Genomic DNA, 57671 nt, shown 5'->3' on the forward strand with positions numbered 1-57671 from the left:
ACGGGTTGAATATGTATGATTATAGTGCGAGGTATTATGAGAGTGCGTTAGGAAGGTTTACGAGTGTTGATCCGTTGGCAGAGAAATATTATAATATTAGTCCATATGCGTATGTAATGAATAATCCATTGAAATATATTGATCCGACAGGAGGAGATATTGTAATATCTGGAGCTTTAAATCAAGATGCACTAAAGCAATTACAAGCTGGTGCTGGATCAAGTATTACTTTGACTATGACTGGTAATGGCAATGTTTGCTACACGAAAAATATTGAAGGTAATTTATCATTTAATGCACAAAAAATAGCAAGCATGATAGACAACAGTTCTATTATTGTTAATCTGAACACCATAGATGGAGATAAGACTTCCACAGGAAACCTATTTATTGGAGGTGCCTTTATGGGGAACCAAGTATATACAGATCAAGATGGTAATAAGATTGTTGTCGCAAATCAAGAAATAAACCCGAAAGTTTTAGGAACGGCAGATAAGCATACAGGAATGCCAGGTGAATTAATTATGCATGAAACAACAGAAGCATATGAAGGAGCTAAAATTTCCCAAAAATCAGGTGTTTCAAGCGGAAATTCATCTGCAACTAACAGTGTATATGAACAAGCTCACAACGCTGCAACTAGTCAAAGCCCTATATATCAAACGATGTATGATGCAAAGGGAAAGATAACTACAGATCCATTAAAAGCAGTTAAAGTAGAATGGTCTGTAAAGACTATTCAAGATAAGGATAAAGTGATTCAGACATTACAATAAAATGTTATAATATGAAATATATATTTTTAGTTTTCATTCTGATTATTATGTATTGTTGTGGCAGTCGTCAAGCTACATTATTAAATCATGATAAGAACATCAATCGTGATTCTGTGTTGACTTACTATAAGATCATTAAGATAGATGAAATAAAAAACAGGCTATACATAATTTATGCTCAAAAAGGAGACTCTATTTATAAAATAATATCAGAAAAAGAAGAAAGTTCACTTATACCATGTAAACAGATAAGAGAGAAAGATATAGAATTCTTTGATTTGACATTAATCTTCCCGTACAAAAGTCTTCTTGGGGTTAATCTATCAGGATCATATTATACGACAATCAAAGGATTAAATATTAACGGTGTGATGGTTGAAGTGGAAGAACGCTCTAACCGCTCGTTATATAGAGCAAATAATTTAAAAGGACTATGTATTATAAAAAGAGAATAGGAGTCAGAACATAAATTTAATAATAATTTATACACATAATTTGTCTATCGGCTACTGATATATTTATTGGTAGCCCGTTCGCGCAGACGTCCCGTCTGAGTGTTGCGTAGCAATAATTATAATCCTGTTGGTGTCATCATCGGCAGGATTCTTTATCTATATCATATACATTTTTATTCAGCGGAGCAGAAAAAATACAGAATGAAAACTATTGAAAAGATCTGTTACGTTTGTTACCTTTTAACTATAGTTGATATTAGATTAAATATGTATATTTGAACTACTTTAATGAATATCGTTGTAAAGCACACAATATGTATATCTTTGTCTCTATTAATTGTCCTTGGTTCAAACCTACCATACCTGGAAAATAAATGACCGGATAAATTATATTTCTTAGTTACTAACCATTTTAATTTTAATATTTATGAGAACGAAACCCAACTTATTTTTATATTTTTTCTCGTTTTTGATGATACTTAATTTTATGTCAATTGACAGTCTTTCTGCCCAAAGCATAGATAAAAATAACGTACCTTTCCCTGAAGAACCTAACATACCTATAGGAGATTATTGGCAAGAAGGATATGATTATGGATTTAAATTAGGTAAATATTATGCAACTTCAGGGTTGAAAGAAACTATAATAGTCTATACAGGTACAGATGCAAATGGTAAAATGAAGTTTACAACAGTAAAAAGAATCATGCCTCTGAAAGATTACTATGATGCTATGGGTAATGCGCTCTATCAGGCAAAAATAAAGAATAGTGGAGATTTCAACATGATAAGATATTATGATGGGGCCTTAAATGGATTGTATGATGGTTTCTATTTTAATATCGGAGGTTCTGGTGGTTCTGGAGGCAGTCCTAAGCCACCCAAGGATACAGGAGACATGACTGCAAATCCTCACGAGCCGTAAATTCTTACGATAACTTAATTGTCCGGTCATTTTTATGGCCTGCTCTATTTACCTTTTTAGTTTCAATAGGGCCATCCATATTAAAAAGAAGAGGTTAAACCAATGATAATGGTATCGCCTATCTTTATAGGAGGATCGTCAGTTACGGTGATTCAAGCTTGGTTTACACACTTTTTGTTCCAAGTACTTCTAAGACAGGTTTTATTTCCTAATGCATCTACAGTAAGTTGTATAATTAGGAAATTACTTTTTTCTTAAATCTTTTCCTTCAAAATTGCAAATAGCTTCAACCCACTCTTGTGGTACCGGCTTGGACTTATGCTGAATCAAGTCGTAAGTAACCATTGTTGAACGGCAAAAACATTTTTCTTCCCCGGTCCTAACATCGATAACACGTTGAGCCAGTTCAAAGCTTTTTGTGCCAATAGCCGTTACTGCGGTTTGTGTTGCGATATGGTCGGTTCCAAATATCTGAGATTTAAATACTACATTGATTTCAACTACAACAATAGCTTCTTCTTCCCAATTTACACCCGGACAAATTGTTTCAATATAATTCGTTTTCCCCAAATCATAGAAGGTAAAATAAACTGCATTATTGATATGTCCGAACCGATCAATGTCGTTAGCTCTCAATTGTAGAGGTATGATATGTTTAAATGATATTTCATCCATAATCGTCATCCTATTTTGCAGCAAAGTTATGATATTATTATAAAATTGAGCTTCGCCTCTTCTTTATATTTTTCTATGCAAGAAATCAGTTCGCTTATGTTTTAAGATAAAACTGAATTTTAAATTGAAAGCATGAAATATCTCAGTGATTTTTGTATTAAAAAACTGCTTGAATATCCAATATTAATTAAATTATGTTATTTTTATGTTTTGTTTGTGAAATCTGAAGATAATATTTATCTATATAATAAGGAAGAAGCATTTTTCCTTATACAAAGTGCCTGAAATTGTAATTTAAAGACGAATATTAAATATCTTAACTATGAAGCCTGCCCAGATTCTCTTCTTGCTGTCCCTGTGGATGGCGTTACCTGGTTTTTGTCAATTGAACAGTTCTCACAATCATCTGTACCTCGGCGATGTGTTAATTAAACAGCAGCTAAATATAATAGTGCTATGAGAAAATATACTGCACATGTAATTATAATGTTCTTCTGTTCATTATCTGTATTTCCTCAATACGATAAAGTTGATATACAAATGCCCACTGCTACATCTTTAATGCGGTATACTGATTATCCTGTAAGTCATAAAACCGGAATTCCTGATATTAGAATTCCACTACATACATTAAAGGCCGGAGATAAGATAATTCCTATCGAATTGAGTTTTCATATAGACAATTTTATGCGCTCGAATCAAATCCCTGAATCTACAGGAGCAGGATGGACTTTAAATACAAATATACAAATCAGCAGGAGTATAAACGGGAAAGATGATTTTAAAGCAGGGGGATATTGTAATGTCACTACATATCCCGGTCCTTTCGACTACAACGATCAAGGAAGCAATAAGGATGTCATAAGAGACAATTTGTATAAATCAAAATTATCTGTGGAAGGAGGAATGGGAGGTATTGACGGTGAATCGGATAAATACTATTACAATATACTCGGCAAAAGCGGAACCTTTTATCTGCAAAGGGTAAAAGATAAACCCAATGAAATTAAATGTATTTCGGTCCCTTTAGATGGTGTGAAAATAATATTAGTAAAACCTTGGGTATTTACAATCATAGATACCGATGGAACTAAATATTTATTTGAAGGCGGGGGACGAGACTACAGAACACCTACAAATTATTATGACGAAAGTGTTATAACATGGAAATGTAAAAAAATAGTTAGTCCTAATGGGGACGAGATCGAATTTATATACAATACGGTATATAAGCCTAACGGGGGAAGTATTGTAGAGTTTAGTTCGCGCCTGGAACTATATGATGATCAACGAAATTATGCCGGGCCCTATGATGACCGGTATAGTCAATGTAATGGTGGAAATTATTTGTTGGTAAAAGAAACTCCTTTCTGGAAAATAATCGGGCCTAAGATGAAGCGTTATGCCGGTTTTGGGAACGATCTGAAAACTATGAATGCCGGTGGTGCTTTTGAAGATTCTTTTTCCGACTATCCGGTGGGAGGCTCCCCGTCCGCTACTTATTGGTATATGAGTTCGGATTACCTTGATGAGATCAGGTTCAGAGGAGGAAAAGTGTTGTTTACATATGAGGATAACTCAATAATGACTTCTATAAAAATTGTAGATAATCAAGGAAAAGTAACAAAAGCAATTACATTAGAACAAGAAGGAGGGGGAAATAATCAGGTATATAGTGACCAATTTTATAATAGGATATTAAAGACGCTGAAAATTAATGATGAAACTTACTCTTTTCATTATGGTTATCAAAGGAAAGGATATGTGGAAGCTGATTTCTGGGGATATAACGGATACTACCCGGGGAGTGGATATGGAGGTGCGGGCTCTATAGCTAACTTAGAACAAGATATAGATGTACAATGGGGGCAGAATCCTTGGGGGGTAAAATCCTTTTGGGGGTGTGAACCGGTTAGCGACCCTTATGTCTGGTATCATCTTTTAGGAAAAACATCTAGTGATATCTTTTATGTCAGGCCGGACTTTACATTGCTGAAAATTAAGTACCCGACAGGAGGCAGCACCGAGTTTATTGTAGGTCAGAATTTATTCCGGAGTAAGTTTGATAGCCAGATCAAAGGTGCGGGAGGTTATAGAATACAACGGATAAAATTTTATGACGGAATAAATACCAATCCGATTAAAGAAAAAATATATAAATATGGGCCAGATGAAGATGGAACAGGTATAATAAGAGATGAACCATCATTTTCTTATTATCCTAAAACCGATTATACAGAACAGCTTATAAAATACTATTTGTCAGATAATAATCCATCATCCCTCTTTCAAACAGAACGTAAGCGCGTTTTTTTAGGAACAAGTACCAGAGCTATGACTTTTGGTAATGGTTCGCCTGTTAATTATAATGAGGTTTCTGAATATGAATCTGATATGGGGAAAGAAACTGGTAAAACAGTATATAAATACGATTTAAAGAATTATATACCTGCTTATGCTTCACCAACTGATCCTTACCCGTTTGAACAAGAAGAATGGGATATGGGAATGCTGGATTCTGTTATTATTTACAAATATAATAGCAGTTTAAATAAATATGAGTGGCAAAAAAGAAAGAAGTATGTGTATAATGCATATTATCAGCCTGTTCAAATATTCAGGGAGAAAGTATGGATGCATGAAGTTCCTGAGGTAATAAACGGATTTACCAGACATTATTTGGATGTTCTGACCGATCTTGCAGCCTTTTATCATAAATATGATGGCCTGAAAACAGGGGTGATGCAACTTATTAAAGAAGTAGAGTATATTAAAGAAAAAGAAAATATACTGATCGAAGAAACAGAGTACTACTACGATAATCCTAATAAATATACGACTGGCAGAAAAATTAAAAAGCTAAGTGATGGAACGGTGTTGACTGAGCAGACTACTTATCCGGAAGATTACTTATCCGGGAATTTTATTGCTGATTTACTTAGTAAGAACATGACATCTTTTCCAATTGAAAAGATTTCGTATCGTAATGGAAACATTATTTCAGGAGAATTTTTAAATTACAATATATCAGGTCAGATATCTACAGTCGATCATTTGGAGGATAATATTGCTATTACCGATTTTAAGTTATCAAATAAAGGAACTAATGGTAAATATACCCCGGATACTCCTAATACCATCATAAATAAAGATAATCGCTATAAGCAAAAATTTGCTCTGACTTATGATAGCTATGGCAATATAAAAAATATAATGCCACAGGCTACATTTCCAATCGTCTATCTTTGGTCATACTCGGGCCAATATCCTATAGCAGAAATTAAGAACGCCACACTAACCGAAGTTACCGCGGTTCTGAATTCTATTTTTGGTGTAAACAGTGTCGATGCATTATCCGCATTAACCACGCCAAACGAAGGAAAGTTGAAGGACGGCAGCCTGCAGCGAGCATTACCTGATGCTCATGTTACCACCTACACTTACCAGCCTCTTGTTGGCCTATTGACGGCAACAAACCCATCCGGTATCACTGTTTATTACGAGTACGATACCTTCGGCCGCCTGAAACGCACCAAAGATGTAGATGGAAAAACCGTTCAGGAATACGATTATCATTATCAAAACCAATAAAGGTGTCGCTGTGAAGAAATATTGATCCATACCATGTGCCTGCTAATTTTAGCTAAAATGATCGTTATCCGGACAACAAGTCTCGGTGGATTTTTGTTAATGTTATAATATAAATAAAGCGAACTCATTCAGCAGCCTATGTTTGCTATGCTTAGGGAAATTTTAGAATGATACAAACTTACATTTATTAAAAAGATGTATCTTTGTCGGAGTTTTATATTATTGCACAAAGAAATAATCAATATATGTTGACATCTCTTTTAGAAAAATTGGGACGATATACGCTTCTCATGCAAAAGGTTTTTACCAGGCCTCAGAAATGGAATGTATTTTTTCGTCAGTTCTTTACCGAAATGAGCAAGCTTGGAGTAAATTCCATCTGGATAGTTATCATTATCTCATTCTTTATCGGAGCCGTAATCGTAGTACAGATTAAGTTGAATATAGATTCTCCTTTTATGCCGCGATATACAGTGGGATATGTATCCCGTGAAATCCTGATTCTGGAATTCTCGTCCACTATCATGTGTCTTATACTAGCCGGAAAAGTAGGATCTAATATTGCCTCCGAAATAGGAACTATGCAGGTGACCGAACAGATAGACGCCCTTGAAATCATGGGTGTAAACTCGGCGAATTATATTATCCTTCCTAAAATCATGGCTTTAATGGCTTTTATTCCCGTGCTGGTGGTATTAAGTATGGTGTTTGGTGTTATTGGTGGTTTTTCTGTTTGTATAATAGGGCAGATAATGCCTGCCGATACATTTCAATATGGTCTGCAATCATTCTTTAAAGAGTTCTATGTATGGTATGCAATTATAAAAACGATAGTATTTGCTTTCATCATAGCCTCCGTAGCTTCTTTTTACGGTTATTCGGCCAGAGGAGGCTCGCTGGATGTGGGTAAAGCCAGTACGGATTCTGTTGTAATGAGTAGTATACTTGTGCTCGTGTCAGACTTGTTAATCACTCAATTGATGATGTCATGATAGAAGTAAAAAATTTAGATAAGTCGTTCGATGGCAGGGAAGTGCTGAAAGATATAAATATTGTATTCGAAGCAGGGAAAACCAATCTTATAATAGGTCGGAGTGGTTCGGGAAAAACTGTACTTCTCAAGAACTTGGTAGGTTTGATGCGACCTACCAGCGGGCAGATTCTATATGACGGGCGGGACCTTACAAAAATGAAAACGGCTGAGGTAAAAGCATTGCGTCAGGAGATGGGAATGATATTTCAGGGGTCCGCATTATTTGATTCCATGACAGTATTCGAAAATGTCAACTTTCCATTGATGATGTTTTCCGATATGTCGAGAGCCGAACAGGCAAAGCGTACACAATTCTGCCTCGAAAGGGTAAATCTTGCCGATTCAGGCCATTTATATCCTTCCGAAATAAGTGGAGGTATGATGAAGCGTTCTGCTATTGCCCGCGCTATTGCGCTCAACCCGAAGTATCTGTTCTGTGATGAGCCCAATTCAGGACTTGACCCTCAGACTTCATTGGTTATAGACGACCTGATACACGATATCACAAAAGAGTATAATATGACAACGATTATCAATACCCATGATATGAATTCGGTGATGGGGATCGGTGAGCGTATCAATTATATTAAAGAGGGAAATCTGGAGTGGCAGGGCACCAGTGCCGATGTAATGTCTTCGACAAATGAAGATTTCAATGATTTTGTCTTTGCTTCGGATTTATTCAAGAAAGTCAAGGCTGCAGAAAACGAAGGAATAAAACTAACATAAAAATTGGCAAATTCGGAAATTGGTAAATTTGGATATGATGTTATTAACTAATTGACAAATATGCTAATTCGCTGGATTAATAAACTATGAAAATAATATCATACAACGTTAACGGTATACGTGCTGCCGTAAATAAAGGGTTATACGAATGGATGGAAAAAGAATCGCCGGATATTCTTTGTCTACAGGAGATAAAGGCGATGGAAGAACAGATAGATGTATTGACCATTCAATCATTGGGATATCATTATTATTTTCATTCTGCAGAGAAAAAAGGATATAGCGGAGTCGGCATCCTGACAAAAAAGAAACCGGACTTTGTAAAATCAGGTATGGATATGCCTGTATATGATAGAGAGGGTAGGGTACTTCGTGCCGATTATGGTGATATGACAGTGATCTGTGTCTATATCCCTTCCGGAACAATGGGCGATATACGTCAGGATATAAAAATGAAATTTCTGGCCGATTTCACCCATTTCATAAATGAACTACGGAAAGAAAGGCCTCAGATACTTATCTGCGGTGATTATAATATTTGTCACAAGCCAATAGATATAAGCCATCCTGAGCGTCATACCAAAGACTCAGGCTTCTTGCCTGAAGAGCGTCAGTGGTTTGACGAATATATTGCTACAGGATTGATAGATACTTTCCGTGTATATGACGAAAGTCCCGATAAATACAGTTGGTGGAGCTACCGGGCCGGAGCCAGAGGAAAGAATCTGGGCTGGCGCATCGACTATCATATCATATCGGAAGAAGCCAGACCCCGCCTTAATGGAGCGGCAATATTGAGCGATATAGATTTTTCGGATCATTGCCCGATAGCGGTGGAGATGGATTTTTAAAATAAATAGTCTGAATTATATCTTTGGAGATATAGATTTAATAAATAACTAATAGCTTGTCATAAACAAGCTATTTTGCTTTTTATTTATTAATTTTGTGTCCGGAAGTCGTTACGACTTGAACATATATTATTTCTTAGTGTTAAAAAGGTTAGTAAACACTGGGATTATTATTTAAACAACATAAAATTTATAATGGCAAACTTATTAAACATAAAAGACTTGCACGCCAATGTTGAAGGCAAGGAAATACTAACAGGATTGAACCTTGAGGTTAACGAGGGCGAAATTCATGCAATAATGGGACCTAACGGAGCAGGTAAAAGCACACTTGCTTCTGTACTTGTAGGTAACCCTAACTTTGAAGTAACAGAGGGAGAAATAGATTACAGAGGACACGACTTGCTCGATATGGACCCGGAAGACAGGGCACGTGAAGGCCTTTTTCTAAGCTTCCAGTATCCTGTGGAAATACCGGGCGTGAGTATGACTAACTTCATGCGCGCTTCCCTTAATGAAATTCGGAAACACAGGGAACAGGAACCGATATCGGCTTCTGATTTTCTGAAAATGATAAAAGAAAAAAGAGAGCTTGTAGAACTGGATAAAGACCTTGCCGGACGTTCGGTAAATGAAGGTTTTTCGGGTGGAGAGAAAAAACGTAACGAGATATTTCAGATGGCTATGCTTGAGCCAAAGCTCGCAATCCTGGACGAAACCGATTCGGGGCTTGATATCGATGCTCTTCGTATCGTTGCAGCCGGCGTTAACAAGCTGAGACGTAAAGACAACGCTACAGTGGTGATTACTCACTACCAACGATTGCTGGACTATATTAAACCGGACTTTGTGCACGTTCTTTACAAGGGACGCATTGTAAAAAGTGCCGGGGCAGAATTAGCTTTGGAGCTTGAAGAAAAAGGTTACGATTGGATTATTAAAGAATTTCAGGAATAATGATAGAGAATCAATATATAGATATATTCAACCAGTACAGGGATAAGATCGATGCTAAATCTGCGCCGGGGCTGAACAGCCAACGCGATAAAGCATTCGAAGCCTTTCAGAAACAAGGTTTCCCCACAAAGAAACTGGAGGATTACCTTTATTTGGATGTGGCGGCGGAGTTTATGCCTGATTTTGGTCTCAACTTGAACCGTGTTCCGTTTCAGGGAAATCCATACGTGGCATTCAAGTGCGAGATTCCTAATATGACAACGAATCTGTATTTTGTACTGAACGATTTGTTTCATCAGGAACACAGTCCACACGTAGAATACCCTAAAGGTGTATTTGTAGGTAGCCTGAAAGAATTTGCAGAGCAGAAACCCGAAGTTTGCAGTAAATATTACGGACAAATAGCAGATGTGAATAACAATGGTATCATTGCATTCAATACTATGTTTGCTCAGGATGGCTTTGTGATATATGTGCCTAAGGGAATGATCGTTGAAGAGCCGATACAATTAATCAACATTCTGAAAAGCGAGTTCAATTATCTCGTAAATCGCCGTATATTGATTATTGCGGAGGACGATACTCAGGTGAAATTGCTTATTTGTGACCATACGGTAGACGAATCCCACTTTCTGGCTACTCAGGTAACCGAAATATATGCCGGACGGAATGCTATTGTAGACTGTTATGACCTGGAAGAAAACTCGGATAAGGTGACTCGGTTGACAAATACATTTGTATTACAAGAGGAATCTTCGAACGTGTTGGTGAATAACATGACTTTGAATACAGGTGTAAGCCGTAATAACTACAATGTAAAACTGAACGGTGAACATGCCGAAGCATATGTATGCGGAATGGTTATCGCCGACAGGCAGCAATATGTAGATAATTTTGCATTCCTCGATCATGCTAAACCACACTGTACTAGTACGCAGTTGTTTAAATATGTATTGCAGGATGAAGCTAAAGGTTCTTTTTGCGGACGTATTCTGGTAGAGAAAGATGCTCAGAAAACAATGGCATACCAGTCTAATAACAATCTTTGTATATCGCCAAATGCAAAAATGTATGCTAAGCCCCAGCTCGAAATATATGCTGACGATGTAAAATGTTCTCACGGACTGACTACCGGACAACTGGATGAGGAAGCGCTGTTCTATCTCCGTTCGCGTGGTATAGGATATGATGCTGCAAAGCTGATGTTGATGCAGGCCTTTACAGCAGGAGTTTTGGAGCATGTGCGTATTCCGCGCCTGAGAGAAAGATTGCAGGATCTCGTTGAAAAACGTTTCCGCGGAGAAAGTGCGCGCTGTGGCAACTGCCTGGTATGCAAATAAGATTAGTAGTTATAAATTTAAGTTATGAGTTATAAGTCGCAGGTACTTATCCTGTTGACTGCTAACTGCTAACTGCTAACTGAAAAAAATGAACATTGAAAAAATAAGAGCCGACTTTCCTATTCTTTCCACTACTGTTTATGGTAAACCGCTTATCTATTTCGATAATGGTGCTACCACTCAAAAACCCAAATGCGTAGTAGAAGAAATAGAAAAAGTATATTACACCACGAATGCAAATGTGCATCGTGGTGTACATCATTTAAGCCAACAGGCCACTGATCTGGCAGAAGAATCCCGTGCTGTAGTGCAGCAATTCATTAATGCAAAGCATAGTAGGGAAGTCATCTTTACCAAAGGTACTACCGAATCCATCAATCTGGTGGCGCATAGTTTTTGCCGGCAGTTTTGTAAAGAAGGCGATGAAATCATTATTTCCGCCATGGAGCATCATGCCAATATTGTTTCGTGGCAATTACAGGAAGAGATAAGAGGTATTAGACTAAGGGTTATTCCGATTAACGAAAAAGGTGAGTTGAGGATGGATGAATTTAAAAAACTCATATCACCCAAAACACGCTTAGTATCTGTTATGCACATATCCAATGTGTTAGGTACGGTGAATCCGATAGAAGATATTATCGAAATTGCACATAGACACGATATTCCGGTGCTTATAGATGCGGCACAATCGGTGCAGCACATGGAAGTGGATGTGCAAAAGCTCGATTGCGATTTTCTGGCTTTCTCTGCACACAAAGTGTATGGGCCGAATGGAGTAGGGGTGCTTTACGGAAAAGAGAAGTGGCTGAACCTCATGCCGCCTTATCAGGGAGGTGGGGAAATGATAAGTCAGGTTTCATTTAAGAAGACGACATTCAATGAATTACCATTCAAATTTGAAGCAGGTACACCCAATTATCCGGATGTAATAGCCTTCGCAAAAGCTATAAACTATATAAAAAATATAGGACTGGACTCAATAAAAGAATACGAAGATCAGTTATTAAGCTATTGTACCGATGAATTGAAGAAAATAGAAAATATCCGTATTTTCGGCACTTCTGACAATAAGAGCAGCGTTATTTCGTTTCTTATAGGAAATATTCATCATTACGATATGGGAATGCTTTTGGATAAAATGGGAATAGCTGTTCGTACAGGCCACCATTGTGCCCAGCCGCTTATGGAGGAGCTTGGTATAGAAGGTACTGTAAGGGTTTCGATTGCATTTTATAATACAAAGGAGGAGATAGATAAGCTTATTGAAGGCATAAAACGGGTAGTAGCCATGTTTGGCTAATGATAGCTATGAATCTCAAAAAAACATAATTGTAAAAGTTTATTTTCAAATTATAAAAGCTTTGTGTAAATTTGCAAACTAATTTTTGAGTAGAATGAAGATTAAAATTCTGTGTACACTGTTATTGGCCTTATTACTAGCTTCGTGCGGAGAGTATAATAAAATACTGAAAAGCCGCGATGCCGAGCTGAAATACACATATGCCAAGAAATATTTCGATGAAAAAAAATATGGTAGGACTACTACCTTGCTGGACGAAATTCTTTCTACATACACAGGCTCCTCCAAAGAGCAGGAGATTTTATTTTTGATGGCGCAAGCCTATTTCTACGATAAAGATTATACCACTGCTACTCAATATTATACAAGATACTATAACAAATTTCCTAAAGGAGATTATACCGAACTGGCAAGATTTAATGCCGCGTACGGTTTGTATTTAGATTCACCCGATGCCCGTTTGGATCAGACAAGTACGATAAAGGGAATCCAGGAATTCCAGAGTTTCCTTGAGTATTTTCCTCAAAGTGAGAAGGCTCCCGAAGCGCAGGATTTGATGTTCAAACTGCAGGAAAAATTATCATACAAAGAGTTCTTGGCTGCCCGTCTTTATTTCAACTTAGGGTTGTATATGGGAAATAATTATGAAGCCTGTATCGTTACATCCCGTGAGGCGTTAAAGAATTACCCGTTTTCGGAATTTTCTGAAGAATTTCAGATATTAATTGTGAGATCGAGGTACGAACTGGCATATTATAGTATTGAAGAAAAGAAACCGACCCGCTATCGTGAATTGATGGACGAACATTTCAATTACAAGAATATGTTCCCCAGCGGAAAATACTTGAAAGAAAGCGAAAGATACTACCGCCAGGCTTTAAAAGCTCTCGGACAGGAAGTAGATCAGGTTACAAATGAGGCAGTACAACAGGAATTAAGTAAATAAGCAAAATATTCTACTAATATAAATATAAGGATTAAAATGGATTACAGAAAATCAAATGCAGCCAGTAATACAGTTACCAGAGACATGATGACTTTGTCGGAAGATACAGGTAATGTATATGAAACTGTGAGAATCATATCAAAACGTGCTAATCAGATCTCTGTTGAAATGAAACAGGATTTGGATAAAAAGCTGCAGGAATTTGCTTCATATAATGATAATTTGGAAGAAGTTTTCGAAAACAGGGAACAAATCGAGATTTCCCGTTATTATGAGAAGCTACCTAAAGCAACGCTGATCGCTGCCCAGGAATATACAGAAGGTAAACTTTACTACAGAAATCCAAATAAGGATAAAGACAATTTCTAAAAAATACGAATGATACAACGTATACAGACAGTATTTCTACTTTTGGTAGTGGTATTGATGGGGGCCACGGCTTTTTGCCCATTGGTTGAAATCGTAAACGGGACCCCTCAGTTGTCCACTGCTTTCCACTCTTACGGGATAGGAGTTGATTTTCCTACATGGGGAGTTTTGATTTTCGCTATTGCAAGCGGATTATTGGCATTCGTCAATATTTTTCTTTATAAGAAAAGAAAGTTGCAGATAAATATAGGCTATTTGACAGCTATTATGATAGTTGTGTATTATATCACAGCTCTGGTATATATGAATGCTTTTTTAGCAAAAATAGATAGTGCTTATACTATGAATCTCCAGTTTGGCATTATACTTCCGGTTGTAGCGCTTATTTTTGATCTGTTGGCTATTTCGCGGATAAAGAAAGATGAAAAGCTGGTGAAATCATTGGATCGTATACGGTAATAAATAAGAAATAATTAAAAAAGGAGAAGATTTCAATCTTCTCCTTTTTTGTGTTATATGATTATTTTTTCTTTGCACCTATCCATGTCAGTTTCTTCCATATATATTCAAGTGGCCCATGTTTGTGGTTTTTCATCCACCAGTAGCAGAAGAAATATTGCAGTATAAATAATACTATTCCCAGCAGGAACGAATAAGTAATGCCCAGTTTATTATGCATTCCCAATCCCCAGTTATAGAAAATAAAGGAGCCTATTATAGATTGCATAATGTAATTAGTCAATGTCATTTTCCCGTAAGGGCGTAATTTATCCAGCAGGTTATGTCCTTTAGTAGTATGGTAATAGATAAGGATTACCAAAGAAACAAGGAAGGCCATAAAGCCCATATTGGCAAGCGATCTGATAATTAATCTTAATGGTGTCAGTATCGCCTCGTTTTCTATAAATCCGGAGAGCATACCTGCCAATCCATTCAGTGGGAAGAAGCAAATAATACCTGTGACCAAAGCCTTCATCCAGAAACGGCTGTTCTTTTCATTATATAGCAGTAAGCCGGCTTTTCCGATCACCATGCCAAACATAAACAAGGCCGGAGTCTGAAAGAATCGTGCGTTCTCCCATGCCCATGTAAGACTGGCCAGTTGTCCGTCCCAAAGATTCATTTTCGCTGTTTCCAAAAATGTACCGTTAGTCTGTACCTCATAGGCTATTTTAAAATATTTACCGGCCAGAGGCGCGTCAGGGACATAATCAGGATTGACTAGCGCATATATGAGTTTACCCCATTCCATCGGTTGCAACATAAGTATTGTGGCAATGATAACGACAGTCTTAATCTTTAGCCGCGCGACAAAGATAAGTGATATACCCACTATGGAGTAAAGAACAAGTATTTCACCCGTAAAGAACATGGCATTTATATTTCCCCATATAAACAACAGGAATAGCCGCCATAGGAAACGCAGCCTGAAATCATTTCCTCGTTGCAATTGGTTGTTGTCCTGTATAAAGAAGCTGAATCCAAATAAGAGGGCAAAAATGCCATAGGCTTTCCCTCCAAAAATAAAGAAAAGGGAATCCCATATGGATTTGTCTGTAAACTGTAACCAGGGACTGTCAATCTCCGGAAATGAATAAAAATTGAAATGTTCAATACTGTGAAGGAGAAAAATCCCCATAATGGAGAATCCTCTCAGGGCATCTGCGACATCGATTCGCTGTTGTGTTTTAATCATGATAATCAGTTACAAAATTTAGAACTGCAAGGTATTATTATTTTTTATAAATAAATGTAGAATAATTATTCATTTTGGACGTACGGATTCGTCTTTTTAATATATGGACACGTTTTTACCCTATTATCTCCATCAAAGCCATACAAGCCGTTTCTACATTCGGAATATGCTGGATACTTACCGAGCGTTTGCCATTCCGTTCTTTCAGTTCGCAACTGCGCGGATATTTCTGTATATAATCCAGTAGTTTATCAAAGGCTTTCGACTGATAGTAAGGAGATTCCGGATTGGATATGAGGAACAGGCTCATACGCCCGCCTTTCAGTACTACCTTTTCTATACCGAGTGTTTTTGCCAGTATTCGTAAACGAACAACCATAATTAGTTCGCGGCCTTCGGGCGGTATTTTACCGAAGCGGTCTTCAAGCCGCAATACAAAGTTCTGCACATCTGTTTCGCGTTCCATATTATCCAGTTCGCGATAAAGCGTGATACGTTCCGAATCGTTGGGGATATATGTGGCAGGGAACAGTAATTCCAGATCGCTTTCTATCTGTACGTCGTCCACAAAGTTATCTCCGGCTATTTTTTCATCACCATCAGCTTCATGGTAAATATCGGCGAATTCGTCATTCTTCAGTTCGTTAACGGCTTCCGTCAATATTTTTTGATATACCTCATATCCTAAATCGGCGATGAATCCGCTTTGCTCTGCTCCGAGTAAGTTTCCTGCACCCCGTATATCCAGATCCTGCATGGCTATATGGAATCCATGACCAAGTTCGGAAAAGTTCTCTATTGCCTGTAAACGTCTTCTGGCTTCGGGTGTTAATGTATGGAGGGGAGGAGCAAGGAGGTATGCAAAAGCTTTTTTATTGCTTCGTCCCACGCGTCCGCGGAGTTGATGCAAATCACTCAGTCCGAAGTTCTGGGCATTGTTTACGATGATTGTATTTGCATTCGGGATATCTATTCCCGATTCTATAATAGATGTGGCGATCAATACATCGTATTCATGGTTTACGAAATCTATAATAACCGATTCCAGTTTCGCCGGGTCCATTTGTCCATGGCCGACTACCACCCGCGCATCGGGAACTTCGCGACGGATAATATCTTCCAGTTCGTAAATGTTTTTAATACGATTGTTGATAAAGAATACCTGACCATTGCGGCTCATTTCAAATTCGATGGCTTCACGTATTATCTGCGGATCGAATGTATGCACCTCGGTCTGGATAGGATAACGGTTTGGCGGTGGGGTAGTGATAGCTGATAAATCCCGTGCACCCATCAAAGAGAACTGTAATGTGCGTGGTATAGGAGTGGCTGTCATTGTGAGCGTATCCACATTCGATTTCATCTGTTTCAACTTTTCTTTTACTGCTACTCCGAATTTTTGTTCTTCGTCTATTATCAGTAATCCGAGGTCTTTAAACTGTATGTCCTTGCTCACTATGCGGTGAGTTCCTATCAGTATATTTACCTTACCTTCTTTCAGATCATTCAGGGTTTCCTTTATTTGGTTTGCACTGCGGGCACGGCTGATGTATTCTACACGACACGGAAAATCTTTCAACCGTTCCCTGAATGTCTGGTAATGCTGGTATGCCAGTACGGTGGTAGGTACTAGTACAGCTACTTGTTTATTGTCTGATACAGCCTTGAAAGCCCCCCGGATAGCCACTTCCGTTTTACCGAAACCTACATCTCCGCATATGAGGCGGTCCATTGGTTTACTGTTCTCCATATCCTGCTTTACGTCGGAAGTAGCCTTTACCTGGTCGGGAGTATCTTCATAGATGAAGGATGCTTCCAATTCATGCTGCAAGAATGAATCGGGAGAAAACTTGAACCCTTCTTCCTGACGTCTCTTAGCATATAACTCTATCAGGTCGCGGGCAATATCTTTTACTTTGCTTTTAGTCTTCTCCTTTATCTTGTTCCATGCACCGGTTCCCAGTTTATTGATACGGGGTGGTTCTCCTTCTTTGCCTCTGTATTTGGATATTTTATGCAGGGCATGCAGTGATACAAAGATGGAGTCGTTGTTGAGATATATCAACTTGATAAGCTCCTGCATCTTTCCGTTCATGTCGGAGCGGACAAGCCCGCCGAATTGCCCTACACCGTGGTCGATATGCACAATGTAGTCGCCTATCTGAAATTGCTGCAATTCTTTCAGCGATAGTGCGAACTTACCGGAGCGTACCCTGTCCGATTTCAGATTATATTTATGATAGCGGTCAAATAACTGGTGGTCGGTAAAACAACATATTTTCAATGTTTCGTCACTGAATCCTTCCGATAATGTCCTTTCTACAGGTATGAAGGTAATATCGTCGCCCCTGTCTTCGAAGATAGACTGCAGGCGTTTGTGCTGCTTTTCACTATCGCTCAGGATATATATTTTAAAGCCTTTCTCTATATCCTTGTGAAAGGTTTCACTTATCAGGTCAAAGTTTTTATGGAAGGGTGGTTGCAGGTTTGTCTCAAACTCTATGGTTGCTTGGGGTACACCACCTGCTCTTGCTCCGAAATGAATATGTCTGAATCCGTTTATCAGGTTTGCATATTCTTCCCTGTCGGATAATTTATTCTGTATATCTTTTTCATATTCGGGATTATCGAGAATTGCAGAGTCATTGTAGACAGACTCTATTTTTTCTTCCGCCCATGCAAAATCTTTGAATCCGATTATACTGTCTTTAGGAATCAGCTTTAATAAAGAATCCCTGTCCAGGTCGGATTTTTGCATGTCGGGTATAATCTGTATCTGCTGTAAATGTTCTTTTGACAATTGTGTTTCTATATCGAATGTGCGTATTGTATTCACTTCATCGCCGAAAAAGTCGATGCGGTACGGAAATTCGTAAGAAAATGAAAATACATCGAGAATACTCCCACGAATAGCATACTGCCCCGGTTCGTAAACATAGTCTACATACTCGAATCCGAAGCTATCCAGCATTTCCGATACAAAGCTGCGGTCTACTTCTTCATTTACATTGATGTGTATTGTATTTTTTTCCAGAATGCTTTTTGCAACAACTTTCTCTGCAAGCGCTTCCGGGTATGTGACTATAATCAGATGCTTGTTATCAGTTTGCAATTTACCCATCACTTCGGTACGGAGTATTTCATTTGCAGCATCTATCTGCCCGTATTTGATCGCACGTTTATAGGCTGACGGGAAGAATAGCACTTTGTCCGTATCCAGTATCTGTATCAGATCGTGATAAAAATAGCCTGCACTTTCAAGATCATTCAGGATATACAGGAAACAATCGTTCGTTTTATGATAGATGGCTGCAGCAAACATCGCAGCAGATGAGCCTTGTAGTCCTTTTGCATAAAGGCTCTTATGCTTTGGCAAAATATTAACAACAGCGGATATGTTTTTGTGAGACTCGAAAACCTCTTGTAAAGCAGCTAATTTCAATGTAGTAAACTTATTTAATCTTCGGGATACAAAAATAGTAAAAACATACAACAAATTCTATACCAAAGCTTAATTCTGATCCGAATTAATCAGGGGTATCAATAACAAAAGAGTGAGAATCATAGTCCTCACTCTTTCTATTAAATCAAATATGATATTATTTTCTCAATGTCAGTATTTCCTTTATTGTATCAGCTGTTATATTATGGCATTCGCCTAATTTCCAGCCACGGTCGGCAAGCCGTTTGCTTACCTTTTCCACGGCTTCGTCACCGAGCTTATAGTCAGACAGATGTGTTTTAACACCCATTGTTTCAAAGAAGTTTTCGACAGCCTTTATTGTCTTTTCTATAGCTCCGTCACCTTGTATGCCGAATACTTCACGGCCAAGGCGGATTATTTTCTTCGACTTCTGTTCTTTCAGTACGGTCATTACTCCCGGCAATACGATAGCTAATGTTTGCGCATGGTCTAAGCCGTAGAATGCCGTAATTTCATGTCCGATCATATGTGTAGCCCAGTCCTGAGGAACACCACAGTTTATCCATCCGTTCAGGGCCCATGTTGAAGCCCACATCAGGTTTGCGCGTACATCATAGTTATGGGGATCGCTCAAAGCCTTCGGCCCTTCTTCTACCAGTGTTTTTACGATGGCTTCGGCCATATTATCCTGCAATAAGGAATTACTCTCGCTGTATGTGAGGTATTGCTCCATCACATGTACAAACGCGTCTACAACACCATTCCCTACCTGACGTACAGGAAGACTGAATGTTACTGTAGGATCGAGTACAGAGAATAAAGGATAAGTGAAATCGGAAGAAAAAGCCAGTTTTTCCTCTGTGGATACACGGGTGATAACGCCCCCGTTGTTCATTTCAGAGCCTGTGGCCGGTAAAGTGATAATATCGGCAAATGGCATCGCCTTTTTTATTTCACTGCCTTTCGACAGGATATCCCATGGTTCGTTACCATCAAAAAGGGCTGCTGCCGCGATAAATTTAGTCGCATCCAGTACCGAGCCTCCACCAACGGACAGAAGGAAAGTTATTCCTTTTTCCTTGATGAACTCCACAGCTTTCATGCAAGTCTCATAGTGCGGATTAGGTTCTATTCCTGCGAATTCGTACCATTCAAAGCCTTCGAGGGCTTTCACAGTCTGGTCGTATACTCCGTTCTTTTTGATACTGCCACCACCGTAAGTAATCAATATTTTACTATTTTGTGGTATTTCGTTTGTTATTTCCTTGATTGTATCTTTCCCGAATATGATTTTAACGGGATTTGCATAAGTGAAGTTGTTCATAATTGTATCTTTTGTAATTGGGACAAAGGTATATCATTTGATAGAATTATATATGCTTTAATTATTAAAGTTGTTAAAAACCATTCTAAATGGATACGGTCAATACAATAATATATTTTTTCAGAAGGAATAACCCCGATCTTTTTACTTACTTTTATCCATCTAAATACAAGAACAATGAAAAAACTTTCGGTACTGGTACTTCTGTTACTCTGTAGTTTTTCTATTTTCGCGCAAATCAATCCGGAGGATTCTACAGTACAGGCCATTGCTTACTGGGATAAAGGAGATACTTACAATTATAAGGTCATAAACAAGAGTACCCAATTGAAAAATGGGGAAATAGTTTCTTCAGACTCGGTTGTTTATAATGTGGAATTATCGGTGCTGGACTCCACTGCAAATTCCTATACAATGCAATGGCTTTATAAGAATAATGCTAATAAAGGCCTGAAAGTGATATATAAAACGAACGAACTGGGTGAATTTGAGGAAGTTCTGAACTGGGCAGAAATAAGGGATTTTGTAAACAATGCGGCAAATAGTATTCTACAGGGTTTTAAAAAAGGAGAAATCAATGATGAATCACTGAATAAGCAGGAAAATGAAATTACATCTACATTTTCAACCAAAGAAGCAATCGAGTCGGTAGGAGTGAACGAAATTATTCAATATCATATGTTTCACGGTATCACCTATAAGCCAGGTGATTATATGGAGGGCGAAATTGAAGTGCCGAATGTATTGGGCTCTAAACCCTTTATGGCCAATACTTATTTTGGTCTGGAAGAGATTGTATCGGATGAAGAATACTTGCTGAAATCGGTACAAAGCATAGATAAAGAACAACTGACGGTGGCGACACTTGAATATTTAAAGAAGCTTTCGGAATCGGCCGGCAAAAGTTTTGACATGGAAGCAGTGCGGAATATGCAATTTGAAAACGAAACTACTACTTATTCAGCTCTTCACGATTCGGGCTGGATTATTTACAGTATTATGCAAAAGGTAGTTACCAATGGTGATATAACTATAATAAACGAGTGCTCCATAGAAATGGAGTAGGCTCTTAAAATTCTGCCAGCAATCGTACGTTCAGCTGTCTTCCCGTCAGGTAATTAGGTACGGCATGGTGTTGATTATTCACATCTGTTATCCAGTAATAAGTATTTGTGTTCTGCATGTCGAAGATGTTAAACGCATCCAGTCCCAGCCATATATTTTTAAAGGCTTTACAGAATGAATTCCTGTCACGGATAGCAAAATCCTCTCCCAGTACGAGCCATGAGAAGCCGATGTCGATACGTTTATAATCCGGTGTGCGGAAATATCCGGTTTCGTACCCTTTGTACGGGGCGGATACAGGCAATCCTTGCGACCATAGACCGCGTAAGCTCATTTTCAAACGTTCGTATCCCGGGAAGTAATCCTGATAGAAGAGTGCGAGGTTGAACCGCTGGTCGGTAGGCAGAGGCACTTTTACCCCGTTTATATCCTGTTCGGTCTTCATGAATGACAGGCTTATCCAACTATCTGCCCCGGGAATAAATTCACCGTATAATTTTAGGTCAGCCCCCATCGAATAGCCTTTGGAGGAGTTCTCGCCTGTGTATCTTATCTTTACATTGTTGACAGTATACGGTACAAGGTCGGATAATTTCTTGTAATATACTTCACCTGATAATTTGAACGGGGGAATATTCTTCTGTATATCCCGTCCGAAGTAATAGTCGGCACCCAATACAATATGTATCGACTTCTGTGACTTAATATCTTTATTCAGTTCTATGACATTATTACCATCTATATTAACAATGCGCTGGAATTCTTTATAAAAAGGAGCCTGGTAATACACTCCTCCCGCTACCCGCAATGAAAGATTATCCAGCCCTGCAGGAACAAAAGCCAAAGCTCCGCGCGGACTTATAATCAGTTCTTCGTTGAAAGTCCAGTAGCCGGCGCGCACACCTGCATTGAGAATGAACAAGCCTGCGTCTGTATCAAAGTTGTAAGTATCTTGTATATATCCTGAAATACGGGTAGGGTTGATTTTATTATTCGATTTCAGGTTTGAATATACATTTACATCTGTTCCGGTACTTGGTAAGGAGAATCCTGCCGAGTCGCGCATTTCCCATTCCTTTATCTTATCGTTTATTTTTTCCTTTTGGTAGCTGATACTCCATTTCAGCATGTTCCGGTCTATCTTCAGATTGCCGGAATGAGTGAAAGTATATACGTCCGACTTCAATTTATTTCGCGCATGTTCATGGTAGGTGCCTATAGCCAGTTTTGACCCGATATTTTCATCATCGCCTGTTAGACTTGTTTCCCGTAAAAGATAACGGCCGTCTATGTCGTATCGTTCCTGTTCGTCTGATGAAAAAGCGGAAGCTGTGAGTCCGATATTCAGATTGTCGGCAACTTTTCCTTTTAAGGTTAAAGCTCCCTGATAAGTGAGGAATTTGTCATTTTCCCAGCCGTTGAAATGGACCGTAAATGTGCGGGGGGACGTTAATGTACCAAATGATGTTTCCCGTGTTTCGGGTGTAAATTCATATTTATTATAGGAATAGTTGCCTAAGAAACCGGCTTCCCATTTAGAGCCCAGCTTATAGGTGATATATGTCTGGAAATCGAGAAAAGAAGGGTCATACTCGGCTTTTGTATCGGTGGTGCTCAACAGGGAGCGCAATGTCTTATACCTGACACTGGTAACCTGTGAAAATTTTTCGGTGGAATTACCTGCATATATCTCTCCGCCGAGTAGTCCTGCCGAAACAGCGCCTTCGAATCGTTGCGGTCTTTTATAAGTGATATCCAATACCGACGACATCTTATCTCCATACTCGGCGCTGAAGCCTCCGGCAGAGAAACCCACTGATTGAACCATATTGGGATTGATAAAGCTCAGCCCTTCCTGCTGTGCTGAACGTACAAGCAGGGGGCGATATATCTCTATCCCGTTTACATATACAATGTTTTCATCAAAGTTGCCGCCACGTACCGAATATTGGCTACTCAGTTCATTTGTAGAACTTACACCTCCCATAGTAGCCAGGAGGGACTCGATGCTATTCCATGGGTTTGATGGTCGTTTGGCAGCTATATAGTCGATTCGTCCGATTACGGTAGTTACCATGCGTTCGCCTTCCACTGTGACAGGTGCAAGGCTGTTATCGTCTTCGTAGAGTGTAACACTCAGATTGAAATCTTTTGTCAATTCAGGTATAACGTAGAGGTGTTTCCGGTAGCCGATCAGAGAGAAAATGAGTTTGACGGAATCTCCGGGAAATACCTCCAGTTCGTAGAATCCGTAGTTATTCGTATATACTCCATTGCTTGTGTTCGGTTGCGATACCGACACTTGTTCCAAGGGGCGGAAATCCTTATCTGTAACTATTCCTGCAATTTTTACTTTCTGTGCATAGGAAGAAACCGAAATTAAAAAGAGTAATAACAGGAATTGTTTTTTAGCCATTGTTTAGCGTTTGGTTTTATAAATAACAAATTTATGGATATATTTCCGGAGAACAAATAATTATTACAGATTATATTTATCTATATCTGCGGGTATTAGCGAATATCCGTAATGCTTTTTATGTTTGATGAAAGGGTAAAAGTAACAGTTAGAAAAATATGTTACATGTGTTACCTTTTAACAGCTACGAGTAAACGAGATACAAGTAGACAAGATACGAGATACGAGTTGTTTACTGATGACTGTTTACTGAAAAATGTGTTACATCTGTTACCTTTTAACTATATATTGTGAATATAGGTTAATTTTAAGCGGTCTTTGATATATTGATTGTTAGATACGGGTTATCTGTTATTCTGGGAAGTGTTACTTTTTTAGGCTTTCTGTATGGGGCGAGCTTTGCGACTGTTTTCGGTGGAACGGGCAGACGTAATATTTGTTACATCTGTTACTTTTTATGAAGAACAAGTTGGAAGTTATGGTGTGAAAATCAAAAAAGGTTACCCTCATAGTGAGAGTAACCTTTTTGATTCACCTAAAAACCTAAATTAAAACCTATGTAGTTATTGTATTTCTATCTTCTTTACCTTGTCTTCGATAGCCTTATCTTGTTTAGGCAGTGTGATTTGTAGAATTCCGTCTTTTTGTATAGCTGAAATATTGTCAGTGTCTACGTCTTCCGGAATAGTGAAACTACGGGCGAAAGAAGATTTTTTGAATTCGCGGCGAAGTACTTTTTCGTTCTCGTCTTTTTCTTCACTTTTCACTTCATTCTGAGCCGAAATTTTAAGTACATCTTTTTCTATTTCTATTTTAATGTCTTCTTTGTCGAATCCCGGAACAGATAATTCAATGTTGAATGCTTTTTCATTTTCCGAAACATTGGTGGCCGGAAGGTATGTATTTCCGAAACCGTTCAATACTTCATCACTAATGTAATTAGAAAAAAATGTTGGAAAAAAACTTCCGCTTCTGTCGTACCTTCTAAGTTGATTTTTCATAATCTTGTCCTCCTTAAATTTATCTTTAGTTTAATCTTTATATTATACATTTCCGTATCTATAAAGTAGGTTGCAAAAAGTATGCAAAATGACTTAATGGCAGTTATTGATTGTGTTAAATTATTTTAAATATTAAATATGTTGGACTAATTATTTTGTAATTAGATATTTGAGTAGAATAGTGAGATAATGTGTTTTATCTAGTTGTAATGACAAAATGTCATTAATTGATAAATATATCAATTATCCTCATGCATCCGTGCCGGATTGGTTAGATGTTTCTGATACAAATATGATTGAAAATAGTAAAGCCTGCTTCTCTTACCGGGAAACAGACTTTATATTAAATCTCAGATTATAGTATAATCAATGCGCACTTTCGAACTGTTCCAGAAATCGCTTGTCATTTTCTGAGAACATCCGCAGGTCTTTTACTCTATATTTGAGATTAGTAATACGTTCTATACCCATTCCTAAAGCATAACCGGTATATACTTTACTATCAATGCCACAGTTTTCCAGTACATTAGGGTCTACCATACCACAACCCAATATTTCCACCCAACCTGTATGTTTACAGAATGGGCAACCCTTGCCTCCGCAGATATTACATGATATATCCATTTCCGCACTTGGCTCCGTGAATGGGAAGTAAGAGGGGCGCAAACGAATTTTAGTATCGGTACCGAACATTTCTTTGGCAAAAAACAGTAATGCCTGTTTAAGATCGGCGAATGACACATTTTTATCTATATATAGGGCTTCTACCTGATGAAAGAAACAGTGTGCACGGTATGAAATAGCTTCGTTACGGTACACACGTCCCGGACAGATGATGCGGATAGGAGGTTGCTGCTTTTCCATAACACGGGTCTGTACGGATGATGTATGTGTGCGGAGTACTATTTCGGGGTTTCGTGCAATGAAGAATGTGTCCTGCATATCACGGGCGGGATGGTCTTCAGCAAAGTTGAGGGATGAGAATACGTGCCAGTCGTCTTCTATTTCCGGCCCTTCGGCAATAGAAAATCCGAGACGGCGAAATATATCACAGATTTCTTTCTTAACGATTGATAAGGGATGACGGGTACCCAATGCTATTGGAGCCGCAGTGCGGGTAAGGTCTATAGAAGAATCGCCTGTTTGCGAGTTCTCGAGAGAATCTTTCAGCTGGTTGATTTTCTCCTGTGCTTTTTCTTTTAGCTCGTTGAGTCTCATTCCTACTTCGCGTTTCTGCTCGGCAGCAACGTTACGGAAATCGTTCATTAACATTGAAACTTCACCTTTCTTACTCAGATATTTAATGCGCAGGGCTTCTATTTCCTCTGCTTTAGCGGCTTTCAGGTTGTCTATTTCAGACAGCAACTGGTTAATTTTGTCAATCATATCTTAATTATCGTATTTTCAAAGAAACGAGTACAAAAATACATTTTTCTTTCTTTATATCCGATAGATACAATGCATTTTTGCAGATATACTCTTATTAAACATCTTGGCTCGACTAAATAAAAATAAGGATGCCTCGAAAGACATCCTTATCATATATAACTCTGTATTATACTATTACTTAGTTACAGCTGTAAATACTACCACACGGTTCCATTGGTCGGTAGGGAACAATTGTTCTTTGTCGCCGCTGGCTTTTGTTGTGATACGGCTAGGAGCAATATCGTATTTGTCGATCAGTACTTTAGCAACTGCCTCTGCACGTTGTTCAGACAGTCTCTGGTTGATGGCCGGAGTACCGGTGCTTCTATCGGCATAACCTGTAACGACTACATTCACGCTAGGGTTATCTTTCAGGTAACGGGCAGCATTGAAGATATTGATATCCTGGTTTTGCTCAAGTTTTGCACTACCAATGCGGAATACTACAACAGCATTCATCAATACTTCGGTCTGTTCTTTAATTTCTTTGGTTTCCTGTACTATTACCTGAGGCTCAGGTTTGTTAGCCAATTCTGTTTTCAGCCTGCTGATTTCCGAATCTTTATTGCCAAGTAAAGCTCTCTGATCATTGATTTGGTTATTCAAACGTTGTAATTCAGCCGGGTCTGCCGCATCCACAACTTTGAATCCGCCTTTCGATAATTTGAAAGAAACTCCCAGTAATGCATTAACTGTACCATCGTAGTGTGAACCTTCTTCACGTCCGTTAAAATCGTCACGCATAAGGTTACCGGCAACTTCCAGATTGATACTAGCTATTTCGCTTACACGGAAATCCGCTTGCAAACCTGCACGGGGAACAATACTATTTACAGTATGAATACCATTTTCAGAGTCTTTAAATACATGTACATAACCAAGACCGGCAAAGCCAATAAGATTGAACATCCTGTCTTCTTTGTAAGGAAGCACCAGGTTGGTGAGGTTAAGTAATCCATCAGCATTGATTTGGAAATACTTAGATTTGTATGTGCCATCTGTATTATTCAATTTATAGTAGTTTTTGGATTCCCATCCGCCAACTTGTAGACGTGCCCCTGTTTTCGGTGAGAAATATTTACCTAGAGATATAGCTGCATGTGGAGTTACAACATCTCCGAAAGATGCATCTTTGTGATACTCACTGATTGTGTAGGATGCGCCGCCTTGTAATTGTAAAAACCAATTATCGCCAAATTTTGACGGAACAATGGCTTTTTCTTGTGCCAGTGCAGGAGCTGCAGATATAGCAACTGCTGCGATAGTTAAAAGAACCTTTTTCATTTTATAAAATTTAGTTACTATCTTTTTTAAACGAATGTGAACATCACATTGTTCAAATACAAAAGTAGAATAAATTGTTAAGAAAATAATTTGTTAAATAAAAAATATAAAAATCAATAAGCTAAATGCTTAATTGACAGCAAAGAGAAAAGAAACTGAAAAAAGAGGCAAATTGATAAATTTTAGTGACAATTTGATTTTTTATTTCTAAAATCATTTTTTTTTGTTACTTTTAAGTGCCAAAAACATCTGTAGGCAATATCCTTTCAGGGAATAGAGAAATATACACAAAAAATAGATTATTATAAATATATGGCGCATCTTCCAGATTTTATAAGTGACTTGGCTATAATACTTATTACAGCCGGGTTTGTAACCATTGTATTTAAATGGTTGAAACAACCCGTCGTACTCGGGTACATTGTTGCGGGATTCCTCGCGAGTCTTCATTTCAAAAAATTTATAGAAAACCTGGTTGTAAAAGTAACAGACATCCCCGAAGGGCAGGTTGCTAATGTGTTTAAGGTATTGCCGGAAATATCGGATATGGCTAATGTCAGTATCTGGGCCGAAATAGGGGTCATATTTCTTCTCTTTGCGCTTGGTTTGGAATTCAGTTTCAAGAAATTGATAGATGTAGGGGGAAAGGCCTCAATAGCTACGCTCATCAATTTGGGATCGATGATAATAATAGGTTATCTGGCAGGTGAGCTATTCATTGTTAATCTTATAGATGACTGGACCTCAATGGATAGTATTTATCTGGGCTGTATGTTGTCCATGTCTTCCACTACTATTATAATAAAGGCCTTTAACGATATGGGGCTGCAAAAGAAAAAATTTGCAGGCATAGTATTCGGGATGCTTATCGTGGAAGATATTGCTGCCATTGTAATGATGGTATTGCTTACCACATTTGCTTCCAGCCAGCATTTCGAGAGTGGCGAGGTAGCAAATAGTGTGGTCAAACTGGTCTTTTTTATGCTTATCTGGTTTGTAGTAGGTATTTATATGATACCGACAATGCTGAAGAAACTGAAAAAATACCTGAATGATGAAACATTGCTTATTGTTGCTATCGGCCTGTGTCTGGGTATGGTACTGTTTGCAACAAGTGTTGGTTTCTCTGCAGCCTTGGGTGCATTTATTATGGGATCAATTTTGGCTGAAACAATTGAGTCTAAACATATAGAACATCTTATTGAACCACTGAAAAATCTGTTCGGCGCTGTTTTCTTCGTGTCGGTGGGTATGATGATAGATCCGGCGGTAATCGGTGAATATGCCGTGCTTATTCTGATACTGACGTTAGTTATCCTTATCGGACGTACTCTTTTTGCTACTGTTGGAGTATTGGCATCCGGAGAAGGCCTAAAGGTGGCCTTGCAATCAGGCTTCAGCCTGGCTCAGATTGGTGAGTTCTCATTTATTATTGCTTCGCTGGGAATGGGACTGGGCGTTATTACCGAAACGCTTTACCCTATTATTGTTGCCGTATCGGTGATAACTACATTTACAACGCCGTATTGTATCAAGGGGGCGGAACCTGCTTATAATTGGCTCGAAAAACGCATTCCTAAGAAATGGAATAAACTGATAGAGGGATATGGTATGTCAAGCTATAATACGGTAAACAAACAAAACGACTGGAAAAAACTACTCCAAAGCATCCTCAAATTAGTTGCTATTTACAGTACAATTTCTATTGCAATACTCCTTGTATTTCAGAATTTTATAAATCCATATATAGTTGAATATGTACCAGGTAGTATCTGGGGAAATATACTGGCGGCAGTGATTACACTTACACTGATGGCTCCGTTCCTGCGTGCTATCATGATGAAGAAAAACCGTTCGGAAGAGTTCAAGAATCTCTGGAGAGACAACCGTTTCAACAGAGGAGCATTGATTTCTCTTATTGCTTTCCGCATCATTATCTGTGTGGCGTTGGTACTGATGGTTCTGATTCCATTGTTCCCAAGGCTTACAATACTGATGGTGATAATATCACTGGCTGTAGTTATATTGATTGTATTTTCCCAGGGATTCAAGAAGCAGTCGCGTAAAATAGAGGCCCGTTTCCTTGAGAACCTGAATCTGAAGCAAAAATACGATGAGAAAAAAGCCGCATTGCTACCAACAGTAGCCAATGACTTACGTTCAAAAGATATACATATAGAGGAATTTGAAATATCACAATCGTCACCTAGCATAGGAAAGACTTTGCGTGAACTCAATTTCAGACAAAAGACAGGAGTGAATATTGTGACCATAATACGTGGCAGTAAGAAGATAAATATCCCAGATGGGAATGAACGCTTGTATCCTTTTGATAAACTTGTGGTTTCAGGTTCTGATGAAGAAATGCAAACTTTAGCTCAATATCTTCAAGATAGAAAAGCGCAGGCATCACAAATGGAAGAAGAAGCCCAGCATCATATTAGTTTGTCCCAATTTCTGGTCGAACTTGGCTCACCTCTTATTGGTAAGACTATAGCTAGTGCCGGAATACGGGAAAAGACTGAATGTATGGTAATTGGGATAGACCGGAATGATGAGTCTATTATACAGTTTACTCCTAATTTTATGTTTGAAGAAGGAGATATCATATGGCTCGCCGGCGAAAAGGACAAATTGAATTCTTTTGAAGAAAATATTGGTGATTTACAGCCGATTATACCTTGATAGATTTTTTTTATCATGGAATATTAAATCTAAAGATCATGATTGAGATACCCGAATCAAATACAATCAGCCGTCAGGCCGAAACGATTCTGGCAGGGAAGCGGATTGCAAAGGTAGTGCAAGCTACCAGCCCGCATAAATTTACATGGTATAATGGTGATCCTCTCTTATATCCCGATATACTTGTCGGACGAGAGATTGAGGGGGTAAGAGGGCACGGCGCTTACTTGGATATACTTTGCGACGAGGATGTGAAAATTTCTATCGGTGATGGTACAAATCTGAAATACTATCCTTCTATCGAAAGTCATCCTATCAAGCATCAGTTATTGATAGAGTTCGACGATAAAAGTTTTATGGCTTTTACTGTGTCTATGTACGGTGCCATCTATGCCTATAAGGGTGAGATGGATAACTTCTATCATCGTAATAGCCTCAATAGTATCTCTCCTCTGACTGATAAGTTTGACAGGCAGTATTTTGATAATATATTCAGCAGCGTGAAAAAAGATATGTCAGTAAAAGCCCTGCTGGCTACCGAACAACGCATACCGGGGCTGGGCAATGGCGTATTGCAGGATATACTATTCAAGGCAGGACTCCATCCGAAGCGAAAAATATCAACTATTTCCGATTTTGAAAGGGGTGACCTGTTCCATTGTCTGAAAGTTACGCTGCAAAGCATGACCGACAAAGGAGGGCGCGATACAGAAAAGGATTTCTATGGCAATTTTGGAGGATATAAATGTCTCCTCTCCAAAAATACATATAAGCTACCTTGCCCTAATTGTGGAGGCGAAATTGTGAAAGAAGCATATCTGGGTGGTACAATATATTATTGTCCATCTTGCCAGAAATAATAAATATCATTCGGATTATATAAAAACCAAGAGGCTGCTCGAATCTCTGGCAACCCCTTTTAGTATATGGTGCAATATAAGAAGCTATTGCAGAAAAAGTAGTGTTTTTTATTATAGTGTTTTCAGCTTCAGATTGCGCCACAATACTTTAATTCCTCCGCCATCGTGTATTTGAAGAGCGATACGGCCTTGTCCCTGTCCGATTTTTTCGTCCACGAGATTTACCATTTCTTCACCGTTGAGCCAGGTCGTAACTTTATCTCCCTGAACCAGAATGCGCATTGTATTCCAGTCTCCGACTTTCAGCACGTTATCTTTTTCTTTTGGAGCTTCTATGATCCATCCGCGTCCGTAAGATTCATAAATACCGCCTGTACCATGACCTTTAGGAGCTACTTCCACTTGCCATCCGTTTACTTTCACATCCTTTTCTATAAAAGAGCGGATAAATACACCGGAGTTCCCATCGGCTTCCTGCTTAAATTCTACAGTCAGGTCGAAATCATCATAATATTCGCGTGTGGCTAAGTAACCGTATTGTTTGTCGGGGCCACTTTCGCATACCAGCAGTCCGTCCTGTACATACCATTTTTCGGTTCCGTATACATCCCATCCAGTAAGGTCTGTACCATTGAAGAGCGTTACCTCTTTTGTCTTGCGGGGAAGCTCTTTTATCTTGATATTGCGGAACGATGCCGGGTATCCGTGATCCTGCAGGCATAGCACACCTTTCTTTGCCAGTCCGTATTCCGGTGCATTGTGCCATTTCCCGCTGTTCTTACGTGCATACCAGTCGTCGGTCCATGCCTCAAATTCAAGTATCTTTATACCATTGAGCCAATGTTCTACATGGCCATTGTCGAATACAATTTTAGAATTGTTCCATTCTCCCTGCGGGTTTACTTTCATCAGAGAGGTATCAGGAATATGCATCGCATAGTCTGCACCCATATTTTGCCAGTCTTCCAGTTTATCAGGGAAATTAGGCGCATCTATCAATTGGTATTCGGGGCCTGTAACATAAGGAACACTATATTGAGGACGTTCTACTACATGGTACAACATACCACTATTGCCTCCTTTCGATAGCTTCCAGTCCCACGAAAGTTCGAAGTTCTCGTATTGCTTATCAGTTACAATATAGCCGCTGGCATCGCTGCCATCGCCCTTAGCCTGGATACAGCCTTCTACAACATGCCACGGCTGTGTAAGGGTTGTACCATTGTAATCTTTCCATCCGGCCATTGTTTTTCCGTCAAATAGCAATTGCCATCCTTCGGATTTTTCCTTTTCTGATAAGGTGTTTTCGGGTTGTGTACTGCTGCAGGAAGTCAATGCTATAGATAAGATAGCACATGATGCAACAAAGTTTTTGATTTTTGGTTTCATTAAATTAGGACTTTGGTATTAATAAAATAATTAACTATTTCAACAAAGATAATAAAAATGCTGTGAAATAAAAGATTGTTTGTTGATATAAGATATGTAAATATTGATGCCTATTTATTTTATTTATATAAATAATACTTTTTTGATAGTCGTTTAAAAGTCTCAGTGTCTTTATACCAAAAATCTTTAATATCGTCGAAATTGTTATTTCTTGCGAAGGTCAATCTGATATAATCACTTCCCGCAACCTGGTCGAACATCCTGAAACGCTTCTGGTCAGCATTGTCGAATACTGCTTTGTCCGGGTATAACTTTGCTACTTCCTGCATAACGTAGAACTGGATTTCGGACAATCTTGCCTTTTCGTAGTCCATAATATGTACTTGTACCCCTTGATACAGTTTGCCTTGTCCTACCGAATAGAATGGTTTTAGGTGTATAGGCCTGAAATATACTCCGGGCAGCCGTAAACGATTCAGGCTGCCAGCCAAATCGTCAGCATCTATCCACTCTGTTGCAAACATCTGAAAAGGGATTGTATAACCTACGCCGATAGACATATATCCCAGTTCTCCCAATATGCCCGAAACCGGATAAAACATAGCAGAAACCGGCTGGGGAATGTGGGGTGATGATGGTATCCATTGCAGACCTGTTTGGTCGTATGTCATTTTTCGTTTCCAGCCTTTCATTTTTACTACCTGTAACTTACACTTACCTTTTAGCATATTTTCTCCATTGAGAAGCAATGCCAGTTCTCCGCAGGTTAGTCCATATACATATGGTATTTTGAACTGACTCACGAATGATATAAAGCCGTCTTCTACCAGACAGCCTTCTACCTTTTGTCCGCCCAGCGGATTAGGCCTGTCGAGGACGATAAATTCGATATTATTTTCTGCGGCAGATTCCATAGCCAGCCCCATTGTGCTTATGTATGTGAACGAACGGCTGCCTATATCCTGTATGTCATATACAAGTACATCGATATCTTTCAGCATATCGGGTGTTGCTTTGCGTGTTTTACCATGAAGGGAATAAACTGTCAGCCCGGTCTTGGGGTCTGTGACGGTTTCTACATAGTCTCCGGCATGTCTGTCGCCACGTACGCCATGTTCAGGTGCAAAAAGTGCTGTCAGATTTACATTCGGGGTCTCATAGAGTATATCGATAACAGACTTCATGTTGTTATCGACTCCTGTAGGATTTGTAATCAGACCTACGCGTTTCCCTTCCAGTATTTTAAAGTTTTGCTCTTTCAGAACTTCAATACCTGTTTTTATCCTTATTTTTTGAGAGAAAGATAAGGTAGGGATCAACAGCAGAATAAATAATATAACGAATGCTTTTTTCATAATTCTTATATTTTATATATATTAACTATATTTAGTTAAAAGGTAACAGATGTAACACATTTTTCAGTAAACAGTCAACAGTTATCAGTTAACAACTTGTATCTCGTGTCTTATCTACTCGTATCTCGTTTACTCGTAACTGTTAAAAGGTAACAAAGGTTACACTTTCTTCGCTCATCTGCTAATATACTTATCAGCCAATCAATAGTTCAAAGAATACTATAAGCTATCACAATAGCTTACTGTATAGATAAAATTATTAAGTTCTCATTCACATAAAACAATTAAAGTAAAACGGCTTTATAAATAAAGGGAACGCCAAAAGCCGTTTTACTTATCAATCACCCATTAGAAAAAGGTTAACTCTATTATTATACTAATTTTCTTCTTTTACTTCGCCTTTAGCTTTTCCGTAGTCAGGATCTATTTTCAGTAAGGATACTGCTATAATAGGAATTATGCTGCATATCATCACCCAGATAAAGAAATGATTGTACCCCAGCTGTTCCTGTAGCCATCCGGCAAACATGCCCGGAAACATCATTCCGGCAGCCATCAGTCCTGTACAGAATGCATAGTGTGCTGTTTTGTGTTTCCCTTCGGAGAAATACATCAGATAAAGCATATAAGCGGTGAATCCGAACCCGTAACCAAATTGCTCTATAAATACGCATATGTTGATTATAAGCAGATTGTCCGTTTGCGAGAAACTAAGATACAGGAATGTTGCTATAGTCAGCAGCATGCTTAGTGTCATAGGCCATAGCCATTTTTTCAGACCGCCACGCGCTGCAATAAAACCTCCGATTATCCCGCCGAGAGTAAGCCCTATGATACCTACCGTACCATATACCAGACCGACTTCTCCTGTGGTGAGTCCGAGTCCTCCCACATCTTTAGGGTCGAGGAGAAACGGATTGATAAGTTTGATAACCTGTGCTTCCGAGAAGCGGAATGTAAGCATGAAGAATATCGCCGTCCATACCTGCGGCTTTTTGAAAAAAGTGGCGAATGTGATACCGAATTCTTCAAATATTGATTTTGCAGTTACATGAGTATGTGGTTTATCCGAATCGGGTTTGGGTAACATTACTTTATGGTAGAAACCAAAAAAGACAAACAGGCCGGCCAGAACAAGGAATGTAATAGACCATGCAAACGGAATATTACCCGATAATCCTTTATATTCCACCGAACTGTTAGTTGCCAGCTTGGAATCTACCTGAAATACCATATATGCAGGCCTGTCCCAGTTATTTTCATTGAAAGATAAGCGGTCACCTTCTATAAGGGCGATACTTTTATCCCCTCTGTTCATCGTTGTATTCAATACCATATTTTTACCATGTTCCGGCTCTTTTGATAAGGTGACAATTGCGACCGCAACGTTACCTACATGTTCCGATTTGGCTACATATCTTTTCTCTCCGAATGTGTTTTTTATCCAGCTGCCAAGAGGTTTGGAGACGTTTGTTTTCCACCATCCGTCACTATCCTTTTTTGTTTCCTCGTCTTTTATAACAAAGCCATTATTCAGGTTCAGGGTGGATATGCTGTCGAGAAATATTTTCAGACTGTCTTTGTTTACACCATGTGTCCCTATTTGCAGGTTGTCATTTTGGACAATAAAGTGGATCTCCCCGTCCTGAGGAGCAGTATTCTGAATCTGAGGAATATATAATGTAGACTGGGTGTATTGTGGGGATGCGTCTATATTTATCTTTACAGGCTCACAGCCGGTGCTGCTTTCAAGGAAGCCGGCAAGAATAATCAGTATTCCCTGTCCGAATACCGTCGCTATGCGGTAGAAAGTACTTCTGATACCTACATATTTGGCCTGCTGGTTCGTATCAAGTCCCAGCATATAAAAACCGTCGGCTGCAATATCGTGTGTAGCGGAACTAAATGCCAGTAGTGCGAAGATTGCCAGAGTAGCCTGAAAGAAGAAAGGAACCGGTATAGTAAATGCAATACCTGCAAAGCCTGCACCGATGAGCAGTTGCATAGTTACAATCCACCAGCGTTTTGTCTTTAGCAAATCTACGAATGGACTCCATAGAAATTTTATTACCCATGGCAGATATAACCAGCTGGTGTATAAAGCTATGTCGGTATTCGATATACCCATCCGCTTGTACATAATGATGGATATCGTTTGCACTGCAACATATGGTAATCCTTCAGCTAAGTAGAGCGTTGGAATCCATGCCCATGGCGATTTTTTGTTGTTTTTCATAGAGGTGAGTTTTGAGTATTATTCACTTTTCACTCTTCGTTTTTCATTTATAACTTTTTTCTATTCTTGCACCCACATAATAATGCAATAATATTTTATCATAAGAATATCCTTTTTCTCCCATCACTGCTGCTCCTATCTGGCAAAGTCCTACACCATGACCCCAGCCTGCACCAGTGAGGGTGAAGCTATCGTCCGTCTTATCCACAATAAAAGCCGAACTATAAAGATGTGAAGTGGACAAAATACGGCGTATCTCCAGTTCTTTACCTATAATCACTGTCTTTTTAGACCCTACGATCTTCAATTTTACCAGGCGGCCTGAAGTTCCTCTTTCGATAGGGATGAGTTCGTGAATAGTACCGAAGTCGATACCGGAGCGTTTATGAATAAGTGCCGATATTTCATCTTGTGAGTATGTGACCTGCCAACGGTAGAAGTCTGTTGTTTCCTGGTCATAGTTATTCAATACCTGCTCTAGTATTTTTTTGTCCTGTGTATTACAAAATGCGGCAGGGCGCGATTCTATCCATTTTACAGATTCTTGTTCCATGGTAAGATCGGGAATATCCGTACTGTTCTCGCTGTCCCGTAATTTTACCAGATAAGGATATTTTATATCCTCCCAGCAATTCTGGAATTCTTCCACAACACCACCGCAACATTTGGAGAAGCGCGCATCGCATATCTTGTTTTCCGATATCAATACCTGTCCCCTTGTCTCATTTATAGCCTCTCTGACAGTATCAATATTCGCCGAGGCGCGGGTTATACCCTGATATCGCTGGCAATGGTCGTCGGCACATACATCAAAATTAAGGTGGTCTTCGCGGTCGTACCAACGGATCATTTCATCTTCGGTTTCAGTGAAAGTGGTATATTTTTCTTTGTTTGCCACTATTTCCTTGTTCTTTTCGATCTGGGCTAACAGCCAGCTCCGGGATATAACAGCATGAGCCTTTAAGAGTTCCAGGGAAGCTGTTGCACTCATTTCGGACGATATGACGCTGGTGAGATAATCTTCTGTTCTGATTATATTGATAGCTGTAATTTCGTCGTTTTCCACAATCAGTTTCAATGCACCCTGAAACCGCTGATCTTCTTTTCGCTCCCAGTGGAAATTGATTCCGATAGTTACATTTTTTAGAGTGAATGATGCCTCGTCATCCTCAGGAATAAAGAATAACTCTCTATATAAATTGCCGTTCCAAGATATTAGCCCGTGTTTACAGGATGCGGATTGTCGGCCTGTAACTCCATTTTTCTGACAGATGTATTGCTTCTCGAGGACGAAGGTTATCTCTTTATTCCATAAAATACCAACACTTACTTCAGGTTCCATATCATTAGTTTAATTACGAGTTACAAAAACTTGTGCATTCTTAATTCTTAATTAATTCACATATAGCTTGCATCTTTTCTTTACTGATGCATATTTCTTTCAGGATAGCTTCTATATCTTTTGCCGTTATCTTGTCATAATCTTTTTCTAACGGAGTGATAAACACGCCTCCCAGGTCTACTGCAGCCGGACTGATAAGTAAATTATCGTCGCCTTCAGCAAAGAAGCAGTCTGGCCGGTGTTTCTCACGGGGAAATATACAACTATAATACTTATCTTCTTCGTACCAGCAAAGGATATTCATCATAGGTTCTTTATCTCCGTCGTTCCAATCGAGTAAAGCATGTAGTTTTTTGAAAAAGATAACAGCATTGTCTTTATTTGTGGCCTCCAGCAAAAAGAAATTGCGAAGATACTCCTTTGCAGCATATATGGTTAGCCCCTCCGATTTGTGGATTTCCTCTTTAGTTATACTCCAAATGTCTTTCTCGATGGGCAGAAACCCTTTTATTCCTGCCTGAAAATGGGCATGGTCGGGAGCAGATGCACCACATTTCGGGCCATTGTAAAACAAGGTATATTCACCGAGACATTTAGCCAGATCGAGCATATCCCCATACCTGTTCACTATCAGTTGGTCTACATGACTGTATGTCGGTATTGTGAAGTGTTCGGGAAAAATAGGGTAGGGGTTCACCAGTATCTGATAGTCCGTGCCAAATGGAATGCCTTCTTGCTCTACAGGTAAATTCTGCGGACAAAGAAAGCATTTCCTTTCCTGAATAGATTTTGCGTCTACTTTTGCAGCAGATGACAGGATACGCGCGGGATTGAACTGTACCCTGATTGAGAAGTCGCCAAAAGAAAAATCCCTGGACTTCACTTTTTCTAAAGCCTTATAATTCGTCCGGGCCAGTTCCCATTTTTCCAGTTGCGAACGGAACAGTTCCCTTATCTTGAGAGAAGATACAGTCATGTCTTTTATTTTTTATTCAAAGCGATGCGGGCTTCCAGTTCCCATGTGCGTATCCTGTCTTTATAGGTGTTATGGCTATTCATCTTTACTATATCGAGCGAAGCATCTGAATTGTCGTCCCAGCGACGGCACAGATATAAAACGTCATAAATACGTCCAATCTGGTATTCACGCGAGAAATGCAAGCCTAAGGCATAATCTTCTCCGTAGCTGGTGTTCGGTACCTTTATCTCCCTTAGTACAGGAGTGTAGAATGCGCGGGGAGCACCGAGCCCATTGATACGCAATGCATTATTGCGACCGTTTTCGGGAGTCCATTCCTTGTGATCGATAATACCCGGTGGTATCATTTTCATGTCGAAGTCAGTTAGCATATATGTGCCTACTACCATAGCACAATTCTGTTCGTAGAAAGCATCCACTATTTTTTGCAGAGTATTTTCGTCCGAATATACATCATCGCTGTCGAGCTGTATCGCGAATTTTCCACATTTGGGGTGATGTACGCCTGCATTCCAGCAGCCGCCTATTCCCAATTCTTTATTTTCGGGTATGATATGTATCAGGCGATTGTCGGAAGCAAATTTATCAATGGCTTCTGTTGTTCCATCGGTAGAGTAATTGTCGATAACGATGAGATTAAATTTAAAATTGGCCTTCTGATCCAGAACCGATTTTATGGCATCCCCGATAGTTCGTATACGATTACGGACCGGAATAATGACAGATGCTTCATATTCGAAATCAAATTTATTAAATTCAACTTTCTTAAAGCGGGGAGCCAGATAGCCGCCGGTTTTCTTCAGATGGTCTGTGCAGGCCTCTTCCATTTCTATCTGTACCTGACGGTTTTTCGGGTCTACATAATCGAATATCTTTTCACCGCTTTTACGCGTGTCGTTCTCTATTTCGGTATATAAATATTCATTAATATGTACCAGGTTGGCAGTTTGAGATACTTTCAGACGCAAGTCGTAAATTCCGGCAAATTTGTATTCTTTATCCATCTTATCCACAGCTTTTTTCAATTCGCTTGTCTTATATAGTATAAGGGACCCGAAATTGAAATCATCCCTCAAACTACCTTTCTGATAAGCGATAAGGGGATTGTTTCTCTTTTCTTCGCCAATTACCTGATAATGGTCGGCATAAACAAGCCCGGCATCTGAATCTTTGATTATCTGTAACATGCGGTCGAGAGCAAACATGCCCAGACGAAGGTCGGCTGATTTGGTGTAAATCAATGTGTACTCAGTATCCGCTTTTGCTGCAATCTTTTTTATTGTGGCAGTTGAACGTAGAGAATCAATGCCGATTGTTTCACAGCCATTTATAATATCTTTAGTGTCATTGTCTGTTAACAAATAAATCTTGTTTGATAAAGACGATTGTTTCAGGGAGATAACTGTGTTTTTGGCCTGTTCAGCGCTTTGGAAAGGTATAAAACAATTGATTTTCATTTTTATGCCGGTTTTATTGTTATATATTAGTTATATGTTATATATCTGGTTTATTGAAATTAGAAGCAAGTGATACCTATGTTTTATATAACCGATAAACAGGTTGTTGTGCGTATAGATTAATAAATCCTTTTTCAGCATTCTTTTAAGGTCGTGAATCACTTATCACAAATTTATATTCTATATCTCAAATAAGATGATGAGAGGTGTTAAATTATAATTCAATTAATATTTATTATATGTTAGATACATATTTTCACAAATATTTATCACTCTTATGATATTCAATCAAGCCTTTGATGGGATTCTCTATTATTATATCTATGTGAATATTCAGTTCGTCGGCTATCTCTCTGATGATGCCGGCGTACATATTGGCAATAGTGCCTACCAGCCTGACTGGATACTGGGTGTAATCGTATTGCAGGATATTTCGTTCGAAGAAGGAGCGTAAGTTGCGATATACCAGATTTTCCACATAAGGGTTATCCATATGATCGTGTAAAAAGTAAGACATGACGGATAGCAGTTTGTTTGGGAAGGGTTTTGTATATACATAGTCTATTATCTCGTCGGGGGTGATCTTATATTTTTCGTAGAATAATTCCGCTAGCATTGCAGGAGCAAGGCCTTTCAGACAATCGGCAACGAATGTTTTTCCCATCGAAGCGCCGCTACCTTCGTCGCCGAGAATATATCCAAGCGATTTGATATTTTTTATTATGTCAGTCCCGTCATAGAAACATGAGTTAGATCCTGTTCCTAATATACAGGCTATTCCGGCCTTATCCTGAAATAATGCCCTTGCCGATCCCAAAAGGTCACTTTCTATCACGGCAGGAGTTCTGAATTGCGCCTCAAACGAAGCTTTTACTATACCCTTTTTTTCGGGGGAAGAGCAACCCGCGCCATAAAAATAAATGGTATTAAACTTTGCTCTGAAAAATATTTGTGGAAGCTGTATTCGAATTAGGCGGCTAATCTCTTTCCGTGACTGAAAAAAGGGATTAATACCATCCGACAGGAAATGGGCTGCTATGCCTTCCCTGTCTACCAAACACCATTCGGTTTTTGTAGAGCCACTTTCTGCGATTAAGATCACAAGTCCGTTAATTTATTTTCTGCAAAGATATAAAAAATAGATATGCGGTTTAACTCTTTCTGTCCCTAACTATTTTATATCCCTTCAACTTATAAAATAGGAACGATGTATGTGAAAAAAATAATAGAGTGTTGACCATCCTTTTAAAATAATGATTTTTAATAAATAAGTCGGAATTGTCCTAAATTATCACACAAATAAACACTATTATTAATAATGTGTAAACTTAGATTTATTGGATTCAAATTGATAAGTTAATTTAGAAAAGTATCTTACATTTGCGAAAAGATATATTAATTATTTACTTAAAACATCCACTATGAAACCTTTATTGTTTACACTATTCCTGCTTTTACCGCTGACTTTTTTTGCTCAAAATAAACTTGCATATGTCAATGTTGACGAAGTTTTCTCCAAAATGCCGGAATTAAAAGATGTGGAGACAAAACTATCAACAAAGAACGAGGCGGTAAAAAAGAGCCTGACCGCTATGCAAACCGAATACAATCAGATGCTCGAAAGGTATGGAAAAACACCTACCGATAGTATAACTCAGGCAATTGCTGAAGACAGACAAAAACAAATGATGGATTTTCAGGAGAGATATCGTGTGTTTTCAAACAATAGCCAACAGGAATTGGAAAAAGAACAGCAAACCCTTCTGGCTCCATTGCAACAAAAATTGATGAAAGCAATAAAGGATGTTGGAGAAGAGAATGGTTATACCTATATCCTCAATTCGAGCACTTTGCTTCATGTCGGTGCAGATGCTAAAGACGCCAACGGGCAGGTGAAAGCCAAATTGGGAATCACAAATTGAAGTTGTTCGTATCGAACGATTAATTATTTATTTACAAACAGAAGAAAGGCTTCGTATATTTCATCCGAAGCCTTTCTTATATTTATATAATATCTGCCTTATCAGATATTATCCATATTTCTTTTCACAAAGTTATTCAATGCTTCACCTTTGAGCATACCGTTTGACAAGAGTGCGAGGTCTATCAGTTGACGGATATTTGTGCTCTCGGTAGCATATAAGCCTACAGCTTCCTTGTCTTTGCCATCAATGTCACCCATGATTTTTTTGATAAGCGGATGTTCTATATTCAGTACCAGATTGTAGCTGTTAGGCATCTCTCCATAAAATCCCATTCCGGTTTGCATAGCCGACATTTCTTTCATCCGGCGCATAAATTCGTTTTGAGTTATCTGTATCGGCTGAGCCTTTTCATCCAAAGCTTTATAATCCACGATAAATTCAGTTTTCTCTATCTTTGGAAGCTGGGATGTGAAGGCTTCATTCAACTCTTCTTTTTGCTTGTCGGTCAGATTTACTTCTTTGCTGTCTTCTTTTTGGATAAGGTTGTCGATAGTATCGGCATCTACCCTGACAAATTTACTTTTTTCGAATTTTTGTTCCAGCATCCCGGCCATATGTACATCGAGTTGCCCGTCGAAGAGAATTACATCGTAGCCTTTGTCTTTAGCCGTATTGATATAAGAATATTGTTCGTCTTTATTACTTGCATATAAATATATAAGGTTACCGTCTTTATCTGTTTGGTTAGATGAGATCAATGTCTTATATTCTTCGAATGTAAATGCTTTCGCATCCGTATTTTTTAACAGGCAGATTTTCTGTGCCCGTTCATAGAATTTATCGTCAGTGAGCATGCCATATTCTATGAATATTTTCAGACTATCCCATTTTTCTTCAAACCGGGAACGGTCGTTCTTGAATATTTCTTCCAGACGGTCGGCTACTTTTTTTGTAATATGATTCGATATTTTCTTCACATTCTGGTCACTTTGCAGATAAGAACGTGAAACGTTGAGCGGAATATCCGGAGAGTCGAGAACCCCGTGCATCAATGTGAGAAACTCCGGAACAATACCTTCTACTGAATCGGTAACGAATACCTGATTGCTATAAAGTTGAATCTTGTTGCGGTTCATATCCACATTGCTCTTTATTTGCGGGAAATAAAGCACACCTGTCAGTTTGAACGGGTAGTCTACATTCAGGTGTATCCAGAACATCGGTTCGTCAGAAAATGGATAAAGTTCCTGATAGAATTTCTTATAATCCTCGTCTTTCAGATCTGCAGGTTTGCGTGTCCAAAGCGGATTGGTATCATTTATTACATTGTCTTCTTCTGTTTCGACTGATTTTCCGTCTTTCCATTCGGTTTTTTTTCCGAATACAATCGGTACAGGCAGGAAGCGACAGTATTTTTTGAGTAATTTATCAACCTCTCCCTGTTCAAGAAAATTCTTGTTTTCGTCATCTATATATAATATTATGTCTGTACCCCGTTCGGCCTTTTCTGCCGCTTCTATAGTATATTCCGGAGAACCGTCACAGCTCCATTTAACAGCTTCTGCACCTTCTTTGAATGATTTGGTGATAATCTCCACTTTCTTAGATACCATGAAAGATGAATAGAATCCAAGGCCAAAATGACCGATTATGGAATTGGCATCTTTCTTATATTTATCAAGGAATTCATTTGCCGAAGAGAATGCAATCTGATTTATATACTTATCTATCTCTTCATTTGTCATACCAATACCGTTGTCGGATATTGTAAGTGTCCCGTTATCCTTATCTATTTTAATTTTTACTGAAAGGTTTCCCAGTTCACCTTTGAATTCTCCCAAAGAAGCATATGTTTTTAACTTTTGGGAGGCATCTACCGCATTAGAAACTAGTTCACGAAGAAAAATTTCATGATCGCTATATAAAAATTTCTTTATAATTGGGAAGATATTCTCAGTTGTAACCCCAATTTTACCATTTTGTTGCATGTTATTAATATTTTAATTCGTATATTTGTTTTTGTAGTATAGGGAGACAAAATAAGTGCCAAATATATTCGTTGTGACATTTTGTCGGAGGCCTAAAAGTATTATTTATATACATTTTTAGTTAATAGAAATTATTTATAATACATATATTCTCTTAGATTATTTTTTAGATTTCTGGTTATCAAAGAATTAAAAATAAAAAAATCAACAATTAACATTTTTATTTAACAAATAAACTAATATTTAACTAAAATGAGAAAAAGTATTTACCTTTGTTTTAACAACAGGAAAATATGAAATACCTGCTGCAACTATAAAATAAATTAAACTATATTTCGCCAACTTAATACTTATATACGATGGCAACACTAGATAAGAATAATAAAGGTTTTGAAGATAAGTTGATAGACTTACAAAACAATATGATGAATTTTGCGCTAACCCTTACATCAAATAGAGAAGAAGCTAAAGATCTGTTGCAGGAAACAACTCTGAGAGCTTTGGATAACAGGGAGAAGTATTACGAAAATGTTAATTTCAAAGGCTGGGTGTTTACTATTATGCATAATATATTTGTAAACAACTATCGCCGTGTGGTTCGCAGCCAGACAATGATCGATCAAACAGAGAATTTATACCATCTGAATATGCCTCAGGATTCCGGATTCGATACACCGGAAGGTGCGTACACTGTATCTGAAATATCCAGAGTAATAAACAGCTTTTCAGATGAATATAAAGTTCCTTTCTCAATGCATGTTACAGGATTTAAATACGAAGAAATAGCTCAACAGTTAAGCCTGCCCATAGGTACTGTAAAGAGCCGTATTTTCTTCGCCAGAAAACGCCTTCAGGAATTATTAGCTGACTATAAATTCCAGGACAGAGAATAATATTATTCCTACTTTGATTATACAGCCTGCAAAATATTTGCAGGCTTTTTTTATATTTTAGCTTCCCATTTCAGAGGGCTGGACAAACTCTATATAATCGAAAATATGTCGAAAGATTATTTACTCTATTCTGCGCAATAATCATATTCCAAGACCGTTTCCCATCCGTTCTTAACGTATCTGGGATCAACCGAAAATTCAGCAGCGCCGATATCCAGATCATCTGAACACGGGATTCTGTAATGTCCCCATGCACAACGTTTCGATGATTTTGTCGCGGGATTATAACTTGTCCATGTACCAAGAAACTGGTTGTTGCAATAGCCGTCGGCATCGGACATCAGATCGTCGTACAAAAGATTTCCGTCTTCATCTATATACCAGTATGTAACCAGTTTACCCGAAAATATACCACTGTATTTTTGCTCCTTATTTTCGCTAAAAGAAAAATCGGCCATAATATAACCTTGGCTAACGGGTGCCGCTTCCGCTTCCTCGTCTGTATCCTCGTCTATATTTTTGTATTCCCTGATGCCTGTGATTCTTATTGTGCCTTCGAAATCGCAAGTATTGGTTTTTACTTTCGAATTGCCTTTCACTCGGTAAGTATTTGCCGAGGCACGCTCTATCTCTGTGAAATAGATATGCAAGCGTTGAAAGTCATTCCCGATATATCCGAGATAACACGTCTGACTATCGAGCAACAAGGGAGAAAAATCAAGATCGTCAAGAAAATCCGGTTCCGGAGAAACGGTTTCCGCTTCCAATATAAAATCCTTTATCCATTCGTCAGCACTGCAATTGGTCTGTGCATGCACAGACAGCGCTATACTCATCAAAAATACACACAAGACCTTTTTCATTTATATAAGATTTTTTTTAGTTCCTCGTCAGTCAGGTTTTCTCCCGCTTCATTGAATGCTAGCCTGAATGTACATCCTGCTTTCCATTCCGAACAGCCATAGGCCGTTTTTCCTCTCAATATCGTCCCTTTTTTACATAGAGGACAAAGAAGAGGCTGTTGTACGGCTTCTGTTTGGGCGGCTTTCTCCGCTTTCTCCTTTTTGGCTCTCGGTTTTCGTTCCGAAGCAGACTTTTTCTCTTTTGGTGCTTTTTGTTTCGGCTTCTCCGCGTCTTCTTTCACTGCCGCTTCTATTGTTATCCGGCTGCCCCAGTCACTTTTTACATTGGTTACTATCTCGGTAAGCATCTGTTTCAGTTCTTCAATAAACTGGCGCGGGTCGTATTCACTCTTCTCTATCTGGCGGAGTTTCTTTTCCCATAGTCCGGTAAGTTCAGCCGATTTCAATAACTCTTCTTTAATCGTGCCTATCAGTTCCACCCCTGTTTGTGTAGCATAGAGGTTTTTCCGTTCCTTACGGATATAGTTGCGTTTGAATAATGTTTCTATTATAGCGGCACGTGTCGACGGACGTCCGATGCCGTTCTCTTTCAGGGTATCACGCAGTTCATCATCTTCTACCAGCTTACCCGCGGTTTCCATCGCCCGCAGCAGGGTTGCTTCGGTATAATACTTAGGCGGCTGTGTCCACTTTTCGTTCAGTGCAGGCTCATGCGGGCCTTTTTCCCCTTTTACGAACGGAGGAAGTATATTATCATCTTCCTTGTCTGTTTCCTCTTCTTCCTGATTCGGGTTATTCGGACTATTGGCAGGTCTTTCGAATACCACACGCCATCCGGGTTCGAGTATTTGCTTGCCTGTTACTTTAAATTCCACTTTGGCAGCTTCGCCCAATACAGTAGTGGTTGAAATCTTACAATTCGGGTAAAATGCCGCAATAAACCGGCGGGTGATAAGATCGTACACTTTGCGCTCCTCGGCCGATATAGCGTTTGCCCTTACTCCTGTGGGGATAATGGCATGGTGGTCGGTCACTTTACTGTTATCGAATACTTTTTTCGACTTTGGTATTTTCGGCAATGACAATACAGGATTAACCAACCCTTCATACCCTGCTAAGCCTCTCAATATAGCGGGTACTTTCGGATACATATCGTCGCTCAGGTAAGTAGTATCTACGCGGGGATAGGTGGTTAGTTTCTTTTCGTACAGCGATTGTATGGTTTTCAATGTATCTTCGGCCGAAAAGGCGAATTTCTTATTGCATTCCACCTGCAAAGCTGTGAGGTCGAACAGGCGGGGGGCCAGTTCTTCTCCATTCTTTGTGGTAACGTCCGTTACTTCAAATTCAGACAGCTTTATTTCTTCAAGGAACTTTTCCCCTTCTTCTTTCGAAGTAAAACGTCCTTTTGTCGCCGAAAATATTGTTTCCCTGTAAACAGTTTTCAGTTCCCAATACGGTTCGGGTTTGAAGTTTTCTATTTCAAGCTGACGGTTTACAATCAGTGCGAGGGTAGGAGTTTGTACCCTTCCTATAGATAATACGGAACGATTTTGTCCGTATTTTACCGTATATAGCCGTGTTGCATTCATACCCAGCAACCAGTCGCCGATAGCCCGGGACAATCCGGCTTCATAAAGTTTATCGAATGCGTTCTGATCTTTTAGATTATTGAACCCTTCGCGGATAGAGTCTTCTGTCAGTGAAGATATCCACAAACGCTTTACCGGAGCTTTATTCTGCGCTTTCTGCATCACCCATCGCTGGATAAGTTCTCCTTCTTGCCCGGCATCACCGCAGTTAATTACTTCATCCGCTTCAGACATTAGTTTTTCTATTACTGCGAACTGCTTTTTCACTCCTTCGTTCTCGATAAGCCTGATGCCAAAACGGGGAGGAATCATCGGTAACAAATCCAGAGACCATTGTTTCCATTGGGGGGCATATTCGTGCGGTTCTTTGAGCGTGCAGAAATGCCCGAACGTCCATGTCACCTGATAGCCGTTGCCCTCAAAATATCCATCCCTACGGGCATTTGCCCCCAGTATTCCGGCTATTTCACGTGCTACGCTTGGTTTTTCGGCTATGCAGACTTTCATATAAATTATTAATTAGCAAATTTGAAGATTAGTATATTAGCAAATGAATCGATTAAATATCCCTTGTCATGCTGAGTGGAGCGAAGCATCTCGTCAGTTAGCTGTCAGGAGTATTCTCACGCACATTTTATTCATAACTTATAATCCATAATTTTATTTACATTTTTTAACTGTATATAGTTAAAAAGTAACAAAAGTAACAGTTTTTACAGTTAGCAGTCATCAGTTAATAACTCGTATCTCATATAACTTTCAACTTACTATCCATTACTTGAAATTCATTACTTGTTAAAACTTGACAAACTTGACACTTTTTTACTATATTTTTATTTGTCAGTTTCTCTTATTACTATAACTCAATACTTGCAAGAAGTATCAGCTAATAGCTAAAGGCTACCGCTAATATATAGATAAAGTTTAATAACTTTCGTTATCATTCGGGAAATCGGTAGACTTCACATCCTTGATATATCCCTGCACGGCCTCAGTCATTACTGTATGCAGGTCGGCATAACGGCGTAAGAATTTGGGTGAGAAATTTTTATTGATACCGAGCATATCGTGTACGACAAGCACCTGTCCATCCGCATGCGGACCGGCGCCAATACCGATAGTTGGTATTGTTAGTTGCGAGCTTACAGTCTTTGTTAATTCAGCAGGTATCTTCTCCAATACCATACCAAAACAACCTACTTCCTGAAGCAGGAGTGCATCTTTTATCAGCTTGTCTGCTTCTGCACTATCTTTAGCACGGACATTGTATGTGCCGTATTTATTGATAGACTGCGGCATCAGGCCCAGATGCCCCATTACGGGGATGCCTGCGTCTATAATCTTCTTTATGTCGGGTATCACTTCTTCACCTCCTTCGATTTTCAAGGCATCTGCCCCTGTCTCTTTCATCATACGGATAGCGTATTCCAGCGATTTGAGCGGATTACCCGATACTGTACCGAAAGGCATATCTACGATTACCAAAGCACGTTTTGCGCCATTCATCACCGAACGTCCATGGTATATCATCTGATCGAGGGTCATAGGTAAAGTGGTAATGTTACCCACCATAACATTGGATGCTGAGTCGCCGACGAGAATAACATCCAGTCCGGCCTGGTCCAGAATAGATGCCATAGAGTAATCGTAGGCTGTAAGCATTGAGATCTTTTCACCACGCTGTTTCATTTCTATCAGGCGGCGTGTTGTAACCTTGCGGTTATCCTCTGTGTATGTAGACATGTCTTTTGTTATTTTAATTAATAAAAATCAGGGCAAAGTTATAAAATAAATATAAGAATGAACTTAAAAAAAGCCTTGCCAATGGTGTAAGCGGGAAAGTTCATTGTTTACTAAAACCTGATTTCGTGCTTTTGTCCTGAAATATCAGACTTTTAGAGAAACGTCTCCCATCTCCAAAGAGATCTTTTGGTTAAAGCCTGAAGAGCTTTTGTCTTGTAGCCTCGTCCCGCCTGCTCGCGCAGACGTCCCGTCTGTATGTTTCGTAGCAAACATTTTGCCTTGTCAACAAGACACGACTGGAAGTCCGCGCCAGCGGGGATTATTATAGTATAAAATTATTGGATTCTTTTACACATAATAACTATCCTCAGTTATGCCTGAAACATTCGCTCATATCTGCCGCGCCCTTCCGGGCTTGTCCATTCTTTTGGCATTGCCCAAAAGGGACACAAGCAATCTCTGATTGCGCGTAGTAGAAAACAATAGAACTGATTAATTCAACTACTGATTCGTATAACTTATTGGCTTGTATCTTGTATTGACTAAATATTACAGAACCTTATTTCTTTACCTGATAACCTGCTTCAGCAGCATATTCCATCTGAGCCGTAGCTAAATCCTGGAATGATTTTGAATACTCATCCACTTTGGCCTGATATGTTTCCTGCAACTTAGTAACATCTTCTATTGCGGATTCCTGAGTCAAGGTAGCAAAACCCTTTCCGGCTTCTACAACTCCTCTAAGGCTTTCGTATGTTTTCAACGCGGCTTCTTTAAATTTGTCACCGCCTTTGGGTATATCCAAAGCTTTCACAATTGTTATCTCTGTGTCTATTTTAGCCAGAGCGCTGTCGGTCTTGGCTGCAATAGCTGCGAAGTTTCCATTGCTGACAGCGTTGCTCAGATCACTGTCGTAAGAAACGCTTATTTCTGTGATTGTGGCATTTGCTTTGGTTATCGTATTATTAAATTTCACCGGGTCAGGACCACAAGAGGTCAGAACAAGTAATACAGCCAAAAAAGAAAATAAGATTTTTTTCATACCGGGTTAAGCTATAGTAGTTTTTTTATGACTTTCGGTAAAAATAAATAAAATAGCCGGAAAAACAACGAGTTAAGATGTTAAAGCCTTTTTCTTCGCCAGAAAATCTTTTATGCCTCCGATATGCTCTCTTACTTTTTTATCAGAAAATTCAAATACTTTGGTCACGAGGCCGTCAAGAAAATCACGGTCATGGGAAACTAATATAACTGTACCGTCATAATCTGACAATGCATTTTTCAAAACCTCTTTTGTCTTCAGGTCGAGATGGTTGGTTGGCTCATCGAGAATAAGGAGGTTGACGGGTTCAAGTAATAATTTTATCATAGCCAATCTTGTGCGTTCTCCTCCCGAAAGTACTTTGACTTTTTTCTCGGAGTCGTCTCTGTTGAACATAAACGCGCCTAATATATTGCGTATCTGTGTGCGGATATCCCCCTCGGCAACCCTGTCGATAGTTTCAAAAACGGTGAGGTCTTCATCCAATAGGTCAGCTTGGTTCTGAGCAAAGTATCCGACTTCCACATTGTGTCCCAGCATAATATTGCCTCCATATGGCGTTTCGCCCATTACGCATTTTACAAATGTCGATTTACCTTCTCCGTTCTTTCCTGCCAGAGCTATCTTTTCGCCTCGTTCTATCATCAGGTTGGCATTTTCGAATACCAGATAATCATCATATTTCTTTGTTACCATATCCACTGTCAGCGGATAGTTTCCCGAACGGGTAGCCGGCTGAAAACGGATGCGTATCTGTGACTTATCTTCTTCGTCTATTTCTACCCGCTCCATTTTTTCCAATTGGCGGATACGGCTTTGCACCAATACTGCTTTGGCTGCCTGTGCACGGAAGCGTTCGATAAATTCTTCTATTTCGGCAATTTGCTTTTGTTGGGCTTCCCATGCATGTATTTGTTGCAGGCGGCGTTCCTGACGGAGTTCCACATATTTAGAATAATTGACTTTATAGTCGTAAATACGTCCCATAGTAAGTTCTATCGTACGCGTGGTAACAGCATCAATAAATGCCCTGTCGTGAGAAATGAGTACTACAGCTTTGGCCTGAGTATTGATAAACTCTTCGAGCCACCCGATAGACTCTATATCAAGATGGTTGGTAGGCTCATCAAGAAGCATTACATCAGGATTCCGTAATAGAAGTTTGGCCAGTTCGATACGCATACGCCATCCGCCACTGAATTCACTTGTCATACGGTCCAGGTCGGTACGCTTAAAGCCAAGTCCGAGCAATGCCTTTTCCACTTCCCCTTCGAAACTGATACCCTCTACCATTGCCAGACGTTCATGTGCATGGGTAAAGTCGTCTATCAGTTTGGCATAATCATCTGATTCGTAGTCGGTACGGGTTTCCAATTGCCTGTTCATATCTTCTATGTCGGCCTGCAAATCGAAAATATGGGAGAATGCCAAAGAGGCTTCTTCTCTTACCGTACGCTCGTCGGTAATTTTCATAACCTGAGGTAAATATCCTACTGTTACACCGTCAGGTCCTGTTACCGAGCCTTTATAATGAGTATTCACTCCGGCCAGTATTTTGAGCATCGTACTTTTTCCTGCTCCGTTTTTACCGACTAAAGCAATTTTATCTTTATCGTTTATTATATAGCTGATATTATCAAATAATACTCTGTCGCCTAATTCTACCTTTAAACTGTCTACAATTAACATCTAAATTTACCTTTTTATTTTTTAGAGCTGCAAAGGTAGGAAAAAGAAACAAACAATTAGTGACAGACAGATATAGCAGGAGAAATATTTATCATTGCTGCAAAATCATTATATATTATTAGAGAATTTACATTATTCATAAAAATAAAAACAGAATACTTAAAATATTTTTCTGTTTCATCCGTCTAAATAAATAGGTGATTTAACATTTGAAACGATACGAAGATGAGTGGTTATAAAGACAAAAAGGACGACAATAAAGCAGACAAAAAGAAAAAACTGAAAACGAAGCCTTCCGAAAATACAGACAGTCCGTATGTAAAACTGGCTATAGCTCTGGAAGAACTATGTTCCGATGATTTTGAATTTGAAGAAGATGATGCATAAAACCGATCTGACTCTTTCTTTTTCATTATAAGATTCATATATTTGTTTCTGTTGCATTTGTATCAATATCTACATTCATGCATAAAAAAGAAACAGCTAAAAAAATACAGACAGGTATTATGTGCGGATCATTCAATCCTTTACATATGGGGCATGTTATGATAGCCAATTATATGTATGCTTTCGGGAATCTGGATGAAGTATGGCTGATAGTCACTCCCCGTTGCCCCTCTGATAAGAATACCGAGATGGCAGATGCTGCAATACGATTGGATATCTTAATGCGTTTTTGTCTCCGGGATCAACGCATACGGCCTTGTGATATAGAGTTTCGTCTGTCCCCGCCCTATTATACGATAAATACAATAATTGCGCTGAAAGAGCTGCATCCCGAACGTGAATTTGTTTTATTATTAGGTGAAGATAATTGGTCGAACTTTCATTATTGGTATCGGAGTGAGCAGATAAGAAAAGAAGTGCCTATATTGATTTATCCAAGAAAAGATAGTAAAGCTGGTGACAATCTACCCGAAAATGTACGAAAAGTAAATGCTCCGCTGATTGAAATATCTTCTACCTTTATAAGAAATGCAATAAAGGAAAATAAAGATATCCGCAGTTTTCTGCCAGTTGGAGAATATGAATATTTAATTGAGAATAAGATTTATAATAAATAAAGAACAGGATGCTGACATCATATCAGCATCCTGTAATATATCTGTATCTTTATAATCCAATCAGGACAATGCTGCTATGGCCGATCCTATAAGGTTGGCATTCTTCATCTTGCTGATATGAACATGTACATCGCTAAGATTAAATTCGATCAACAGCTTACGAAGTTCTTCCGATACCAGGTCTTTGTAGTTCTTTCCTTTACGGTCTTCACTCCAGAAAAGGCTTCCTTCAGCTACCAGATGGATTTTCTTTATCGATTTGTCATGTGATACAAGTACCATCACCAATCCGGCAAGCGATGCAGCTACCAGTTGAGCCGAACGTTTATATATCCAGCGGGATACATCTACATATCTTTTCTTATGGATATCAGGGTAATTCATGATGTTGGTCAGTTTCTGAGCATCAAATCTTTCTTCAAATTCATCACAAGGAAAAACCGATTTCAGGATTTCACCCAGATACATGCCCGAAACGGCTTTTTCGAACCGTTGTGCTCCTTTACTGTCCGAACAGGCATCCACTTTATCATCTATAACAGTTAGATGCGGCGGATAGAAGTTACCCGATTCCAGATTTACAGGAATCAGTCCTTCACCTTTATAATCGGGATTCAGTTTTTTGATTTTATCAGGACGGATAAATGTAGCCATATTTGTTCCTGTACCTACTATCAATCCGATATAAGCATCGTAGCTGCTATCGGTAAGTCCTGCAAAAAGACTGGCTACAGTATCGTTTATGACTTTTACTTCGGTAAACTTATCTCCGTTCTCTTTGTTCAGATAATCACGAAGTGGCTGACCTACAGGTTTGCCCAACATCTCTTTGATATCCACCCCCTTTGTCCAACGGATAAGGGAAGCATCTCCATTGAGCATCGATTCTGCCGGATAAGAGAAGCAATAACCGATTGGCATCTTTCCTTCCATTTTTATTTCGCCGATTGGATCAGCTTGCTCTTTGAACAGATCAGCTTCTGTGAAGCCCGGTGTTTTCATTACGGACAAGTCTTTTTTCCATCCGTTCTCGGGATGTATAGATGCCTTTCCGTCAATAAAATCAATTGTGGCAACACGATAATTGGTTCCTCCTAAGTCGAGTACCAGCGCCGAACCTTCTATTCCCGATGTTTTGGGATTGATATAAGTAGGAATACATTGTATTTCGGTATTGTCTTTTCCTAAGCCGTTTTCTACTTTGGTTTGGAGCGATTGGGCAATTTCTTTCAATTGCTTTGTTTTCAGTTTAAAGATGTTTTTCTTCATAGGGTATATTTATCGTTAAAATAGGCGGATTAAATCGTTCTACAAAAGTATAAATCTATCTTGAATATTGATCATTTATATAAACATATTGGCAAATGAATAACTATTTTTATTACGATTTAACACCGAACTTACTGTTTTTTTATGTAAAAAAGAAATCTATTGCTATATTTTTTATATCGTAATGTATTGATTTAAAAAATATTGCTATATTTGTGAAGACCTATTAATCACAAGATACACATTCCGGCACATATATTTAAAACCTTAAAATATTCGACTACCAACATGGAAAAGAAAGGTGTTAACAGAAGAGATTTCCTCCGGCTTTCGGCAACGGTGGGTGCAGGTGCCCTGATTGTTCCCGGAACCACAGCGTCTACATTAAGTAAAACCTCACAGGTTAAAATGGACGAGATACCCGTGCGCACATTAGGCCGTACAGGCATTAAACTACCGATTCTGAGTATGGGTGTCATGCGTGCCGACAATCCGAATGTAGTGAGAGCTGCTTATAATTCGGGCATTTTCCATTTCGACACCGCGCACGGTTATCAGAACGGACGGAACGAAGAAATGCTTGGCAATTTCTTCGAAGGGAAACCGCGCGAAAGCTATTTTCTGGGGACAAAAGTTAAATTCGATTATCCTTTGAAAGACGATTTTGAACAAGACCTTTATGCTAAGATAGAATTGAGCCTCAAGCGCCTCAAAATGGAATATGTTGATATCTTTTATGCTCATGCTTACAGCAATGTAGAAGAAGTTTTGGACGAAAGGATAATTGCAGCTCTCAGTAAAATAAAAGAAGACGGCAAAGCGCGTTTTATAGGTTTTTCTACTCACGCACATAAACCGGAATTAATAGATGCAGCCATAAAGGCGGGAATATATGATGTGTTACTCATCAGTTATAATTTTAAGTTGAATAATCTGAAAGAAACACAAGACGCTGTCAAACGTGCCGCCGAAGCGGGTATCGGCATTGTAGCCATGAAGACGATGACCGGAGGTGTGGAAGACGCCAGGGGAAAGAAAAAAATAAACGCGCAGGCATGTTTGAAATGGGCATGGCAGAATGAACATATTACGACGGCAATCCCGGGATTTTCCAATTATGATGAATTCGACGAATGTCTGGCCGCAGCGCAAAGTCCGCAACTGACATCGGGCGAACAGGAATATCTGGCGGCCCTATGCGATAAGGAAATGATGTTTTGCCAGCAGTGTAATAAATGTGTGGCGCAATGCTCCGAGCATCTTCCTATTCCCGATATTATGCGTGCGTATATGTACACCTACGGATATAAATATTCACAACTATCGAAAGAGACGCTTACAGAGTTAAATCTGGCGGAAAATATATGCTCAGGTTGTAACTCATGTGCTGTAGACTGCCCATCGGGTTTCAATGTAGCGCAAAAGATAGCGGCGATTACTCCTGTGATGCGTGTGCCCAACGAATTCTTAACCTAATTATATTAGACAATATATGAAAATATTTAAGTATACTATTATCCTCTTTTACTGTGCGCTATATTCCCTTTCGGCTCAGACACCTGCCGAGTTGAAATCGTGGCTTCCTGCAATCGATGGTTGGACAATTTCGGATAAAGTTGAAGTTTTCAGTCCCGAAAACCTGTTCGACCGTATAAACGGTGCGGCACCTTTATATATAGAGAACAATTTCAGGGAAATGACACAGATGGAATACACCAGGGGGGATGACTATATCTCCATACAGGCATACCGTCATGCAAGTCCTGAAGATGCTTTCGGTATGTATGCTTCGGAACGTTCGTCTGAACTGACATTTTTCCCTATCGGGGGAGAGGCGCAGGGGGATGACTCCGGTATTTTCTTTTTTGCAGGCAATATATATGTAAAAATGTGGAGCAGTGCACAGGAAAACGTTTCGGAAACGATGAGAGCGATAGCAACACATTTGGCCGGAAGTATTGATGCAACAGCAGATTATCCCCCTGTTGTAAATGCTTTCCCTAAAGAAGATATGATCCCGTATACAGAGGCATATGTTACAGCCAATTATATAGGCCATACTTTTCTCAATATGGTTTATACAGCTAAATACAAGATAGATAACAAAACGTTTCAGGTTTTTGTTGTCGATGCTAAGTCGGTAGATGGAGCAAAAGATATTTTGAATAAATATTTCACCTTTACAAAACAACCTTTAGACTTTGCAGAAGGAAATCTAATAATAAAGGACCGTTATAATGGAGACATACCTGCTATCTGGAAAGGACGGTATATAATAGGTATATTTTCCGAAAACGGAGATAAGATAGTTGGAACCGATAGTATTCTGGAAAAGGTAGCCGGAGCACTTTAAATATGAAATACAGTTAACAGTCACAGAATAAAGGCTTAATGAAAAACTTCATTGAGCTTTTATATTTTCAGATAAAACCTTTTATGTAAATTCTGTTTACCAATGTGAATAAAAACTAAAATTGCATTTTGTAATTAAACCTTTTCAATTACTTGCTGTCACATTTTCCAAGAGCAGAATTTAGAGGTCCGAAATAAAGAGTGTTTTTATTAAGCAATGGGCATAAGCAAAATTCATTTTGATTATGTCATTGTGAAAAAACGACAGATGAAATTGAATACTTACTATGAATAAAAAAACGAAAATAGCACTTATCATTATCATTGTGCTGCTTATTGCCGGAATGGCATTTTATTCTAAAATAAAGGAAATCGTATCGCCTGAAGAAAAAATAACCGCTACTATACAAGACAATAGTCCGGGGGGCAACAGGGTACGAAATACTTTGAATGTAAACGCGATGATACTGAAGCCCGATAACCTGACGGAAACGATTCGGGAAAAAGGGCTGCTGATACCCGACGAGGAGGTAGATCTGTCGTTTGAAACTTCCGGGAAAATCACGGAAATACATTTTAACGAAGGCTCTAATGTCCGGAAAGGGCAATTGCTGGCTAAAGTAAACGACAAGCCATTACAGGCTGAACTAAAAAAACTGAAAGCGCAGATTCCTTTGGCACAAGACCGTGTATTCCGTCAAAAAGCCCTGCTGGCTAAAGATGCAGTGAGTCAGGAAGCATATGAGTCTGTAAATACGGAACTGGATAAGCTGATGGCTGATATCGAACTTACCGAATCGCGAATTGCGCAAACCGAACTGCGTGCTCCATTCGATGGTATTGTTGGTTTACGTCTGGTCAGTGAAGGTACATACGCCTCTCCTTCGACGATTGTGACGCGCCTGACTAAAATATCACCACTGAAAGTCGAGTTTTCAGTGGGTGAAGCCTATGTAAACAATATAAAAGCCGGAACCCCTATTACTTTTACATTCGACAACGATCTGAGTACATACGGGGCTACCGTGTACGCAGTGGAGTCGAATCTCGACAGAGTTACGCTGACGCTAAAAGCCCGTGCCTTATATCCCAATGTCGGAGGGCGTCTCAAACCCGGCTTATCTACAAACGTAGAAATAAGATTACAGGAAATAAAGAATACTATTGTTGTGCCCAGTTTGTCAACTATTGCGGAAATGGGGCGTGATATAGCATATGTGTACAAAGGCGGAAAAGCCCATCAGGTGACATTGAAAAAAGGAATGCGTACAGCCGCTTCGGTGCAGATACTCAATGGCTTGAATGTAGGCGATACTTTACTTGTTACGGGGGTGATGCAGTTGCGTGACGGATTACCTGT

45 protein-coding genes (1 of these 45 running past the window's edge) are annotated in these 57671 nt (G+C 39.1%); 23 read left to right on the top strand and 22 right to left on the bottom strand.

Annotated features, from left to right (window positions below):
* The 3 genes from B3317_RS10495 to B3317_RS10505 all read left to right on the top strand — a co-directional run.
* The coding region (locus B3317_RS10495; RefSeq protein ID WP_291111245.1) for an RHS repeat-associated core domain-containing protein at window positions 1–776 on the top strand (776 nt) is incomplete at its 5' end.
* An 11-nt stretch (window positions 777–787) separates the two neighbouring features.
* The gene (locus B3317_RS10500; protein WP_291111247.1) at window positions 788–1231 is read left to right on the top strand and encodes a hypothetical protein; all 444 of its coding nucleotides are present in this window, start codon (window positions 788–790) and stop codon (window positions 1229–1231) included.
* A 487-nt stretch (window positions 1232–1718) separates the two neighbouring features.
* On the top strand, window positions 1719–2156 hold the full coding sequence (locus tag B3317_RS10505; RefSeq protein WP_291111249.1) for a hypothetical protein: 438 nt from the start codon (window positions 1719–1721) through the stop codon (window positions 2154–2156).
* 243 nt (window positions 2157–2399) lie between these two features.
* On the opposite strand, the gene B3317_RS10510 is transcribed toward B3317_RS10505, so the two are convergent.
* Window positions 2400–2831: an acyl-CoA thioesterase gene (locus B3317_RS10510; protein ID WP_291111251.1), complete on the bottom strand. Its 432-nt coding sequence runs from the start codon at window positions 2829–2831 to the stop codon at window positions 2400–2402.
* A gap of 456 nt (window positions 2832–3287) precedes the next feature.
* On the opposite strand from B3317_RS10510, the gene B3317_RS10515 reads away from it, so the two are divergent.
* The 10 genes from B3317_RS10515 (at window position 3288) to B3317_RS10560 (ending at window position 14409) form a co-directional block, all read left to right on the top strand.
* Window positions 3288–6422, top strand: coding sequence for a hypothetical protein (locus B3317_RS10515; protein ID WP_291111253.1), 3135 nt, complete (start codon window positions 3288–3290; stop codon window positions 6420–6422).
* Between the two features lie 248 nt (window positions 6423–6670).
* Window positions 6671–7414 carry an MlaE family ABC transporter permease gene (locus B3317_RS10520; protein WP_414647491.1) on the top strand — a complete coding sequence of 248 codons (744 nt, stop codon included), beginning with the start codon at window positions 6671–6673 and terminating at the stop codon, window positions 7412–7414.
* The gene (locus tag B3317_RS10525; protein ID WP_006799338.1) at window positions 7411–8184 is read left to right on the top strand and encodes an ABC transporter ATP-binding protein; all 774 of its coding nucleotides are present in this window, start codon (window positions 7411–7413) and stop codon (window positions 8182–8184) included. The genes B3317_RS10520 and B3317_RS10525 overlap by 4 nt, the downstream gene beginning before the upstream one ends.
* 86 nt (window positions 8185–8270) lie before the next feature.
* Window positions 8271–9035 carry an exodeoxyribonuclease III gene (locus tag B3317_RS10530; protein ID WP_291111256.1) on the top strand — a complete coding sequence of 255 codons (765 nt, stop codon included), beginning with the start codon at window positions 8271–8273 and terminating at the stop codon, window positions 9033–9035.
* Between the two features lie 195 nt (window positions 9036–9230).
* Window positions 9231–9992 carry a Fe-S cluster assembly ATPase SufC gene (gene sufC / locus B3317_RS10535; RefSeq protein WP_291111258.1) on the top strand — a complete coding sequence of 254 codons (762 nt, stop codon included), beginning with the start codon at window positions 9231–9233 and terminating at the stop codon, window positions 9990–9992.
* Complete coding sequence (sufD, locus tag B3317_RS10540; RefSeq protein ID WP_291111259.1) at window positions 9992–11332, top strand: Fe-S cluster assembly protein SufD; 1341 nt, start codon at window positions 9992–9994, stop codon at window positions 11330–11332. The genes sufC and sufD overlap by 1 nt, the downstream gene beginning before the upstream one ends.
* An 88-nt stretch (window positions 11333–11420) precedes the next feature.
* Window positions 11421–12635: an aminotransferase class V-fold PLP-dependent enzyme gene (locus B3317_RS10545; RefSeq protein WP_291111261.1), complete on the top strand. Its 1215-nt coding sequence runs from the start codon at window positions 11421–11423 to the stop codon at window positions 12633–12635.
* Window positions 12636–12729: 94 nt separating this feature from the next.
* Window positions 12730–13581 (top strand): outer membrane protein assembly factor BamD, encoded by an 852-nt coding sequence (locus tag B3317_RS10550; RefSeq protein WP_291111263.1) that lies wholly within the window; start codon window positions 12730–12732, stop codon window positions 13579–13581.
* Between the two features lie 36 nt (window positions 13582–13617).
* Window positions 13618–13950, top strand: a complete 333-nt coding sequence (locus B3317_RS10555; protein WP_291111265.1) for a DNA-directed RNA polymerase subunit omega — start codon at window positions 13618–13620, stop codon at window positions 13948–13950.
* A gap of 9 nt (window positions 13951–13959) precedes the next feature.
* Window positions 13960–14409 carry a DUF4293 domain-containing protein gene (locus tag B3317_RS10560; protein WP_291111267.1) on the top strand — a complete coding sequence of 150 codons (450 nt, stop codon included), beginning with the start codon at window positions 13960–13962 and terminating at the stop codon, window positions 14407–14409.
* Window positions 14410–14470: 61 nt separating this feature from the next.
* On the opposite strand, the gene B3317_RS10565 is transcribed toward B3317_RS10560, so the two are convergent.
* From B3317_RS10565 to B3317_RS10575, 3 genes are all read right to left on the bottom strand, one after another.
* Window positions 14471–15646, bottom strand: a complete 1176-nt coding sequence (locus B3317_RS10565; RefSeq protein WP_291111269.1) for a DUF418 domain-containing protein — start codon at window positions 15644–15646, stop codon at window positions 14471–14473.
* Between the two features lie 115 nt (window positions 15647–15761).
* Window positions 15762–18968 (bottom strand): transcription-repair coupling factor, encoded by a 3207-nt coding sequence (gene mfd / locus B3317_RS10570; protein WP_414647492.1) that lies wholly within the window; start codon window positions 18966–18968, stop codon window positions 15762–15764.
* 277 nt (window positions 18969–19245) lie between these two features.
* The gene (locus B3317_RS10575) at window positions 19246–20394 is read right to left on the bottom strand and encodes an iron-containing alcohol dehydrogenase (RefSeq protein ID WP_291111273.1); all 1149 of its coding nucleotides are present in this window, start codon (window positions 20392–20394) and stop codon (window positions 19246–19248) included.
* A 177-nt stretch (window positions 20395–20571) separates the two neighbouring features.
* Between B3317_RS10575 and B3317_RS10580 the strand changes: the two genes are divergently transcribed.
* Window positions 20572–21459, top strand: a complete 888-nt coding sequence (locus tag B3317_RS10580; RefSeq protein WP_291111275.1) for a hypothetical protein — start codon at window positions 20572–20574, stop codon at window positions 21457–21459.
* A 4-nt stretch (window positions 21460–21463) separates the two neighbouring features.
* Here B3317_RS10580 and B3317_RS10585 read toward each other — a convergent pair whose 3' ends face one another.
* From B3317_RS10585 to B3317_RS10600, 4 genes are all read right to left on the bottom strand, one after another.
* Window positions 21464–23875 carry a TonB-dependent receptor gene (locus B3317_RS10585; protein ID WP_291111277.1) on the bottom strand — a complete coding sequence of 804 codons (2412 nt, stop codon included), beginning with the start codon at window positions 23873–23875 and terminating at the stop codon, window positions 21464–21466.
* Between the two features lie 563 nt (window positions 23876–24438).
* Complete coding sequence (locus B3317_RS10590) at window positions 24439–24876, bottom strand: Hsp20/alpha crystallin family protein (RefSeq protein ID WP_291111279.1); 438 nt, start codon at window positions 24874–24876, stop codon at window positions 24439–24441.
* Between the two features lie 366 nt (window positions 24877–25242).
* Window positions 25243–26262: a phenylalanine--tRNA ligase subunit alpha gene (pheS, locus tag B3317_RS10595; RefSeq protein WP_291111281.1), complete on the bottom strand. Its 1020-nt coding sequence runs from the start codon at window positions 26260–26262 to the stop codon at window positions 25243–25245.
* A gap of 177 nt (window positions 26263–26439) precedes the next feature.
* The gene (locus B3317_RS10600; protein WP_291111283.1) at window positions 26440–27588 is read right to left on the bottom strand and encodes an OmpA family protein; all 1149 of its coding nucleotides are present in this window, start codon (window positions 27586–27588) and stop codon (window positions 26440–26442) included.
* Window positions 27589–27900: 312 nt separating this feature from the next.
* Between B3317_RS10600 and B3317_RS10605 the strand changes: the two genes are divergently transcribed.
* Entirely contained in the window at window positions 27901–30273 is a 2373-nt protein-coding gene (locus tag B3317_RS10605) for a cation:proton antiporter (protein ID WP_291111285.1), read from the top strand.
* A 38-nt stretch (window positions 30274–30311) separates the two neighbouring features.
* Entirely contained in the window at window positions 30312–31133 is an 822-nt protein-coding gene (locus tag B3317_RS10610; RefSeq protein ID WP_291111287.1) for an endonuclease VIII, read from the top strand.
* Between the two features lie 111 nt (window positions 31134–31244).
* Here B3317_RS10610 and B3317_RS10615 read toward each other — a convergent pair whose 3' ends face one another.
* The 7 genes from B3317_RS10615 to B3317_RS10645 form a co-directional block, all read right to left on the bottom strand.
* A complete protein-coding gene (locus B3317_RS10615) occupies window positions 31245–32522 on the bottom strand; it encodes a 3-keto-disaccharide hydrolase (protein ID WP_291111289.1) in 1278 nt (425 codons plus the stop codon).
* A 119-nt stretch (window positions 32523–32641) separates the two neighbouring features.
* Window positions 32642–33877, bottom strand: a complete 1236-nt coding sequence (locus B3317_RS10620; RefSeq protein WP_291111291.1) for an exo-beta-N-acetylmuramidase NamZ family protein — start codon at window positions 33875–33877, stop codon at window positions 32642–32644.
* Between the two features lie 376 nt (window positions 33878–34253).
* A complete protein-coding gene (locus B3317_RS10625) occupies window positions 34254–36113 on the bottom strand; it encodes an MFS transporter (protein ID WP_291111293.1) in 1860 nt (619 codons plus the stop codon).
* A 43-nt stretch (window positions 36114–36156) separates the two neighbouring features.
* Window positions 36157–37455 (bottom strand): SpoIID/LytB domain-containing protein, encoded by a 1299-nt coding sequence (locus B3317_RS10630; protein WP_291111295.1) that lies wholly within the window; start codon window positions 37453–37455, stop codon window positions 36157–36159.
* Window positions 37456–37495: 40 nt separating this feature from the next.
* A complete protein-coding gene (locus B3317_RS10635) occupies window positions 37496–38431 on the bottom strand; it encodes a DUF4922 domain-containing protein (protein ID WP_291111297.1) in 936 nt (311 codons plus the stop codon).
* 5 nt (window positions 38432–38436) lie between these two features.
* Window positions 38437–39891, bottom strand: a complete 1455-nt coding sequence (locus tag B3317_RS10640; protein ID WP_291111299.1) for a glycosyltransferase family 2 protein — start codon at window positions 39889–39891, stop codon at window positions 38437–38439.
* 256 nt (window positions 39892–40147) lie between these two features.
* A complete protein-coding gene (locus tag B3317_RS10645; protein ID WP_291111301.1) occupies window positions 40148–40993 on the bottom strand; it encodes a hypothetical protein in 846 nt (281 codons plus the stop codon).
* A 319-nt stretch (window positions 40994–41312) separates the two neighbouring features.
* Between B3317_RS10645 and B3317_RS10650 the strand changes: the two genes are divergently transcribed.
* Entirely contained in the window at window positions 41313–41813 is a 501-nt protein-coding gene (locus tag B3317_RS10650; protein WP_291111303.1) for an OmpH family outer membrane protein, read from the top strand.
* Window positions 41814–41914: 101 nt separating this feature from the next.
* Here B3317_RS10650 and htpG read toward each other — a convergent pair whose 3' ends face one another.
* Window positions 41915–43804 carry a molecular chaperone HtpG gene (gene htpG, locus B3317_RS10655; RefSeq protein ID WP_291111305.1) on the bottom strand — a complete coding sequence of 630 codons (1890 nt, stop codon included), beginning with the start codon at window positions 43802–43804 and terminating at the stop codon, window positions 41915–41917.
* A gap of 359 nt (window positions 43805–44163) precedes the next feature.
* Here htpG and B3317_RS10660 point away from each other — a divergent pair, with 359 nt between their 5' ends.
* A complete protein-coding gene (locus B3317_RS10660; RefSeq protein ID WP_006799307.1) occupies window positions 44164–44697 on the top strand; it encodes an RNA polymerase sigma factor in 534 nt (177 codons plus the stop codon).
* Between the two features lie 125 nt (window positions 44698–44822).
* Here the strand turns inward: B3317_RS10660 and B3317_RS10665 are convergent, their stop codons facing one another.
* The 5 genes from B3317_RS10665 to B3317_RS10685 form a co-directional block, all read right to left on the bottom strand.
* Window positions 44823–45560, bottom strand: coding sequence for a hypothetical protein (locus B3317_RS10665; RefSeq protein WP_291111309.1), 738 nt, complete (start codon window positions 45558–45560; stop codon window positions 44823–44825).
* The gene (locus B3317_RS10670) at window positions 45557–47659 is read right to left on the bottom strand and encodes a DNA topoisomerase 3 (RefSeq protein ID WP_291111311.1); all 2103 of its coding nucleotides are present in this window, start codon (window positions 47657–47659) and stop codon (window positions 45557–45559) included. Before B3317_RS10670 ends, B3317_RS10665 begins: the two co-directional genes overlap by 4 nt.
* Window positions 47660–48076: 417 nt before the next feature.
* Window positions 48077–48895 carry a 3-methyl-2-oxobutanoate hydroxymethyltransferase gene (gene panB / locus B3317_RS10675; protein ID WP_291111313.1) on the bottom strand — a complete coding sequence of 273 codons (819 nt, stop codon included), beginning with the start codon at window positions 48893–48895 and terminating at the stop codon, window positions 48077–48079.
* A gap of 559 nt (window positions 48896–49454) precedes the next feature.
* The gene (locus tag B3317_RS10680) at window positions 49455–49937 is read right to left on the bottom strand and encodes a hypothetical protein (RefSeq protein ID WP_291111315.1); all 483 of its coding nucleotides are present in this window, start codon (window positions 49935–49937) and stop codon (window positions 49455–49457) included.
* Window positions 49938–50009: 72 nt separating this feature from the next.
* Window positions 50010–51626: an ABC-F family ATP-binding cassette domain-containing protein gene (locus B3317_RS10685; protein ID WP_291111317.1), complete on the bottom strand. Its 1617-nt coding sequence runs from the start codon at window positions 51624–51626 to the stop codon at window positions 50010–50012.
* Window positions 51627–51851: 225 nt separating this feature from the next.
* Here B3317_RS10685 and B3317_RS10690 point away from each other — a divergent pair, with 225 nt between their 5' ends.
* Together B3317_RS10690 and nadD are read left to right on the top strand one after the other, a co-directional pair.
* A complete protein-coding gene (locus tag B3317_RS10690) occupies window positions 51852–52013 on the top strand; it encodes a hypothetical protein (protein ID WP_291111319.1) in 162 nt (53 codons plus the stop codon).
* Window positions 52014–52090: 77 nt separating this feature from the next.
* Window positions 52091–52690 carry a nicotinate (nicotinamide) nucleotide adenylyltransferase gene (gene nadD, locus B3317_RS10695; protein ID WP_291111321.1) on the top strand — a complete coding sequence of 200 codons (600 nt, stop codon included), beginning with the start codon at window positions 52091–52093 and terminating at the stop codon, window positions 52688–52690.
* A gap of 60 nt (window positions 52691–52750) precedes the next feature.
* Here the strand turns inward: nadD and B3317_RS10700 are convergent, their stop codons facing one another.
* On the bottom strand, window positions 52751–53959 hold the full coding sequence (locus B3317_RS10700; RefSeq protein ID WP_291111323.1) for a hexokinase family protein: 1209 nt from the start codon (window positions 53957–53959) through the stop codon (window positions 52751–52753).
* A gap of 288 nt (window positions 53960–54247) precedes the next feature.
* Between B3317_RS10700 and B3317_RS10705 the strand changes: the two genes are divergently transcribed.
* From B3317_RS10705 to B3317_RS10715, 3 genes are all read left to right on the top strand, one after another.
* The gene (locus B3317_RS10705; RefSeq protein ID WP_291111325.1) at window positions 54248–55435 is read left to right on the top strand and encodes an aldo/keto reductase; all 1188 of its coding nucleotides are present in this window, start codon (window positions 54248–54250) and stop codon (window positions 55433–55435) included.
* Between the two features lie 16 nt (window positions 55436–55451).
* Window positions 55452–56312, top strand: a complete 861-nt coding sequence (locus tag B3317_RS10710; protein ID WP_291111327.1) for a DUF6599 family protein — start codon at window positions 55452–55454, stop codon at window positions 56310–56312.
* 286 nt (window positions 56313–56598) lie between these two features.
* Window positions 56599–57671 carry the 5' portion of an efflux RND transporter periplasmic adaptor subunit gene (locus B3317_RS10715; RefSeq protein WP_291111329.1) on the top strand. 31 nt of this gene lie beyond the right edge of the window, so only the first 1073 of its 1104 coding nucleotides appear in the window; its start codon is at window positions 56599–56601; its stop codon lies off the right edge, out of view.

This window comes from Dysgonomonas sp. UBA7710, from assembly GCF_002482385.1.
In the GTDB taxonomy this organism is placed as follows: domain Bacteria; phylum Bacteroidota; class Bacteroidia; order Bacteroidales; family Dysgonomonadaceae; genus Dysgonomonas.

Coding starts and splice junctions, on each gene's coding strand:
- B3317_RS10500 (WP_291111247.1), top strand. CDS start 788: ATGAAATATATATTTTTAGTTTTCATTCTGATTATTATGTATTGTTGT.
- B3317_RS10505 (WP_291111249.1), top strand. CDS start 1,719: ATGTCAATTGACAGTCTTTCTGCCCAAAGCATAGATAAAAATAACGTA.
- B3317_RS10510 (WP_291111251.1), bottom strand. CDS start 2,831: ATGGATGAAATATCATTTAAACATATCATACCTCTACAATTGAGAGCT.
- B3317_RS10515 (WP_291111253.1), top strand. CDS start 3,288: ATGAGAAAATATACTGCACATGTAATTATAATGTTCTTCTGTTCATTA.
- B3317_RS10525 (WP_006799338.1), top strand. CDS start 7,411: ATGATAGAAGTAAAAAATTTAGATAAGTCGTTCGATGGCAGGGAAGTG.
- B3317_RS10530 (WP_291111256.1), top strand. CDS start 8,271: ATGAAAATAATATCATACAACGTTAACGGTATACGTGCTGCCGTAAAT.
- sufC (WP_291111258.1), top strand. CDS start 9,231: ATGGCAAACTTATTAAACATAAAAGACTTGCACGCCAATGTTGAAGGC.
- sufD (WP_291111259.1), top strand. CDS start 9,992: ATGATAGAGAATCAATATATAGATATATTCAACCAGTACAGGGATAAG.
- B3317_RS10545 (WP_291111261.1), top strand. CDS start 11,421: ATGAACATTGAAAAAATAAGAGCCGACTTTCCTATTCTTTCCACTACT.
- B3317_RS10550 (WP_291111263.1), top strand. CDS start 12,730: ATGAAGATTAAAATTCTGTGTACACTGTTATTGGCCTTATTACTAGCT.
- B3317_RS10555 (WP_291111265.1), top strand. CDS start 13,618: ATGGATTACAGAAAATCAAATGCAGCCAGTAATACAGTTACCAGAGAC.
- B3317_RS10560 (WP_291111267.1), top strand. CDS start 13,960: ATGATACAACGTATACAGACAGTATTTCTACTTTTGGTAGTGGTATTG.
- B3317_RS10565 (WP_291111269.1), bottom strand. CDS start 15,646: ATGATTAAAACACAACAGCGAATCGATGTCGCAGATGCCCTGAGAGGA.
- mfd (WP_414647492.1), bottom strand. CDS start 18,968: ATGTTTGCTGCAGCCATCTATCATAAAACGAACGATTGTTTCCTGTAT.
- B3317_RS10575 (WP_291111273.1), bottom strand. CDS start 20,394: ATGAACAACTTCACTTATGCAAATCCCGTTAAAATCATATTCGGGAAA.
- B3317_RS10580 (WP_291111275.1), top strand. CDS start 20,572: ATGAAAAAACTTTCGGTACTGGTACTTCTGTTACTCTGTAGTTTTTCT.
- B3317_RS10585 (WP_291111277.1), bottom strand. CDS start 23,875: ATGGCTAAAAAACAATTCCTGTTATTACTCTTTTTAATTTCGGTTTCT.
- B3317_RS10590 (WP_291111279.1), bottom strand. CDS start 24,876: ATGAAAAATCAACTTAGAAGGTACGACAGAAGCGGAAGTTTTTTTCCA.
- pheS (WP_291111281.1), bottom strand. CDS start 26,262: ATGATTGACAAAATTAACCAGTTGCTGTCTGAAATAGACAACCTGAAA.
- B3317_RS10600 (WP_291111283.1), bottom strand. CDS start 27,588: ATGAAAAAGGTTCTTTTAACTATCGCAGCAGTTGCTATATCTGCAGCT.
- B3317_RS10605 (WP_291111285.1), top strand. CDS start 27,901: ATGGCGCATCTTCCAGATTTTATAAGTGACTTGGCTATAATACTTATT.
- B3317_RS10610 (WP_291111287.1), top strand. CDS start 30,312: ATGATTGAGATACCCGAATCAAATACAATCAGCCGTCAGGCCGAAACG.
- B3317_RS10615 (WP_291111289.1), bottom strand. CDS start 32,522: ATGAAACCAAAAATCAAAAACTTTGTTGCATCATGTGCTATCTTATCT.
- B3317_RS10620 (WP_291111291.1), bottom strand. CDS start 33,877: ATGAAAAAAGCATTCGTTATATTATTTATTCTGCTGTTGATCCCTACC.
- B3317_RS10625 (WP_291111293.1), bottom strand. CDS start 36,113: ATGAAAAACAACAAAAAATCGCCATGGGCATGGATTCCAACGCTCTAC.
- B3317_RS10630 (WP_291111295.1), bottom strand. CDS start 37,455: ATGGAACCTGAAGTAAGTGTTGGTATTTTATGGAATAAAGAGATAACC.
- B3317_RS10635 (WP_291111297.1), bottom strand. CDS start 38,431: ATGACTGTATCTTCTCTCAAGATAAGGGAACTGTTCCGTTCGCAACTG.
- B3317_RS10640 (WP_291111299.1), bottom strand. CDS start 39,891: ATGAAAATCAATTGTTTTATACCTTTCCAAAGCGCTGAACAGGCCAAA.
- B3317_RS10650 (WP_291111303.1), top strand. CDS start 41,313: ATGAAACCTTTATTGTTTACACTATTCCTGCTTTTACCGCTGACTTTT.
- htpG (WP_291111305.1), bottom strand. CDS start 43,804: ATGCAACAAAATGGTAAAATTGGGGTTACAACTGAGAATATCTTCCCA.
- B3317_RS10660 (WP_006799307.1), top strand. CDS start 44,164: ATGGCAACACTAGATAAGAATAATAAAGGTTTTGAAGATAAGTTGATA.
- B3317_RS10665 (WP_291111309.1), bottom strand. CDS start 45,560: ATGAAAAAGGTCTTGTGTGTATTTTTGATGAGTATAGCGCTGTCTGTG.
- B3317_RS10670 (WP_291111311.1), bottom strand. CDS start 47,659: ATGAAAGTCTGCATAGCCGAAAAACCAAGCGTAGCACGTGAAATAGCC.
- panB (WP_291111313.1), bottom strand. CDS start 48,895: ATGTCTACATACACAGAGGATAACCGCAAGGTTACAACACGCCGCCTG.
- B3317_RS10680 (WP_291111315.1), bottom strand. CDS start 49,937: ATGAAAAAAATCTTATTTTCTTTTTTGGCTGTATTACTTGTTCTGACC.
- B3317_RS10685 (WP_291111317.1), bottom strand. CDS start 51,626: ATGTTAATTGTAGACAGTTTAAAGGTAGAATTAGGCGACAGAGTATTA.
- B3317_RS10690 (WP_291111319.1), top strand. CDS start 51,852: ATGAGTGGTTATAAAGACAAAAAGGACGACAATAAAGCAGACAAAAAG.
- nadD (WP_291111321.1), top strand. CDS start 52,091: ATGCATAAAAAAGAAACAGCTAAAAAAATACAGACAGGTATTATGTGC.
- B3317_RS10700 (WP_291111323.1), bottom strand. CDS start 53,959: ATGAAGAAAAACATCTTTAAACTGAAAACAAAGCAATTGAAAGAAATT.
- B3317_RS10705 (WP_291111325.1), top strand. CDS start 54,248: ATGGAAAAGAAAGGTGTTAACAGAAGAGATTTCCTCCGGCTTTCGGCA.
- B3317_RS10710 (WP_291111327.1), top strand. CDS start 55,452: ATGAAAATATTTAAGTATACTATTATCCTCTTTTACTGTGCGCTATAT.